This is a genomic window from Thermus altitudinis (assembly GCF_022760835.1).
Taxonomy (GTDB): domain Bacteria; phylum Deinococcota; class Deinococci; order Deinococcales; family Thermaceae; genus Thermus; species Thermus altitudinis.
In genome coordinates this window covers 1-42,965 of record NZ_JAKTNQ010000021.1, presented here as the reverse complement: position 1 = coordinate 42,965, position 42,965 = coordinate 1, and the positions used below count along the sequence as shown (strand labels likewise).

At 64.5% G+C, this 42,965-nt stretch carries 41 protein-coding genes and 2 tRNA genes; 27 read left to right on the top strand and 16 right to left on the bottom strand.

All coding sequences use genetic code 11. The features are described from left to right. The first annotated feature begins 52 nt into the window (after positions 1-52). The 3 genes from L0D16_RS08500 (at position 53) to L0D16_RS08490 (ending at position 1,388) form a co-directional block, all read left to right on the top strand. Positions 53-235 (top strand): hypothetical protein, encoded by a 183-nt coding sequence (locus L0D16_RS08500; RefSeq protein ID WP_243031409.1) that lies wholly within the window; start codon positions 53-55, stop codon positions 233-235. A 79-nt stretch (positions 236-314) separates the two neighbouring features. Next, positions 315-530 carry a 50S ribosomal protein L31 gene (gene rpmE / locus L0D16_RS08495; RefSeq protein ID WP_243026797.1) on the top strand — a complete coding sequence of 72 codons (216 nt, stop codon included), beginning with the start codon at positions 315-317 and terminating at the stop codon, positions 528-530. A gap of 279 nt (positions 531-809) precedes the next feature. Further along, the gene (locus L0D16_RS08490; RefSeq protein WP_243031403.1) at positions 810-1,388 is read left to right on the top strand and encodes a thymidine kinase; all 579 of its coding nucleotides are present in this window, start codon (positions 810-812) and stop codon (positions 1,386-1,388) included. Here the strand turns inward: L0D16_RS08490 and L0D16_RS08485 are convergent. Next, positions 1,382-1,789, bottom strand: coding sequence for an Hsp20/alpha crystallin family protein (locus tag L0D16_RS08485; RefSeq protein WP_243031402.1), 408 nt, complete (start codon positions 1,787-1,789; stop codon positions 1,382-1,384). The genes L0D16_RS08490 and L0D16_RS08485 overlap by 7 nt on opposite strands. Before the next feature lie 18 nt (positions 1,790-1,807). On the opposite strand from L0D16_RS08485, the gene miaA reads away from it, so the two are divergent. Genes miaA through L0D16_RS08465 form a run of 4 tightly spaced genes read left to right on the top strand, consistent with a single transcriptional unit; the run spans position 1,808 to position 5,993 of the window. Continuing rightward, positions 1,808-2,716: a tRNA (adenosine(37)-N6)-dimethylallyltransferase MiaA gene (gene miaA / locus L0D16_RS08480; RefSeq protein WP_243031400.1), complete on the top strand. Its 909-nt coding sequence runs from the start codon at positions 1,808-1,810 to the stop codon at positions 2,714-2,716. Positions 2,717-2,723: 7 nt separating this feature from the next. Further along, entirely contained in the window at positions 2,724-4,139 is a 1,416-nt protein-coding gene (gene gatA, locus L0D16_RS08475; RefSeq protein WP_243031398.1) for an Asp-tRNA(Asn)/Glu-tRNA(Gln) amidotransferase subunit GatA, read from the top strand. Beyond that, positions 4,139-4,882, top strand: a complete 744-nt coding sequence (locus L0D16_RS08470; RefSeq protein WP_243031397.1) for a 3'-5' exonuclease — start codon at positions 4,139-4,141, stop codon at positions 4,880-4,882. Before gatA ends, L0D16_RS08470 begins: the two co-directional genes overlap by 1 nt. A 1-nt stretch (position 4,883) precedes the next feature. After that, entirely contained in the window at positions 4,884-5,993 is a 1,110-nt protein-coding gene (locus L0D16_RS08465) for a hypothetical protein (RefSeq protein ID WP_243031396.1), read from the top strand. On the opposite strand, the gene csaB is transcribed toward L0D16_RS08465, so the two are convergent. The 3 genes from csaB to L0D16_RS08450 form a co-directional block, all read right to left on the bottom strand. Continuing rightward, the gene (csaB, locus tag L0D16_RS08460; RefSeq protein ID WP_243031394.1) at positions 5,968-6,960 is read right to left on the bottom strand and encodes a polysaccharide pyruvyl transferase CsaB; all 993 of its coding nucleotides are present in this window, start codon (positions 6,958-6,960) and stop codon (positions 5,968-5,970) included. The two genes, L0D16_RS08465 and csaB, sit on opposite strands and share 26 nt — an antisense overlap. Beyond that, positions 6,945-8,645, bottom strand: a complete 1,701-nt coding sequence (locus L0D16_RS08455; RefSeq protein ID WP_243031392.1) for a DUF5693 family protein — start codon at positions 8,643-8,645, stop codon at positions 6,945-6,947. Before L0D16_RS08455 ends, csaB begins: the two co-directional genes overlap by 16 nt. Positions 8,646-8,819: 174 nt before the next feature. Beyond that, positions 8,820-9,938 (bottom strand): ABC transporter ATP-binding protein, encoded by a 1,119-nt coding sequence (locus L0D16_RS08450; protein ID WP_243031390.1) that lies wholly within the window; start codon positions 9,936-9,938, stop codon positions 8,820-8,822. A gap of 221 nt (positions 9,939-10,159) precedes the next feature. On the opposite strand from L0D16_RS08450, the gene mscL reads away from it, so the two are divergent. After that, on the top strand, positions 10,160-10,540 hold the full coding sequence (mscL, locus tag L0D16_RS08445; protein ID WP_243026807.1) for a large conductance mechanosensitive channel protein MscL: 381 nt from the start codon (positions 10,160-10,162) through the stop codon (positions 10,538-10,540). Here mscL and L0D16_RS08440 read toward each other — a convergent pair. Beyond that, entirely contained in the window at positions 10,494-11,348 is an 855-nt protein-coding gene (locus L0D16_RS08440; RefSeq protein ID WP_243031388.1) for a hypothetical protein, read from the bottom strand. The genes mscL and L0D16_RS08440 overlap by 47 nt on opposite strands. A gap of 99 nt (positions 11,349-11,447) precedes the next feature. Between L0D16_RS08440 and L0D16_RS08435 the strand changes: the two genes are divergently transcribed. From L0D16_RS08435 to L0D16_RS08400, 8 genes are read left to right on the top strand one after another with little or no spacing between them, the layout of a single operon-like run. Further along, on the top strand, positions 11,448-11,777 hold the full coding sequence (locus L0D16_RS08435) for an ArsR/SmtB family transcription factor (RefSeq protein WP_243031387.1): 330 nt from the start codon (positions 11,448-11,450) through the stop codon (positions 11,775-11,777). Next, positions 11,774-13,429 carry a complex I subunit 5 family protein gene (locus L0D16_RS08430; RefSeq protein WP_243031382.1) on the top strand — a complete coding sequence of 552 codons (1,656 nt, stop codon included), beginning with the start codon at positions 11,774-11,776 and terminating at the stop codon, positions 13,427-13,429. The genes L0D16_RS08435 and L0D16_RS08430 overlap by 4 nt, the downstream gene beginning before the upstream one ends. After that, on the top strand, positions 13,426-14,280 hold the full coding sequence (locus L0D16_RS08425; RefSeq protein WP_243031379.1) for a respiratory chain complex I subunit 1 family protein: 855 nt from the start codon (positions 13,426-13,428) through the stop codon (positions 14,278-14,280). The genes L0D16_RS08430 and L0D16_RS08425 overlap by 4 nt, the downstream gene beginning before the upstream one ends. Then, positions 14,268-14,900 carry a hypothetical protein gene (locus L0D16_RS08420; protein WP_205387537.1) on the top strand — a complete coding sequence of 211 codons (633 nt, stop codon included), beginning with the start codon at positions 14,268-14,270 and terminating at the stop codon, positions 14,898-14,900. Before L0D16_RS08425 ends, L0D16_RS08420 begins: the two co-directional genes overlap by 13 nt. 2 nt (positions 14,901-14,902) lie before the next feature. Beyond that, on the top strand, positions 14,903-16,249 hold the full coding sequence (locus L0D16_RS08415) for a proton-conducting transporter transmembrane domain-containing protein (protein WP_243031373.1): 1,347 nt from the start codon (positions 14,903-14,905) through the stop codon (positions 16,247-16,249). Further along, positions 16,237-17,547 carry a hydrogenase large subunit gene (locus L0D16_RS12430; RefSeq protein WP_341474619.1) on the top strand — a complete coding sequence of 437 codons (1,311 nt, stop codon included), beginning with the start codon at positions 16,237-16,239 and terminating at the stop codon, positions 17,545-17,547. The genes L0D16_RS08415 and L0D16_RS12430 overlap by 13 nt, the downstream gene beginning before the upstream one ends. An 8-nt stretch (positions 17,548-17,555) precedes the next feature. Further along, the gene (locus L0D16_RS08405; RefSeq protein WP_243031370.1) at positions 17,556-18,344 is read left to right on the top strand and encodes an NADH-quinone oxidoreductase subunit B family protein; all 789 of its coding nucleotides are present in this window, start codon (positions 17,556-17,558) and stop codon (positions 18,342-18,344) included. A 9-nt stretch (positions 18,345-18,353) separates the two neighbouring features. Next, positions 18,354-19,412: a pyridoxal-phosphate-dependent aminotransferase family protein gene (locus L0D16_RS08400; protein WP_243031367.1), complete on the top strand. Its 1,059-nt coding sequence runs from the start codon at positions 18,354-18,356 to the stop codon at positions 19,410-19,412. On the opposite strand, the gene L0D16_RS08395 is transcribed toward L0D16_RS08400, so the two are convergent. The 8 genes from L0D16_RS08395 to carB all read right to left on the bottom strand — a co-directional run bounded on the left by L0D16_RS08395 (position 19,375) and on the right by carB (position 27,885). Further along, positions 19,375-19,965, bottom strand: coding sequence for a TIGR01440 family protein (locus L0D16_RS08395; protein WP_243031366.1), 591 nt, complete (start codon positions 19,963-19,965; stop codon positions 19,375-19,377). The genes L0D16_RS08400 and L0D16_RS08395 overlap by 38 nt on opposite strands. A gap of 64 nt (positions 19,966-20,029) precedes the next feature. Further along, positions 20,030-20,881 (bottom strand): menaquinone biosynthesis prenyltransferase MqnP, encoded by an 852-nt coding sequence (gene mqnP / locus L0D16_RS08390; RefSeq protein WP_243031364.1) that lies wholly within the window; start codon positions 20,879-20,881, stop codon positions 20,030-20,032. After that, on the bottom strand, positions 20,878-21,228 hold the full coding sequence (panD, locus tag L0D16_RS08385) for an aspartate 1-decarboxylase (protein ID WP_243031408.1): 351 nt from the start codon (positions 21,226-21,228) through the stop codon (positions 20,878-20,880). The genes mqnP and panD overlap by 4 nt, the downstream gene beginning before the upstream one ends. A gap of 23 nt (positions 21,229-21,251) precedes the next feature. Continuing rightward, positions 21,252-22,802 carry an Rqc2 family fibronectin-binding protein gene (locus L0D16_RS08380; protein ID WP_243031361.1) on the bottom strand — a complete coding sequence of 517 codons (1,551 nt, stop codon included), beginning with the start codon at positions 22,800-22,802 and terminating at the stop codon, positions 21,252-21,254. After that, positions 22,787-23,551 (bottom strand): tRNA (adenine-N1)-methyltransferase, encoded by a 765-nt coding sequence (locus L0D16_RS08375; protein WP_243031359.1) that lies wholly within the window; start codon positions 23,549-23,551, stop codon positions 22,787-22,789. The genes L0D16_RS08380 and L0D16_RS08375 overlap by 16 nt, the downstream gene beginning before the upstream one ends. 10 nt (positions 23,552-23,561) lie before the next feature. Next, complete coding sequence (locus L0D16_RS08370; protein WP_243031357.1) at positions 23,562-24,416, bottom strand: DsbA family protein; 855 nt, start codon at positions 24,414-24,416, stop codon at positions 23,562-23,564. Beyond that, positions 24,413-24,742: a cyclic-di-AMP receptor gene (locus L0D16_RS08365; RefSeq protein WP_243031354.1), complete on the bottom strand. Its 330-nt coding sequence runs from the start codon at positions 24,740-24,742 to the stop codon at positions 24,413-24,415. Before L0D16_RS08365 ends, L0D16_RS08370 begins: the two co-directional genes overlap by 4 nt. Before the next feature lie 35 nt (positions 24,743-24,777). Continuing rightward, complete coding sequence (carB, locus tag L0D16_RS08360) at positions 24,778-27,885, bottom strand: carbamoyl-phosphate synthase large subunit (protein ID WP_243031353.1); 3,108 nt, start codon at positions 27,883-27,885, stop codon at positions 24,778-24,780. A gap of 143 nt (positions 27,886-28,028) precedes the next feature. Between carB and L0D16_RS08355 the strand changes: the two genes are divergently transcribed. From L0D16_RS08355 to clpX, 6 genes are all read left to right on the top strand, one after another. After that, the gene (locus tag L0D16_RS08355; RefSeq protein ID WP_243031346.1) at positions 28,029-28,313 is read left to right on the top strand and encodes a rhodanese-like domain-containing protein; all 285 of its coding nucleotides are present in this window, start codon (positions 28,029-28,031) and stop codon (positions 28,311-28,313) included. Between the two features lie 28 nt (positions 28,314-28,341). Continuing rightward, a tRNA-His gene (locus L0D16_RS08350) sits at positions 28,342-28,418 on the top strand. A 53-nt stretch (positions 28,419-28,471) separates the two neighbouring features. Beyond that, positions 28,472-28,556 (top strand) — tRNA-Leu (locus L0D16_RS08345). A 34-nt stretch (positions 28,557-28,590) separates the two neighbouring features. Then, the gene (gene tig / locus L0D16_RS08340; RefSeq protein WP_243031338.1) at positions 28,591-29,805 is read left to right on the top strand and encodes a trigger factor; all 1,215 of its coding nucleotides are present in this window, start codon (positions 28,591-28,593) and stop codon (positions 29,803-29,805) included. A gap of 61 nt (positions 29,806-29,866) precedes the next feature. Next, a complete protein-coding gene (gene clpP / locus L0D16_RS08335; RefSeq protein ID WP_243031331.1) occupies positions 29,867-30,451 on the top strand; it encodes an ATP-dependent Clp endopeptidase proteolytic subunit ClpP in 585 nt (194 codons plus the stop codon). After that, positions 30,438-31,631: an ATP-dependent Clp protease ATP-binding subunit ClpX gene (gene clpX, locus L0D16_RS08330; RefSeq protein ID WP_243031318.1), complete on the top strand. Its 1,194-nt coding sequence runs from the start codon at positions 30,438-30,440 to the stop codon at positions 31,629-31,631. The genes clpP and clpX overlap by 14 nt, the downstream gene beginning before the upstream one ends. On the opposite strand, the gene L0D16_RS08325 is transcribed toward clpX, so the two are convergent. Next, positions 31,628-33,151: a nicotinate phosphoribosyltransferase gene (locus tag L0D16_RS08325; protein WP_243031316.1), complete on the bottom strand. Its 1,524-nt coding sequence runs from the start codon at positions 33,149-33,151 to the stop codon at positions 31,628-31,630. The two genes, clpX and L0D16_RS08325, sit on opposite strands and share 4 nt — an antisense overlap. 42 nt (positions 33,152-33,193) lie before the next feature. Between L0D16_RS08325 and metH the strand changes: the two genes are divergently transcribed. Continuing rightward, entirely contained in the window at positions 33,194-36,742 is a 3,549-nt protein-coding gene (gene metH, locus L0D16_RS08320; RefSeq protein WP_243031313.1) for a methionine synthase, read from the top strand. Here metH and L0D16_RS08315 read toward each other — a convergent pair. Then, positions 36,729-38,054, bottom strand: coding sequence for a WD40/YVTN/BNR-like repeat-containing protein (locus L0D16_RS08315; protein WP_243031311.1), 1,326 nt, complete (start codon positions 38,052-38,054; stop codon positions 36,729-36,731). The genes metH and L0D16_RS08315 overlap by 14 nt on opposite strands. Positions 38,055-38,501: 447 nt before the next feature. Between L0D16_RS08315 and L0D16_RS08310 the strand changes: the two genes are divergently transcribed. Genes L0D16_RS08310 through greA form a run of 3 tightly spaced genes read left to right on the top strand, consistent with a single transcriptional unit; the run spans position 38,502 to position 41,694 of the window. Then, positions 38,502-40,352 carry a chorismate-binding protein gene (locus tag L0D16_RS08310; RefSeq protein WP_243031309.1) on the top strand — a complete coding sequence of 617 codons (1,851 nt, stop codon included), beginning with the start codon at positions 38,502-38,504 and terminating at the stop codon, positions 40,350-40,352. After that, the gene (locus L0D16_RS08305; RefSeq protein ID WP_243031405.1) at positions 40,349-41,167 is read left to right on the top strand and encodes an aminotransferase class IV; all 819 of its coding nucleotides are present in this window, start codon (positions 40,349-40,351) and stop codon (positions 41,165-41,167) included. The genes L0D16_RS08310 and L0D16_RS08305 overlap by 4 nt, the downstream gene beginning before the upstream one ends. A gap of 56 nt (positions 41,168-41,223) precedes the next feature. Then, a complete protein-coding gene (gene greA, locus L0D16_RS08300; protein ID WP_243026834.1) occupies positions 41,224-41,694 on the top strand; it encodes a transcription elongation factor GreA in 471 nt (156 codons plus the stop codon). Here greA and recO read toward each other — a convergent pair. After that, positions 41,689-42,360 carry a DNA repair protein RecO gene (recO, locus tag L0D16_RS08295; protein ID WP_243031307.1) on the bottom strand — a complete coding sequence of 224 codons (672 nt, stop codon included), beginning with the start codon at positions 42,358-42,360 and terminating at the stop codon, positions 41,689-41,691. The two genes, greA and recO, sit on opposite strands and share 6 nt — an antisense overlap. Positions 42,361-42,382: 22 nt before the next feature. Here recO and L0D16_RS08290 point away from each other — a divergent pair, with 22 nt between their 5' ends. Further along, positions 42,383-42,613: a hypothetical protein gene (locus tag L0D16_RS08290; RefSeq protein WP_243026836.1), complete on the top strand. Its 231-nt coding sequence runs from the start codon at positions 42,383-42,385 to the stop codon at positions 42,611-42,613. The last annotated feature ends 352 nt before the right edge of the window (positions 42,614-42,965 follow it).

Below are 42,965 nucleotides of genomic sequence, written 5' to 3'. Positions count from 1 at the left end.
CCCTCTTTTTATCCCAGCCCAGAGTCTCACATGTGTTTGTCCGGGTTCAGGGGTGGGGGTTCCTTGGTATTGGCCCTTGGTGCTCCTTCTCCTGGCCTTGGTGGGGCTTGGGGTTTTGGGGGTGATCTGGCTTCTTATGGCCCTGGCCGTAGGCCTGGGGGCGGCTTGGGTGGCCTGGGAGCGCCTCCGCCGAAGACTCTTCGGCCCCAGGTGGCGGCGTCTGCCCCCGCCGTAGGCTTGCGGCAAGCCAGGGCAAGGGTTAAACTAGAAGGCGGTTTTGCGCACGGCCAAGACCGTGCGAAAGGAGGCGAAACGTGAAGGAAGGCATCCACCCCAAGCTGGTTCCCGCCCGCATCATCTGCGGTTGCGGCAACGTGATCCACACCTACTCCACCCGGCCCGAGATCCACGTGGAGGTTTGCAGCCACTGCCACCCCTTCTTCACGGGGCAGCAACGCTTTGTGGACACGGAAGGCCGCGTGGAGCGTTTCCAGCGCCGTTACGGGGATTCCTACCGCAAGGGGCGCTGAGGCTACGCTGGCGTTGGGGAAAGACGAGGCCCTTCGGGGCCTCGTTTCCTCTTCCTAGAAGGAGGGTTTCCTTGCTGGGTCCTCCCTGGCGCACCTCCAGGGGAAGCTGGCCCCAGGGGTCCTAATGGCCCCTGGGAGCAGGCGGTCTTCGCCCTCGGGCAGCTGCCTGCCTCCTGGGGCCGGGGCCAAGGTGGCCTTTTGCCGGTGCTGGTGGACACCTTGACCTGAGGTTCAGGGGCCTGGCCTGGGGTTACCCTATCCCCGGTTAAAATCCGGGGGATGCCTCCGGTATTGCATCGCCAAGGTTGGATTGAGGTCATAGCCGGGCCCATGTTCTCCGGCAAGAGCGAGGAGCTCATCCGCCGGGTTAAGCGGGCCCTTATCGCCCGGCAGCGGGTTTTGGTGTTCAAGCCCAGGCTGGATACCCGCTACCACGAAAGCCAAGTGGTGAGCCACGACGGCCAGCGGGTGGAGGCCATCCCCGTGGGCGAGGCCAGGGAAATAGAGGCGTACCTATCCCCCTGGCCCCAGGTGGTGGCCGTGGACGAGGTGCAGTTTCTGGATGCCGGTCTTTTGCCCTTGGCGGAGGGACTGGCCCGGCAGGGGGTGCGGGTGATCCTGGCGGGGCTGGACCTGGACTTCCGTGGGGAACCCTTTGGCCTGATGCCGGAGCTTCTGGCCCGGGCGGAGTTCGTGGAGAAGCTCACCGCCATCTGCGCCCAGTGCGGAGCCCCGGCCACCCGTACGCAGCGCTTGGTGGACGGCAAACCGGCCCGGTACACGGACCCCATCATCCTGGTGGGGGCCAAGGAGCACTACGAGCCCCGGTGCCGGGCCTGCCACCAAGTGGACTACTGAGAGAGGGGCAGGCTGGCCCCCTGGCGCTTTTTGAAGCGGACCTCCAGAACCCCCTGGCGCAGGCTGGCTTGGGCGGTGCCTTCCTCTATGGGGCCGGGGAGGTCCAGGGTACGGCGGAAGGTGCCCATGGGCCTCTCCTCCAGGAGGTAAACCCCAGGCGAGGGGTGGCGGATGCCCGCCAAGGTGATGCGGCTTCCCTCCTCCAGAAGCTCTAGGTCTTCGGGACGCACGCCGGGAAGGTCCACGAGGAGAACGTAGTGGTCCTCTTCCTCCAGGAGGTCCACCCGGGGGACCCAGGTGGCGGCCTCTTCCCCGGTAAGCCGGTAGGCCAGCTCGGCGATGCGCTCCTGCAGTTCCTTTAGCTTGCGCAGGGTTTCCAGGCGGTCTAGGCGTTCCAGCATGCCCTTAGCATAAGGGATGTGCAGGCGATACCGGTTCTGGCGGGGCCTACGGGAAGCGGTAAGACCCTCTTGGCCTTGAGGCTTGGGGAGGAGCTTCCCCTCGAGGTGGTTTCCGCCGACGCCACCATGGTCTATCGGGGTCTGGACATTGGCACGGACAAGCCCACCCTGGAGGAGAGGGGGAAGGTGCCTCACCACCTGGTGGACATCCTGGATCCCTCGGAGGCCCTGAGTGTGGTGCGCTGGGTGGAGCTGGCGGAAACGGCCATCGCCGATATCCTGGCCCGGGGAGGCATCCCTTTGGTGGTGGGGGGGACGGGGTACTACATCCGGGCCCTTTCCCAGGGGCTTCCCACCCTGCCGCCACCCGATCCCCAGGTGCAGGAAGCCCTTTGGCGAGAGCTGGAGGAAAGGGGTCTGGAGGCCTTGGCGGCCGAGCTTTACCGGATGAGCCCGGAGGATGCCCTGCGGGTGGATAAAAACCCCAGGCGGCTGGTGCGGGCCTTGGAGGTGATGAGGCGCACGGGAATCCCCCCCGCCCGCTTTCCCCCTCGCCCGCCCCGGTTTGCCTACAGGAAGCTGGTTCTCTGGCCCGAGCGCGGTTGGCTTTTCCCCAAGCTGGAGGAAAGGGCCAAGCGCCAGTTCGCCCGTGGCTTGGTGGAGGAGGTAAAGGCCCTTTTGCAGCGGTACCCCACCATGCCCACCGCCCTCCAGGCCATTGGCTACAAGGAGGTGGTGGGGTACCTGAGGGGGGAGTACGGCCTGGAGGAAGCCCTGGCCCGGGATATCCAGGCGGTGAAGGCCTACGCCAGGCGGCAGTACACCTGGTTCCGGCGCGAGCCCGGCGACGTCACCTACTTGCCGAGGGGTGGGGAGGAGGCCTACCTAGGTTTTCGCGACTGGCTTAACCTTCACTTCCGGCTATAGTAGGGGCATGTTGGCCCACGAGATCCGCGCTAAGGTGGCGCAAGGGGAGGTATCCCCCCTGGAGGTGGCCCAGGTCTACCTGGAGCGGATCCGCTCCTTGGATCCAGGACTGGGAGCGTTCCTTACCGTAAACGAGGGGGTGCTGGGGGAGGCCCGTGCCCTGGACCCCCGTCTTCCCCTTGCCGGCCTTCCCGTGGCCGTGAAGGATAACATCGTTACCAGGGGGATGCGAACCACTGCGGGAAGCCGGCTTTTGGAGGGTTTTCTACCCCCTTATGAGGCCACGGCGGTGGCCCGGCTAAAGGCCCGTGGCGCACTGGTCATAGGCAAGACCAACCTGGACGAGTTCGGAATGGGTTCCTCCACGGAGTACTCGGCCTTTTTCCCCACCCGGAACCCCTTTGACCCTACCCGGGTGCCCGGTGGGTCCAGTGGGGGAAGTGCGGTGGCGGTGGCGGCGGATCTGGCCCCTTTGGCCCTGGGCTCGGACACGGGGGGAAGCGTGCGTCAGCCCGCGGCCTTCTGTGGGATTTACGGCCTGAAACCCACCTACGGCCGGGTGAGCCGCTATGGCCTCATCGCCTACGCTTCCAGCCTGGACCAGATCGGTCCCATGGCCCGCTCGGTGCAGGACCTGGCCCTCCTCATGGACGCCATCTCCGGCCCCGATCCTTTGGACGCCACCAGCCTGGACCTCAGGCCCAGGTTCCAGGAGGCTCTGGAAGCGCCCCTGCCCTCCCTGCGGCTTGGGGTGGTGCGGGAGGGGCTTTCCGGGAACAGCCCCGGGGTGGAGGGGGCTTTGCAGGAGGCCATGGCGGTTTTCCGGGGTCTGGGGTTTTCCGTAAAGGAGGTTTCCTGGCCTTCCCTGCCCCTGGCCCTCAACGCCTACTACATCCTGGCTCCCGCAGAGGCCAGCTCCAACCTGGCCCGCTACGACGGGACCCTTTACGGTTTCCGGGCGGAAGGGGAGGAGCTTTGGCGGGTGGTGGAGGAAACCCGGGCCCGGTTTGGCCTCGAGGTCAAACGCCGCATCCTGGTGGGCACCTTTGTGCTCTCCAGTGGCTACTACGAGGCCTATTACGGCCGGGCCCAGGCCTTCCGCAGGCGGCTAAAGGCGGAGGCCCAGGCCCTTTTCCAAGAAGTGGACCTCCTCCTTCTTCCCACCACCCCCCACCCTGCCTTTCCCTTGGGGGGAAGGCCCGATCCCCTGGCCATGTACCGGGAGGACCTCTACACCGTGGGGGCTAACCTGGCGGGCCTTCCCGCCTTATCCTTCCCCGCGGGTTTTGAGGATGGCCTTCCCGTGGGCCTCCAGCTCTTCGCCCCCTGGGGTAGGGATGAGCTCCTCCTGCAGGTGGCCCTGGCTTTTGAAAAGGCTACGGACCGGGCTTTCCTTCGTACTCCTTTAGGCGAGGCTTTCTAGTGGATGCCTTTTTCCGCCACCGCCTGGCTACCCGCCTAGCGCGACGGCTTCGGGCCGAGGGCAGGCCCTTGCCCCTTCCCGTCCTGGGGGAGGCCCTGGGCCTCAGGGGTCCGGTGGAGCCGGTGGTGCGGCCCCTTTTGGACGGGCGTTTCCTCTTGGGGGAGGAGGTGGGGCTTTGGGAATGGCATTACCCTTTTCCCCATCCTGGGGAGGCGGTGGTGGTCTTGGACCTGGAGACCACGGGGCTTGCCCCTGGCCTCAACGAGGTGATCGAGCTGGGCCTGGTGCGGCTGGAGCGGGGGGAGCGGAGGAGCTTTCAGAGCCTGGTACGCCCAAGCCGCCCTCCCAGCCCCTTCATTGAGAGGCTTACCGGGATTCGCGCCTGGGAGCTGGAGGAGGCCCCTTCCCTCCAGGAGGTGTTGCAGCAGGCCTACCCCCTTTTGCAAGGGGCCACCTTGGTGATCCAGAACGCCAGCTTTGACCTGGGCTTCTTGCGGCCCGCTTTGGAGGGCATGGGCTACGCCCTGGAGAACCCGGTGGTGGACACCATCCGCCTGGCCAAAAGGGCCATGCCCGGCCTCAAGCGCTACGGCCTGGACGCTCTTTCCCAAGTCTTGGAGCTTCCTCCTAGGGAAGCCCACCGGGCCCTGGGGGATGTGGAGCGCACCCTCGCCGTGGCCTATGAGGTGTATTATATGCTCACTGCAGGGATTCCCCGTCCCTTGATGGACCTCGGGAGGTGATATGACCGCACGGTATGTGCTGACCAGCACCTGTATTCAAACGGGCACCATGGCCTTGACCGTTTCCCTCCGTCAGCATCTCCTCGGCAAGGAGCGGGTGCGCTTCGTGGACGAGGATGGGGAGGTGTACGAGGGGGAGGTGGATTGGAAACAGGGGGTGGTGCGGGGGCTTTTGCCCTACTATCAGAAACGCCGCCTTGCGGTGAACGAAACCATCCTCCTCCACTTCCGCGGCGAGGAGGTGGAACTTAAGGCCACTCCCAGGGGCCTGCCCCGGCTCGGACAGGCGGAGTCCAGGGAAGCGGCCCCACCCGAGAAGCGGGAAGCCAGGCCGGTCAACTCCGGGAAGGACCCCAAGGAGATGGGGGATCCCAAGCCGGAGAAGCGGCGGGTGCGGGTTACTCCCTATCCCAGAGAGGTTCTTTTCCCCAACGAGCCGCAAAGGGCCTGGGAGCCTCCGGGGGTTACCGAGGAGTTGAGGCGGCTGGGCTTCCTCCTAGAAGGAGGCCCGCCCTGGGTGTACAAAGCCCCTTTGGGGCGCCGCCAGGTGCAGTTGGTTCTGCTGCGTCCAGGGGAGGGGGAGCCGGCCCTGCTGAAAACCTTCCGGCAGCAAGGGGCTTACGTGGCCATTTTGGCGCCGGAGTCGCAAAAGGAGGGGGTGCCGGAAGGGGTAGGGTACCTTTCCCCGGAGGCGGTGAGCCGCCTGGTGCGTCTCAAGGCCCGCTTCCCCCTTTCCCCCTTGGACCTGGAGGATCTGTTGCGGGAAGGGTTTGTGGACCTCGAGGCGGTGGAGTCCCTGGAGGACCGGCTGGTGGCGGAGCTTTCCGAGCGCGGAGCCTTCGCCGCGTTCCTCCTTTTGCTCTCCCGGAAGTCCATGGGGGAGGTGTTCTTGCTGGCGGACTTGGAGGCGGAGGCCCTGGAGGAGGGCCTTATCCCCGAGGTGGTGCGCCAGGGGGTGGAGGTACTTTCCCAGCCGCCCTTTCTCCTGCTCAAGCGCCTCTCCCCAGGGGAGTTCCTGCTCAGACAGGGGGTGGAGGAGGCGCTTTCCGACCTCCAGGCCTTCGCCGAGGGATTGAAGGGCCGGCTCAGCCGTGTCCGTGGGGTTTTTTGACGGGGCTGGCCTCGCCCAAGGCCAGATCAAAGCTTTGCCGAGCCCTCTCCTTTAGGGCGGCCACCTTGTCCCAGTCGGGGTAGCGGCCATACATGGCGGCCTTGGAAAGCTTAATGGGGTCACCCGGAAGCTCCTGGTAGTAGGCCCCGGTTTCCTTGGCGAAGGCGGCCACCTTGGGGTCATAGGAAAGGGCCGCAAAGGGGGTGCCCGCGGCTGCCGCCAGGATAAGGCCATGCAGGCGCATGGAGATCACGTACCCCGCCTGAGCGGCCAGGTAAAGGACCCGCCTGGGGTCCGAAGTGGCCTCAATACGGTGGAGATAGAACACCTTGGCCACCTCGTCGTCGTAGCCGGGTTGGAGAAGTAGGACCAAGACCCTTTTCCCCTCGTGGAATAGGTGGTTGGCGGTGATGTAGAGGTTTCTTAGGGCTTCTTCCCCCACCCCGGCCCTAGGAATGACCAGGACCAGGTCCTCCTCCCGCTTTACAGGGGGTGGGGTAAGGAGAAGGGCGGGGTCGGCACCCAGGGTGGGGGATAGGCCCAGGCGCTTCGCGTATTCCCAGGAATCCTGGTCCCGAAGGATCAGGGGTACTCCTCTTAGGGCCCGCGCCACCTGCCTTTCTCCCCAAGGGGAGAGGGGGCCTAGGGACTGGTTGAAGACCACCACCTTCTTGCGGAAAAAACGCGCGGCCCGGAGCACGGACAGGTAGTAAAGAAGGCTTAGCGAGCTGGTGGCGTCCTGCAAAAGCCCGCCCCCGCCCAAAAGCCAGAGGTTCGCCTGGAGGAGGGCTAGGGGATTGAGCCTGTGGGCGGCCCGGATGCCGTGCTCCTTGGCGGTCTGCTTGGGGTCGCCGGAAAGGGCCAAGACCTGGTGCCCCCGGGCCTTAAGCTCCCGGGCGATGGCCTCGAGGATGGCCTCGTCCCCCGCGTTCTTGAACCCGTAGTACCCCGCTACCCCAACCACCATGCCCGAAGCCTCCTTACCAGCATAACCCCGAGAAGCCCTAGGAGGAGGCCCAAGAGGGCACCGTTCACCATCCGGAAAAAGGAAATGGGAAGGGGGGTGTGGAAGTGGCTGAAGGTGTTCAGGATAGAGGCCACCCCCAGGGCGGCGAGGAAGAGGAGGCCGTTTTGCACCCACCTGGGCCAGGGGAGGAGGAGGGCTAGGGGAAAAAGGGCGTGGCCGAAGACCTCCTTGAAGCGGGGGCGCACCATGAGGTCCTGGAGGAGGCTTCTCAGCTTGAGCTCCAGCTCGGGGACCAAGGGGGCGTCATTGCCCCGGCGCAGAAGGGCCAGGCCCAGGAGAAGGAGGGCGAGCCCCGCCAAGGCCACCTCACCCAGGCGCAAGGGGTGGAGGAAAAGGCGGGTTAGGGCGCCTCTAAAATCCCTCTCCAGGAAGGTTAGGGTTACCAGTACCGGAGGTACCAGGAGGGTGAGGGAGACCCCCTTAAAGGCCTGGAGCCCTACGACCGTGGCCGAGGTGGAGCCCAAGGCGGAAAGGAAGATGGCCCCGGCCAGGGCGTAACCCAGGGTGCGGAGCCACATCCAAAGCCCGTTTCTGGGGCCGAGAAACCCCAGCACAGGGAAGACCAAGGCGGCGAGAAGGGCCCCCGCTTGGCTCCCCGCATACCCCAGGGCCAGGAGAAGAAGAAGGAAGGCCACCCAGGGCCCGTAGATCGGTAACCCCAGGGCCAGGAGGCCTAGCCCCGAGGCTACCCCCACCCAGGCAGCATGGCGAAGGGGGCTTGGGGTGAATCCCCGGACCCGGGGCTGGTCCAGGGGGATGTGGCTGGCCTCTAGGCCTTCCCGGATCCGCTTGAGGAAGCGTTCCGTGTCCTGGCGGTAGGGGTAGGGCCTTAAGTAGAGAAGCTGATGGCCCCGTTCCCGTGCGGCCAGAACGTACTTGTCCGCGGCCTCCTCGGGGGTGAGGGTGAGCTGCCACTCGTATCGGAGGCTGAATAGCCTAAGGATGCCTTTCTCCCGGTAGGCGGCAAGCCCGGGTTGGGGCGTGCCCTCAATGAGGGCCACGGGCACGGAAACCAGCTCCTTGGCCGCCTCGAGGCGGTAGGGGTAGCCCAGGGCCTCGAGGCCCGCGAAGACCACGGCATCCGCCTCCTTGGGGACGAGGGGCAAGGAGGGGTCCAGGCGCCGGTAGCGCTGGTTGATGGGGCGCACCACCACAAAGAAGCCTGCCTCCTTGGCAGCCCGGATCTCATCCAAGGGATAAAAGGCGGGGAAGGCCTGGACATCCAAGGGGAATCCCAGCCAAGGGCCAAGCCGTTCGGTGGGTAGGTCATAGGCTGTGGCCAGATGGGTTACGAGCCCAGGCTCCCCCTTGAGGTAGAACCAGCCGGGTTTAGCGGGAAGGCCTGCCTCCAAAAGCTCTCTCCCACCCCGGTAGAGGAGTACCCCTTGGCTTACCCAGTCCTTTACAAAACGCTCCGGGAAGGCCACACCCCCGATTCCCAAGGCCCGGTAAGCCTCCAGCACCTCCAGAAGACTTTTCCCCTGGCTTTTGGCTTCTTCCCGCAGGGCCTCCGCATCCACCACCAGCACCACGGGGCCGGGGTGCTCGGCCTGGAGCCGGGGTTTTAGGGCCAGGAGGGAGGGGATGAGGGCCAGCAGGAGGAGGGCGTTGAGGAGGAGTTTCATAGATCCCCCAGGGATGTTGGGTGGGCCCAGGCCTCGGTTAGGGAGCAAGCCAAGGTGGTTCTGCTGCTAGCGTTTCCGTTGGTAATGCCTCCAATAAAGGGCTTATCCCGTCGGCTCACCCTTTCATGATAAAGGGCGGGGAGGGTTTCTCCCCACCCCCTCTCCGTCCCAGGACTAGCGGCTCACGGTAGCCTTTTCCTGGGCGTGGCCAATAGTCTGGTCGCTTTCCACGTCAAAGGCGTGGAGGCGGGAGGTATCGGCGAGAAGCTCCACCCGATCCCCAGGCTTCACCGGGGCGTGGCCGTCCACCTTGGCCACCAAAACGGTTCCGTCCACGCTCACGTGGATCTCCGTTTCCGCTCCCAGGGGCTCGGCCACCTCCACCTCGCCCCGGATGACGTTTTCCTCCTCGGGGATCACCGTGTAGCCCTTAAGGCCCAGGTGCTCGGGGCGGATGCCCATCCAAACCTCCTTGCCCCCATAGGGCCTTAGAGCCTGGGCCAGGACGGGATTGGCCCGGACCCGGAAGCCCGGTGCCGCCAGGTACACCCTGTCCCCTTGCACCTCCACCCTAGCCCGGATGAAGTTCATGGAGGGGCTCCCGATGAACCCTGCCACGAAGCGGTTGGCAGGGAAGTCGTACAGGTTTAGGGGGGTGTCCACCTGCTGGATCTCCCCATCCTTCATGACCACGATGCGGTGGCCCAGGGTCATGGCCTCCACCTGGTCGTGGGTCACGTAGATGGTGGTAACCCCAAGCCGCCTTTGCAGCTTGGCGATCTCCACCCGCAGCTTGGCGTCCAGGTTGGAGAGGGGCTCGTCCATGAGGAAGACCTTGGGCTCCCGCACGATGGCCCGGCCCATGGCCACCCGCTGGCGCTGGCCGCCGGAAAGCTCCCGGGGCTTGCGGTTTAGGAGGTGCTCAATCTTGAGGATGCGGGCGGCCTCCTTCACCCGGCGGTCGATCTCCTCCTTGGGGTAGCGCCTCAGGCGCAGACCGAAGGCCATGTTCTCATAGACGTTCATGTGGGGGTAGAGGGCGTAGTTTTGAAAGACCATGGCGATGTCCCGGTCCTTGGGGGGGACGTCGTTCACCAGGCGGTCGCCGATGTAGATGCGGCCCTCGGAGACCTCCTCGAGGCCGGCGATCATGCGCAGGGTGGTGGTCTTGCCGCAGCCCGAAGGCCCCACGAAGACCACGAACTCCCCGTCTTCGGTTTCCAGGTTGAAGTCCTTCACCGCCACCACCTTGCCGAAGCGCTTCCAAACGTGCTCCAACCTAACCTTGGCCATGCTCTACCTCCTAGGCCCCGCGCTTTGAGCCTGCAAGGTAGCCCTTTGGGCTGACCTTGGCCCATCGGGGGTTCTTGCGCATTCTACACCATCCCAGGGGCCTTGTAGGGACCCCGGGGGAGCTTCAGCATCTTTTTACAGAACTTTCACACACAGGCGGATAATGTAAGCTGGTCCGCGGACTCGGACCGGTGCGATTCTCTGATTCTGGAGGTGGGAGGATGTTAAAAGGTTTTCGGGACTTTATCATGCGGGGCAACGTGGTGGACCTGGCGGTGGCCGTGGTCATCGGCGGCGCCTTTGGCCAGGTGGTGAACTCCTTGGTGGCGGATGTCCTCACCCCTTTGATCGGGGCGTTGGGTGGGGCTCCGGATTTTTCCGCCATCAAGCTGGGGCCTATAGCTCTTGGGAAGTTCATCAATGCGGTGGTGAACTTCCTGGTGGTGGGTGCCGCCATCTACTTCTTGATCGTGGTGCCCATGCAGGAGCTGGAGAAGCGGCGCAAGAAGGCGGAGGAGGCGGCGCCACCCTCTCCTCCTGAGCCCCCCGAGGAGGTCAAGCTTCTTCGGGAGATTCTTGAGGAGCTGAGGCGGAAGGCCTAAGCCGGTTCCAGAGAAAGAGGGCCAGGTACCCCAGGCCGATCTCGGGCCTGGGGTTTGCCGTTACGGTGAGGGCAAAGGCGTGAAAGAGGAGGCTTTCTATGGCGTGGCGGGGGGATCGTAGAAAAAGGGCTTTTAGGGCAGGGCCTTGCCGCCAGGCGAGGAGCCCCAGGTAGGGCAGGTAGGGCCAGGGCCCGGTGGGGTAGCCCAGGGCGGAGAGGCCCAAGGCGCCAAAGGCCAGGCCCCGCAGGAGGGGCAAAGGGTCTTTGGCCAGGGGATGGAGGGTGTCCCATGGAAGGGTTTCCTCCCCTGGCCAGGGCGTCTTTAAGAGCAGCAACCTTTTTCCCTCATGGCCTCCCAGGTAGGTGAGGGGATCAGGGGCTACGCCGAGGGGAAGGAGTTGGCCTGGGTGCTCCAGGAAGGCTTGGTACAGGAAAGGGTCTAGGGGCGTGCCGTCCACCAAGAACCAGGTGTGGGGCTTTCCGGAAAGGAGAAAGCCTAGGGCCCCCTCTACCTTGTGTCCTCTGTGGACCAGGATACCCGGCCAGGCCTCTGGGGGTTCTCCAAGAAGCACCTTGCGCCAGGGGGGGGCGGGGTTCAAGGGATAGGTATCCAGGTGGAAGCGGACCTCCACCGCCTCTTCCGCCTCGAGGGGAAACCGGGCCAGGAGGTTGCCCCGGTCCTCGTACATGGCTTCGGCTCGCCGGGATAGGAAGAGATCCCCGACCTTTTGCCCGGGGAGGTCCTGGGGCAGGGGAAGGAGGTAGGTGTCGGAAGCAGGGGCCCGGAAGCGCAGGCGGAAATACGGCATACCCTGAGGGCCCATGGTACCACGTGGGGCTTGACGAGGGTGGACCAGGGTTTTAACATAGCCATATGTTACTTTACACATATGCACAAGGAGAGGGATATGCCAAGCGCCCTGCACCGCTATAAGGCGACCTTCTTCAAGGCCTTGGCCCATCCCTTGCGCCTGGCCATCCTGGACGCTTTAAGGGAAGGGGAGAAGAGCGTTTCCGCCCTCCAGCGGGAGCTTGGGGCGGAGCAGTCTGTGCTCTCTCGGCAGCTTTCCCTGCTTCGGGAGCGGGGGTTGGTGGAGGCCAGGCGGGAGGGGCAGATGGTTTACTACCGCACCCGGGATCCGGAGGTCTACGCCTTTTTGGACCTGGGACGGCGGATCTTTGAACGCCACCTCGAGGCGGAGAGGGAGCGTCTGGACGCCCTTAGGGAGGAGGAATGAGCCCCCTTTGGACCTTCTTGCCCCTGGGCTTGGCCGTGGTGTCCGCTGGGACCCCCTGGCGTTTCCGGGGGCTTTCCCTCTCCCTGGGCTTGGCGGGCCTAGCGTGGGTGGCGCTGGGGGGGATGGGTTGGGCTTTGGGATGGGGTGCTCCTTTCCTCTACCTCCTCCTCCTCGGGGCCCTGACCCTGGGCCTTGCTCCCTACCTTCCTGCGTATTTAGCCCATCACCCTCGTGAGGCGCACCTCTATAGCCTTCTTGTTCCCCTTTTCTTGGCTAGCATGGCGGGGGTGGCCTTGACCTCCCCGGGGTTTGGCTTCCTCTTTTTGTGGGAGGGCATGGCCCTCTTGGGTTATTTCCTGGTTGCCCTCGAGGGGCCGAGCGCCCTGGTGGGGGGCCGGGCCTTTTTCCTGGCTAGCCGGCTTTCTGGGGCTGGGCTTTACCTGGCCTTCCTGGGGCACGGGCATCTGGGGGCTGACTGGGTCTGGGCGGGGCTTCTTTTAGGCTTTGGGGTGAAGGCAGCCCTCTTCCCCTTCCACGCCTGGTTGCCCCAAGCCCACCCGGTGGCCATCAGCCCGGTGTCGGCCCTGCTCTCTGGGGCCATGACTAAACTGGGCCTTCTGGGGTTGTACCAGTCCCAGTACTGGTTTGGTCCCCCTCCGCCTTGGGTGGGATGGGCCTTGGTTCTTCTGGGACTTTTGGGTGCGGTGTATGCCCTGGTGCGGGGTCTGGGGGAGGAGGACCTAAAGGGGGCTTTGGCCTACTCCAGCGTGGAAAACCTGGGCCTCATGCTTTCCGCTTTGGGGGCGTATTTTCTTAAGCCTATGCCCTTGCTCCTGGGGGCCTTCTTCCTCCAGCAGGTGGCCCACGCCTTGTTCAAAGGGCTTCTTTTCCTGGGGGCAGGGGCTCTGGAGGAGCGGCGGATTTCCCAGCTGGGTGGGCTTTTCCGTAAGGCCCCTGGTCTCGGAGCTTTGGCCTTATGGGGGATGGTGGCGGGGGCTGGCCTGCCTCCTGGCCCTGTTTTTCTTGCGGAGTGGCAACTTTACCAAGGCTTTTTGCAGGGGCCTTTCCTGATGCCCCTGGCCGCCGGGGCCTTGGCCTTGGTGGGGGCCTTGGCCCTTTACTTTTACGTGCGCCTTTTCGGGCTGGCCTTTTTGGGGTTGCCTCGAGGCGAGGCTGGGGTGTACTGGGCGCCAGGGATGCGCTTAGGCCTAGGGCTGTTGGCGGCTCTTCTCCTCCTGCTGGCCCTAGGGCCGGGGCTGCTTCTGGGTCCTTTGGGTCTAGGTACCTATCCCAACGGGCTTCTTCTGGCCCTCCTTGGCGTTTTGGCTGGAGCTTTGTACCGGGGGCTGGCCCGTTTGCCCAAGCGACTCTACGGCACCTGGGACTGCGGTTTCCAGCCCCTAACCCCCAGGATGCAACCCAACGCCCTGGGTTTTGCCGAGCCCGCCCTGCGCCTGTTCCCCTTTCTTCGCCTTAGGGTGGGGGAACATCCCCGCTTGGAGGAACCCTTGGCCGAGGTATACGCCGGCGTGGGGCGGGCCTATAGCCGCCTTGCGGCCTTGGTCCAGACCCTTCAGTCGGGGAGCCTGCACCTTTACCTTCTTCTGCAGCTCCTTACCTTGGTGGTGGTCCTGGGGGTGGTTTTGCTATGACGGCTCTTTTAGCCCTCCTGTTGGCTCCCCTCTTTTCGGGAACCGTCAAGTGGCTCAAGGCTAGGCTTACCCATCGGCAGGGGCCAAGCCCCCTCATGGAGTACCGGAATCTGGCCAAGCTCTGGCGCAAGGTCTGGGTGGTGCCCCACCCCACCACCCCCCTATTCCTTCTCGGGCCCATCATGGCCCTACTGGGTACCCTTGGGGCCTTGGCCTTGTTGCCCGTGCTCCCTGGGTTGGCCTTCAGGGGGGATTTTCTCCTCGCCCTCTACCTGCTGGGCTTGGGCCGTTTTTTTCAAATGCTGGCGGCTTTGGATGCGGGTAGCAGTTTTGGGGCCCAGGGAAGCTACCGAGAGGGAGTGGTCACGGTGTTGGCGGAACCAGGAACGCTTATGGCCTTGGCGGGGGCGGTCCTTCTGGGGGAGGGGTTTTCCCTGAGCGGCCTGCCCCAGCTTGGGGTGGAGAACAGCTTGGTGTTGCTGCTGGCCCTGGCCTCGCTGGCCCTGGCCCTTCTGGCCGAGGGGGCCAGGATGCCGGTGAACGACCCCACCACGCACCTGGAGCTCACCATGATCCACGAGGCGCAGGTCCTGGACCATAGCGGGCCTCTTTTGGCCTTGTACGAGCTTGCTGGCTCGCTTAAAATGCTCTTTTACGCGGGGTTGATGGCCTTGTTGTTGCCGGGGTCCAAGCCCCTGGTCTTCCTGGGGGTGGTGGGGGCCTGGGTCTTGGCGTTGGCCTACCTGGAGACCTACGGGGTAAAGCTTCGCTACCTCAGGCTTCCTGACTTTCTCTCGTACAACACTCTTTTCGGGGTTCTGGCACTTTTGGGGGCAATATGGCGCTTCTAAACACCTTGGTCCTGGCCATTTTGGCCACCGGTTTTTTGATGGTAAGCCGCCGTAGCCTGGACGCCATCATCCGGCTCTACGCCCTGCAGAACATCCTCTTGGCCTTGGTTTCCTTTGCCCTTGCGGGAGGCGAGGTGCACTTTATCGTGGCAGGCCTGGCCCTTTTCGCCGTCAAGGGGGTTCTCATACCATGGTACCTGTTCTGGCTTATAGACCGCCTCGAGGTGAGCCACGAGGTGGAGGGGTACCTGTCCGTTTCCCTCTCCCTCCTTTTGGCGGGGCTCCTCACCGCTTTGGCCTTCCGGGTGGGAAAGGCCTTTGTTCTCCCCGAGGCCCCCTTGCCCCAAGGGGTGCCCGTGGCCTTGGCCCTGGTCCTGTTGGGAATTCTTTCCATGGTTAGCCGGAAAAAGGCGATCAGCCAGGTTCTGGGATTTCTGGCGTTGGAGAATGGGGTTTTCCTCATGGCCCTTTCTGAGAGCCACGGCCTTCCCCTCTTCGTGGAGCTGGGGGTGGCCTTGGATGCCTTTGCCGCCGTGTTTTTGGCGGGGATCCTCATCTTCCGCATCAAGGGGGAAATGGGGCATGTGGACACGGCTCGGATGCGTTCCTTAAGGGGGTAGGGGTGCTGTATCTTCTGGTCTTCTTGCCCTTGACGGTCTTTTTGGCTCGCAGGGAAACCACCTTGCTGGTGCAGCTTTCCGTTCTGGTCCCCTTCTTGGGCCTGCTCCTTGCCCCTTTCCTCTTGGGGACGGCGGCGGGCCCTTTCCGATTGGATGGGGTGGGGCTCTTTTACCTCCTCCTGACGGACCTCATCTACGGGTTGGTGGCCCTGTTCGCCCGGGGCTACTTTCCCCGGGAGGAGGCTTGGCGGTTCTATTGGGCGGGCGCCCTTTTCCTGGCCTCGGCCCACGGGGCGTACCTGGCTCACAACCTAGGGGTGCTTTGGATCTTCGTGGAGGGGAGCACCCTGGCCTCGGCCCTTCTGGTCTACCACAAGGGCGGGGCAAGGGCCCTGGAGGCCACCTGGAAGTACCTCATGCTGGGCAGTGTGGGCATCGCCATGGGGCTCATCGGGGTCATCCTGGTGTACGCCTTGGTGGGCGGGGTCACCTTGGACTGGGGGGAGGTCCGGTCCTTGGTGGGGGAGGCCAATCCCGAGGGGCTTAAGGTGGCCTTTGCCCTCCTCTTGGTGGGCTTCGGTACCAAGGTGGGGCTTTTTCCCCTCCAGGCCTGGCTCCCCGATGCCCATGCCGAGGCCCCGGGGCCGGCCTCCGCCCTCCTTTCGGGAACGCTTCTCAACGTGGCCTTTTACGCCCTTTTGCGCTACACCGCGCTCATGCAGGCGGCGGGGCTTTTCCCTTTTGCCTCCGGGCTTCTTTTGGCCTTTGGCCTTTTGAGCCTAGTGTTTGGGGCCTGGTTTCTCTTTGGGCAGAGGGAGTACAAGAGGCTTCTCGCCTATTCCAGCATGGAACACATGGGCCTCGCCGTTTTTGCCCTGGGCCTGGGCCTTCCCTGGCTTGCCCTTTTCCACACCCTGGCCCACTCTTTGAGCAAGACGTTGGCGTTTTTGGGAGCCAGTGGGATTCTGGCCCTTAGCCACGCCAAGGAGGTGGGGCGGGTGGGAGGCCTGGTCCTCCATACCCCTGCCTTGGGTGTGCCCTTTACCCTTTCCCTGGCGGCCTTGGGGGGGCTTCCTCCCTTTCCCCTGTTTTTCGCCGAGTTCAAGGCGGTGGAGGTGGCCATGAAATCGCCGTGGCTGGGGGTTCTCTACCTGGTGGGGCTGGGGCTGGCCTTTGCTGGTCTCTTATACCCCATGGCCCAAATGGGCTTTGGTCAAGGAAAACCCTTAGGGGGAAGGGGGCTGGACCTTTGGTTGCTCTGGGTTTTGCTTCTCCTGCTCCTTCTTCTTGGGGTCTTACCCCCGGTGGAGGTGTTTAAGGCGCTGGAGGTGGTGTTGTGGAAGCCGTAAAGGAGGCCCTGCAGGAGGGAAGGCCCGTGGCCTATTTCCCCTACGGCGAGGGGGCGCTTTTGCTGGTGGAGCGCAGGCGGAGCCTCGAGGCCTTCCCCCTGGGTCAGGGAAGGCGTTTACCTAGTCTGGCCGCGGAGTTCCCCTCCCTGGATTGGTTTGAGCGGGCCCTTTGGGAAAGGGGATTAGAGCTGGTGGGGCATCCCGGGCTAAGACCTTTAAGGCGGCACGACCTTCCCTATGCCTTCCGGGAGTTTCCCCACCTGCACGAGGTGCCGGTGGGCCCGGTGCATGCGGGGATCATTGAGCCCGGCCACTTCCGCTTTAGCGTTCTTGGGGAGCGAATCCTTAACCTGGAGATCCGCCTGGGCTACCAGCACCGGGGCCTCCTCGGGATCATGCCGGGCAAGGGTCCAGAGGCGGCCCTGCTCCTGGCGGAACGGGCGGGGGGTGAGCCTGTGGCCCACGCCCTGGCCTTTGCGGAGGCTTGGGAGAGGGCCTTGGGGATAGAGGCTCCCCCCCGCGCGCAGTACCTGCGTCGGGCGGCCTTGGAGCTGGAGCGGGCCTTTGGCCACCTGGGCCACCTGGCGGGACTTTTCACCGATATCGGCTACGCCTACGGCGCCACCCAGGTGGGGCGGATACGGGCCCTTCTGCAAGGGGAGGTGGACCGCCTCACGGGCCACCGCTATGGCCGCAACTTCATCCGGGCGGGAGGGGTGTGGCGGGAAGGCAGGCCGGACCTCGAGGCCCTATCGCGGTACCAAAAGGAGTTGGATTGGCTTTTGCCCCGGCTTCTTAAGCACCCCCAGGTGCTGGATCGCATGCGCTACGTGGGGGTGGTGCGGCGGGTGGAGGCGCTGGCCTTGGGCTTCGTGGGGCCCACGGCCCGGGCGAGCGGGGTGGAGCGGGACTTGCGGCAGGACGATGCCCTTTACCCTGCCTTTGTCCCTGTGGTGCGCCAGGGAGGGGACGTCCTTTCCCGGGCCCAGGTGTATGCGGAGGAAGCCCTCCAGGCGTTGGAGTATGCCCTGCGCTTCCTACACCAACGGGCTGAAGGGCCTCTGGCGGTGGAGGTGGAAGCTGGGGACGGGGAGGGCATGGCCCGGGTGGAGGCGGGCCGGGGGGAGGTGTTCTGGTTCGTCCGGCTGGAGGAGGGCAGGGTGGTCCAGGCGGAGGGGGTGGACCCCAGTTTTAAGAACTGGCGGGCCCTGGAGCTGGCGGTGCGGGGGGAAGGCCTGCCGGACTTCCCTCTCTGTAACAAGTCCTTTGACCTTTCCTATGCGGGAAACGACCTGTAGGGGGTAGGATGAGCCTTTTGCGCACGCTCAGGATAGGGGTTTTGGCTCGGGCCCTCGAGGAGATTCTCCAGGTGCCCTCGCAGGCCTTTGGGTATCCTCTTTTGCAACCCAAGGGGCTTTCCCGGGAAGCCCGGGAGGGCCTGGTGAAGGTATGCCCCAGCGGGGCCTTCTTTGAAGAAGAAGGGATTTTCAGCTTGGACCTAGCCCGCTGCGTGGGGTGTGGGCGGTGCGCCCTGGTTTACCCCGAGGCCGTGGGGGAGATGAAGACCCTGGAGGTGGCCGTGGTTCGCCGGGAAGACCTGGTGCAACGGGTAGACCTGGCGGCCCAAGCCTTCCTGGACCCTGGGCCACCCCCGCCACCACGGCCCGAGTTGCGCCTCCCCACCCTGGCTTTCCGGGAGGTGAGCGCCGGGGACACGGGCCTGGCCGATTCCGAGATCGCCCTTTTGGGGAACCCCTTTAACGACATGGCCCGGTTTGGCTTCCAGGTGGTGGCCTCGCCCCGCCATGGCGATGCCCTGTTGGTGACCGGCCCCGTGAGCCGCAACATGGCCCAGGCCCTAGAGCGCACCTACCAGGCCATGCCGGAGCCCAAAGGGGTGGTGGCGGTGGGCAACGAGGCCATCGCCGGCGGGGTTTTTGCGGAAAGCCCGGAGGTGTGGGCGGGGGTGGATAGGGTGGTTCCCGTGGATGTCTACGTGCCTGGGGACCCACCCCGGCCCGGGGCCATTCTCCATGGCCTCTTACTCCTCACGGGGCGGGTGGTCCAGCGCCTGGTAGGGGGCGTGGTACGCTAAACTTTTCCCATGGAGTGGCTCCTCACCCCTGGACCCGTTCGGCTTCACCCGAAGGCCCTGGAGGCCCTGGCCCGCCCCCAGCTCCACCACCGCACGGAGCCGGCCCGGGAAGTTTTCCTAAAGGCCAGGGACCTTCTCAAGAAGGCTTTCCAGACCCAAGGGGAGGTTCTGGTCCTCACGGGAAGCGGCACCTTGGCTATGGAGGCCCTGGTGCACAACCTTTTCTCCCCCGGGGAAAGGGTCTTGGTGCCGGTGTACGGGAAGTTTTCCGAGCGCTTTGCTGAGATTGCCGAAAGCGCGGGGCTGGCGGTGGACCGCTGGGAGCTTCCCTACGGGGAGGTGCCAAGCCCGGAAGGGGTGGCCAGGGCGGGCTACCGGGGGTTGCTGCTGGTCCACTCGGAGACCTCTACCGGGGCCCTGGTGGACCTGCCCGCCCTGGCCAAGGCCTTTAAGGAGGCCAACCCTGAAGGCTTGGTGGGGGCGGACATGGTGACGAGCCTCCTGGTGCGGGAGGTGGCCCTCGAGGCCTGGGGGGTGGACGCCGCCGCCTCCGGTAGCCAGAAGGGCCTCATGTGCCCGCCGGGCTTGGGTTTCGTGGCTCTAAGCCCCACGGCCCTGGAGGCCCTCCGCCCCCGAGGGTATTACTACGACCTTTCCCGGGAGCTGAAGGCCCAGGGGGAAGGGGAGAGCGCCTGGACCCCAGCCATCAACCTGGTGGGGGCGGTGGCGGCGGTGCTGGAGGAGGTGGTGCCCAGGCTCCCTGAACACCTGGCCCTTAAGGCTTGGCAGAACGGGCTCCTATACCAGGTGGGGGAGGAACTGGGCTTAAGGCCGGTGCCCAAGGTGGCAAGCCCGGCGGTGGCGGCCTTTTACCTGCCGGAAGGCATTCCCTACCGGGCGGTGAAGGAGGCCTTTGCCCAAAGAGGGGCGGTGATCGCTGGGGGGCAAGGACCTCTTAAGGGGAAGATCTTCCGCCTCTCCCTGATGGGCCATTACCAGCGCTACGAGGCCTTTGGCGTGGCGGCCCTCTTCAAAGAGGCCTTTGCCGATATTCTTCCAACCTCTTGAGCATCTCCTCCTGGGTGTAGACCGCCCGGGCTCCCCCCACCAGCTTGGGCCGGGTCTTGGCGGCAATGAGCAGGGCCTCCCCGATTTTCCGCAGGGAAAGCCTAAGGGGTACGGCCACAGGGCGAAGGTGCATGCCGATGAGGACCCCGCCGATATCCATCCCCCCATGGGCCTGAGCCTTCAAGGACTCCACCATCACCGGCTCCTTAAAGCGCAGGAAGGCCGCCGTGGCCAGGCTTCCCCCCGCTTTGGGATGGGGGAAGACCGTGACCTCTTCTAGCCTATAGGTGTGCGCGGCTTCCCTTTCCACCACCAGGGCCCGGTTCAGGTGCTCGCACCCTTGGACGGCCACCCACACGCCCCGTTCCCAAAGCGGGGGAAGGAGGCCGTCCAGGATGGCCTCGGCCACCTCGAGGCTGGGCCTTGTCCCCACCTTTTCCCCCAGGACCTCGCTGGTGGAACCCCCAAGGACAAAGAGGCTTCCCTTGGGCATGGGGAAGAGCTCCAAAAACTCCAGAATGGCCTTTTCCGCTGCCTTGCGGATGCCTTCCATGCTCCAAGCCTACTCCACCCCATCGGGGGCCTGTGTGGGCCCGCCCGGGGTTGGCGCCAAGGCCTTAACTTGCCAAGATGTCCAGGAGGATGAAGAGGAACATTCCCAGGCTTACCCCCACGTTGGCCTGGAAGAAGGCCACCTCTACCCGGCTTAGGTCCTCGGGGGTCACCAGGCGGTGTTCGTAGACCAAAAGCCCTCCCACCAGGAGCAGGCCCAGGTAGAAAAAAGGCCCGGCGCCGTAGCTGAGCCCGGCCAAGAGCAGGGAAAGCCAGGCCAGGAGGTGGGTGGCACGGGCCACGCCTAGGGCCATGGGGATACCAAAGCGGGCGGGGATGCTCTTCACCCCATGGGAGCGATCAAAGCTAAAGTCCTGGGTGGCGTAAAGGATGTCAAACCCCGCAATCCAAAGCCCCACCCCGGCCCAAAGCCAGTAAGCGGTGGGGTGGAAGCTTCCCGTAACGGCGATCCAACCCCCTGCCGCGGCCGCCCCGATGGTCAGCCCCAATACATAGTGGCAAAGCCAGGTGAAGCGCTTGGTGTAGCTGTAAACAGTTAGGAAGAAGACCGCCACCGGAAGGAGCCTTGCGGTAAGGGGGTTTAGGGAAAGCCCCGCATAGACCAGAAGGGTAAGGCCCAGGCCGGCAAGGAGAAGGGTTTCCCAGGGCTTGACCAGACCCTTGGGCAGGTGGCGGTTCTGGGTGCGGGGGTTTAGGGCATCCAGCCGCCAGTCAATGAGGCGGTTCAGGGCCATGGCCATGGTCCTGGCCCCCACCATGGCCAGGGTGACCAGGAGGAAGGTGCGCAATCCGGGCCAGCCCCCGGCCGCCAGGAGCATCCCTCCGTAGGCAAAGGGAAGGGCGAAAAGGGTGTGCTCAAAGCGGATTAGGTCCAGGTAGAGCCGCAGCCTGGTCATCCCCGGCGTACCTCGAGGATCCTGTTTCCCTCGTCCAGCAAAACCACGGTGGGCTTAAGGTTTCGGGCCTCCTCCTCCTCAAAGATCCCGTAGGCCACCAGGATCACCAAGTCCCCCGGGCGCACCAGGTGGGCGGCGGCCCCGTTCACCTGCACCACCCCCGAACCCCTCTCCCCGGGAAGGGCGTAGGTGGTGAGCCGGGCTCCGTTGGTGATGTCGTAGATATCCACTTGCTCGTAGGGCAGGATGCCGGCGGCATCCAAGAGGTCCTGGTCCACGGTTACCGAACCCACGTAGTGAAGGTCGGCATGGGTCACCATGGCCCTATGGATCTTGGCGTGGAACATCACCCTTCTCACAAGGGCCAAGTCTACCCCTCTACGGCCTCTTGGGGAAGCGACCCCTCCACGAAGAGGGTCTTGGCGTGGGTGTAGAGAGCCTGGCCTGGGGCGGCCTTGCGCGGTCGCCAGACGTGTTTTTTACGGGTGTAGTCCACGGGAACCTGGTTTTCTCCGCGGGCCTTGGAGTGGTAGGCGGCCAGCCTGGCGGCGAAGAGGAGGTCTTCCAGGGGCGGGCTCTTCCCTTCCGCCTTAAGGATCACGTGGCTTCCCGGCACCCCTTGGGCATGGAACCAGAGGTCCTCGGAGTGGGCGGTGCGGGTGAGAAGGTCGTTTTCCTTGGCGTTCCTGCCCACCAGGACTAGGAATCCGGAAGGGGAGGTATAGCGGAGGCCCAGCCTGGGCCCCTTTTGCCCCTTGGGGTGCCGGGAGAGGGCGAGGAGTTCCCCAAGTTCCGCCCTTTCCACCCGCCGGACCTCCTCCTGTAGGGCCTGGAGCTGGGCCTCCAGCCTAGGGATCAGGGCGAGGGCCCGTTCCGCCAGCCCCTCGAGGCGCCGCGCCCTTTCGTAGAGCCTCTGGGCGTTCTCCTGGGGGGAGAGGGCGGGGTCTAGGGGGATTTCCACCAGCCTTCCCGCAAAATCCTCTAAAACCACCTTGTCTGCCCCTTTGGGCACCTCCTTAAGCCGGGTTAGGAGGAGGTCGGCCTGCCGGCGCAGGCTTTCCGCTTCCTCTAGCCTTTGCAAAGCCCTTTCCTGGTCAAGAAGCCTAGCGCGGAGGGTTCGCTCTTCCCTTCGGAGGGCCTCGAGGAGGGGCTTCCTCAAGGCCTCTTTCTCCTCTTCCCGCCACCTTTCCTGAAGCTCCTGGGAAAGGGCCGTGCCCAGGTGGGGGTGTTCCAGCACATCCTTGAGGGCCTGGTATACCTGGGCCAGGGCTTCCTCATCCAAGGGGGTTTCCGGGGTGAGGCCCGCCCTTTTGGCCAGCTCCCGCATGAGTTCCAGGCCTATCCCGTCCACATGGCGCACCACCTCCTTCAAGGGTTTCCCAAGGAGGATGCGGAGGTCCTCTAGGGTAAGGGTGCGGGGGTCCAGCTTCTCGTAGGGGGGTGGGGGCACGTAGGGAAGGCCCGGGCGGAGTTCCCGGTAGCGGTTCACCTCCTTGGTGATGGGCCGGTCAACCCCGAGGATCCGGCCTCCTTCGTCCAGGAGGAGGAGGTTAGCGTTCCGTCCCGTGGCCTCCAGGACCAGAGTGGAGGGGGGCGTGTCCACAAACCCTTTTTCCCCGGCAAAGCGGAAAAACACCACCCGGTCCAGCTTGAGTTGCTCAGCTTCCAGCAAGGGCCCCTTTACCCGGGCCTGCAGCTGCCGTTGGAAGGGGGTTTTGGGCTCGCCCAAAAGGGTGCCTTCCTCCAGGGCTAGGCTAGGGGAGGGAGGGCGGTAGCGGAGAACCAGGTTGAAGATCCGGCCCGTCCTGCCCTTGAGGAGGAGGGCCAGGCTTCCCTCGTCGGGGAAGGCCAGGCCCAGGTTAAGGGCCGGGAGCTCCCCCTTTAGCTCCCGCAAAAAGGCGTGGATCAGGAGGCCTTCCATTTCCTAAAGACCACCAAAAAGGCCGTGTGCCCCACCTGCTGGAAGCGGGGATGGGCCACGGGTAGCCTGATCTCCCACTCCCGCCAGGAAACCTCCAAAACTCGTTCCAGCCTGAGGGGTAAGCCCTCGGCCCTTTGCACCAGTTCCAATACCTGGGTGATGTTGGGGAGGTAGGCCACCAGGAAGCGGTCCAGCATGAGGGCCTCCGTGGCCTTGGCCAGCACCTTCCAGGGTTCCATGAGGTCCAGGGCCACCCCGTGGAAGCTCTCCCTTTCCAGGGTGGCCTCCTCCAGGCTTCCCAGGTGGAAGCGCACATTCCCCACCTGCCAGAAGGCCTTTACATTGGCCTCTGCCTGGGCCAGGTGCTGGGGGCGCTTCTCGTACGTTTCCACCAGCCCCATGGGCCCCACCGCCCGGGCCAGGAAGAGGGTGAGCCCTCCGGAGCCCGTGCCCGCCTCGAGGACCCGCATCCCCGGGGCCAGGTCCAAAAGGGTCACCATGGCGCTGGCATCCTTGGGGTAGGTGGGGGTGGCGCTTCGCCGCATGTGCAGGAGGTACTCCTCCAAGGTGGGCCGGTGGACGGAGAGGGCCTCTCCCAGGTGGGTGTAGACCCTCCCCCCTGGGCCCACTTGGGCGATGGCCTCATGGGGCACGGTGCCCCGGTGGTGGTGGAAAACCCCACCCTCCTTGAGGCGGATCAGGAAGGCCCGGCCTTTGCCATCCTTGAGAAGGAAGAGCTCCCCTTCCATCCTGCCCACTTTAGCGGGCCAGGGCCAGATAGTCCAGGACCCGCTCCAGGTCAAAGGGGTTGGGGACCCGGTAGGGTCCGGCGAAGGCGGTGGGGGTTCCCCTAAGGCCCAGGCGGAGGGCCAAGGCCCGCTCGGCCTCCACCCGCTGGGCCACCTGGGGGTGCTTGAGGCAGGTGGCAAAGGCCTTCAGGTCCAGGGAGAGGGAGCGGGCCAGGCCCAGGTAATCCCCAAGCCGCCCCCCCATCAGGAGGTCGTGGTAGGGCCAAAAGCTTCCTTGCGCCCCGGCGCACTCCGCGGCGATGGCGGCGGGGAGGGCTTCGGGATGGATCTCCTTGAGGGGGAAGTGGCGGTAGCTGATCCGGAGTTCCCCCTTGAGGGCCCGGGGTTTCAGCTGGGGAAGCACCTCACGGGCCAGACGCTGGCAGAAGGGGCATTGGAAGTCCGAGAAGATGCGCAGCACGGGGCCCTTTTCCCCTAGCACCCAGCGGTCCTCCCCCAGGGCCGCTTCCTGAGTTTCCCTGGGGCCTATCCGGGCCCGCATGGGCTCCGTGAGGACGAGGTCCAGAAGAAAGGCCTCTTCCAAGTTCAGGCTGACCCGTTGCCCCTTAAGGTGGCCCGCGTTTTTCCCTACCCACTCCTTAAGAGGGGCCCCGAAGGCCAGGCCCGTGGTCCTGTCCACCAACAGGGCCAGAAAGGAGGCGTCCAGGGGGCCGGTATAGCTCACCGCCAGGAGGCGGCCGTTTTTCTCCTCCACCCGGACCTCGCTTCCCGGAGGGGGTGCGATACCTTGGAGAAACCCTTCCACCGGCTTGCCGATCTGGGCCAAGGCCGCGCCCAGGAGGATGGGGAAGGCCAGGCTCCTCATACCTTGAAGAAGCCTTCCACCGGCAACACGAAGACCACGGCCCCCCCCACCTGCACCTCCACGGGCTGGGCCAAGAAGGGGTCAGGGGCCTCGGAGAGGGGAAAGCCTCTCGTGACCAGGCGGGTGCGGGTGCGGCACTTCTCCTGGACTAGCTCCAGCACTTCTTGGACCCTTTCGTCCTCCACTCCGATCAGTAGGGTGGTGTTCCCCTCTCGCAAGAAGCCACCGGTGGAGGCCAGTTTGGTGGACTGCAGCCCCCGCTCCAAAAGGGCCTTAGTGAGGCCCGGGGCATCCGTATCCTGCACGATGGCCACGATGAGCTTCATTGCCCTTCATTGTACACGGGAGGGCCTACCTGGCCTTAGGTTCTCTCCAGGATGCCGTGCCACTCCTGAAGGCTTTTGACCGCGGTGCCCTTCTCCCGGGCCCTCAGGATGGCCTTTAGGCTCCACCAGGCGCCCTCCAGGGTGGTGATGAAGGGAAGGCCTTTTTCCACGGCCCGCCGAAGCTCGGGATGAGGGATGGGGCCGATAAGCAGATCGTAATCTTCGTGGGAAAGGGTGAAGCCGGCGTCCAAGTAGGCCCGGCGCACCTCCTCTAGCCGGGCTCGCTCCTTTTCGGGAAGCCCTTCCTCCAAGAAGCGGACCCGTCCCGAGAGGGGGAGCCTTTGGCCCGCCCCCAGCTGGGCCTTGTAGTAGGCCAGGTAGGGGTCCTGGTCCAGGCCCATGCTCTCCCCGGTGGAGCGCATCTCGGGCCCCAGGACCGGGATGACCCCGGGGAACTTGAGCCAGGGGATGACCACCTCCTTCACCGCATAGTAGGGGGGCACGGGTTCCAGGTTCCGCACCCCTAGATCCTTGAGGGTTTTGCCTACAGCGATGAGGGCGGCCAGTTTGGCCAGGGGAACCCCGATGGCCTTGGAAACGGAGGGCACGGTGCGGCTAGCCCGGGGGTTGGCCTCGAGGATGTACACCTCCTCCCCGAGGACCGCGTACTGGACGTTCAAAAGCCCCTTAACCCCCAGGGCCAAGGCCAGGCGGCGGGTGTAGGCCTTTACCTTTTCCAAGGCGGCAGGGGAGAGGTGCACCGGGGGTAGCACCGTGGCCGAGTCCCCCGAGTGCACCCCGGCCCGCTCCACGTGCTCCATCACCCCGGCGATCATCACCTCTTCCCCGTCGCAAAGGGCGTCCACGTCCAGCTCTAAGGCGCCTTCCAGGTACCGGTCCAGGAGGATGGAGGGCTTGTCCTGAAGGGGTTCGTAGACCTCCTCCAGGTAGCGCTCCAGTTCTTCCCGGCCGTGGAGCACCCGCATGGCCCGGCCTCCCAGCACGTAGCTGGGCCGGGCCAGGAGGGGAAAGCCCACCTCCTGGGCCAAGCGAAGGGCTTCCTCGGGGGTGGCGGCCACCCGGCCCTCGGGCTGGGGGATGCCAAGCTCTTGGCAAAGGCGGTTAAACTCCTGGCGGTCCTCCGCCTTATGGATGGCGGCGAAGGGGGTGCCGAGAAGCCGTACCCCAGCCTCCTCCAGGCCCTTGGCCAGCTTCAGGGGGGTTTGGCCGCCCAGGGTGGCGATGACCCCCAGGGGCTTCTCGTGCTCCACCAGGTTGAGGACATCCTCGAGGGTCAGGGGCTCAAAGTAGAGGCGGTCGGCGGTGTCGTAGTCGGTGGAGACCGTCTCAGGGTTGGAGTTCACCATGATGGTTTCGTAGCCCGCCTCCCGCAGGGCCCAGACCGCATGCACCGTGGCGTAGTCAAACTCCACCCCTTGGCCGATGCGGATGGGCCCCGAGCCCAGGATCACCACCTTGGGTTTGGGCGTGGTCCAGACCTCGTCCTCCAGCTCGTAGGTGGAGTAGTGGTAGGGGGTGTAGGCCTCAAACTCCGCAGCGCAGGTGTCCACGGTCTTGTAGACGGGGACCACCCCCAAGGCCTTGCGCTCGGTGCGCACCTCTCCTTCTCCTTTGCCCAGAATCTCCCCCATGCGGGCATCGGTGAGGCCCAGACCCTTGTAGAAGCGCCAGTCCTCCCGGTCCTTAGGCGGGTTATGCCTTAGCCAAGCCTCGGCCTCCACGATCTCCTGGATTTGATGCAGGAACCACCGGTCAATCCGGGTGGCCTGGTGGAGGTCCTCGAGGGGCATCCCCCGCCGCAAGAGCTCTATGACCGCATAGATGCGGTCGGGGTTTGGGTAGAGCTTTTTCTCCAAATCTTCCGTGCGCACCTGGGCCAGGGCCTTCACGTCCCGCTCCAGGCCCCTCAGGGCCTTCATGAGGGCCTCCTTGAAGGTGCGGCCGATGGCCATCACCTCCCCCACGGATTTCATCTGGGTGCCCAGCTGGTCCGTAAGGCCTCCCAGGGTGTTGGGGAGGTCCTCGAACTTCTCAAAGGCGAAGCGGGGGATCTTGACCACCACGTAGTCAATGGTGGGTTCAAAGGAGGCTGGGGTCTTGCGGGTGATGTCGTTGGGAAGCTCGTCCAGGCGGTACCCCACCGCCAAGAGGGCGGCGATCTTGGCGATGGGAAAGCCCGTGGCCTTGGAGGCCAGGGCGCTGGAGCGGGAGACCCGGGGGTTCATCTCAATGACCACCTGGCGGCCCGTCTTGGGGTCCACGGCGAACTGGATGTTGGAGCCCCCGGTGTCCACCCCGATCTCCCGGATCACCGCCTTGGCGGCGTCCCGCATCCTTTGGTACTCCACATCGGAAAGGGTCTGGGCGGGGGCCACGGTGATGGAGTCCCCCGTGTGCACCCCCATGGGGTCCACGTTTTCAATGCTGGTGATGATGACCACGGTGTCCGCATGGTCCCGCATCACCTCCAGCTCAAACTCCTTCCAGCCCAGGACCGATTCCTCCACCAAGGCGGTGTGCACCGGGGAAAGGAGGAGGCCCCGGCCCAGGATTTCCTTTAGCTCCGCCTCGCTATGGGCGATGCCGCCCCCGGTGCCCCCGAGGGTGAAGGAGGGGCGGACCACCACGGGGTAGCCCACCTCCCGGGCGAAGTGCAGGCCCTCCTCCAGGCTACTCACCATCTGGCCCCGGGGCACCTCGAGGCCGATCTTGCGCATGGCCTTCTGGAACTCCTCCCGGTCTTCTCCCTTCTTGATGGCCTCCGCCTTGGCCCCTATAAGCTCCACCCCGTAGCGGGCGAGGATGCCTTCCTCGTGGAGGGCCATGGACAGATTTAGGGCGGTCTGGCCCCCCAAGGTGGGCAGGAGGGCGTCGGGGCGTTCCTTGGCGATCACCTTTTCCAGGTACTCCAGGGTCAGGGGTTCCAGGTAGGTGCGCTCGGCCAGCTCGGGGTCGGTCATGATGGTGGCGGGGTTGGAGTTGACCAGGATGGCCTCGTACCCCGCACCCCTTAGGGCCTTCACCGCCTGGGTGCCCGAGTAGTCAAACTCCGCAGCCTGGCCGATGGTGATGGGCCCGGAACCGATGATGAGGATTTTCTTGAGGTCTCTTCTCGGCGGCATCGCGTACCCAATGGGCGAGGATAACATATTTGCCCCGGGTTGTCCAAGGAGGACCCCACTTCTTATGCAGAACATCCCGGGCATATTGCATAACTTTGCGCATGGTCCTCGAGGCCCCGCCTTCTCCTGGTACAATCAGGGGTATGCGTAGGGTCAAACCCGAGGAGCTGCCGGCCCTTTTGCACCAGGGGGTGAAGGTGGTGGATGTCCGCCCCGCGGACAAGCGCCACACCCCCTTGCCCTTTGCGGCGGAGTGGATTCCCTTGGAGAAGATCCAAGCAGGGGAACACCATCTGCCCCGGGTTCCCCTCCTCCTGGTGTGCGAGAAGGGGCTTATCAGCCAGGTGGCGGCCCTTTACCTGGAGGCGGAAGGGTATGAGGCCATGAGTCTGGAGGGGGGGCTACAGGCCTTGACGGTGGGGGGTTAGGCCCTTAGAATGGCGGATGCTGAGCGTGGTGAGCGTAGCTCAGCTGGTCAGAGCACCGGACTGTGGATCCGGGGGTCGTGGGTTCAAGTCCCATCGCTCACCCCAATACCTCCACCCCGAAAGGGGTGGTATTTTGAAGGGGGGCCTCGTCCTCCCACGCGAGGATGGCGGAACCGGTAGACGCGCCGGACTTAGGATCCGGTGGGGCAACCCGTGCGGGTTCAAGTCCCGCTCCTCGCACCACGCGGGCGAGGCCCCTAGTTCAGTGAGGTGAGGCGTGGCGGAGATCCTGGAGCGTTCCGGCTATCGGGTAAAGGTGCGGGTGGAGGTGCCTGCGGAGAAGGTACAAGAGCGCTACCAGGCCCTCCTCAGGGACGTGGCTAAGCGGGTGCGCATCCCGGGCTTCCGCCCGGGCAAGGCCCCCTTGAAGGTGGTGGAAGCCCGGATCGGGCGGGAGGAGCTTCTTTCCGACCTCAAGGAGCGCCTGGTGGAGGAAACCTATCCCTTGGCGGTGCAGGAGCTTGGGCTTTTGCCCGTGGCGGCCAGGGTGGTGGAGGAGGAGCTCAAGGAGGGGGAGGGTTTCCGCTACGTGGCGGAGGTGGAGAACTACCCCGAGGTCAAGCTTCCCGACTGGCGGAGCTTTGACCTTAAGGTGGCACCGGAAGAGGTCACGGAGGAGATGGTGGAGAAGGCCCTCGAGGAGCTCCGCCAGCGCTACGCTGAGCTTGTGCCCGTGGATCGGGAGGCCCAGGAGAAGGACCACGTTTTCGTGCGCACCGAGGAGGGGGCGGAGTTCCCCATTGACCTTTCCAAGGCCCTTCCCCATGTGCGGGAGGCCCTTTTGGGCAGGCGTGCGGGGGAGGTGGTCATGGTCCCCGTCTTGAACCAGCAAGGGGAGAAGGTGCGGGAGGTGCGCACCGAGATTCTGGAGGTGAAGACCCTGGAGCTTCCCGAGCTGGATGAGGAGTTCGCCAAGACCCTGGAGGCGGAAAGCCTGGAGGACCTAAGGCAGAAGGTGCGCGAAAGCCTGAAACGGCAGGCGGAAGCCCAGTACCAGGAGGCCCGCGAACGCGCCTTCTTGGAGCAACTGGCCGAGGGGTTGGAGGTGGAGATCCCTCCCTCCATGCTGGAGGCGGAGGAGCGCCATCTCCTAGAGCACCTGGCGGAGGACCTGGCCCGGCAAGGGATTGGCCTCGAGGCCTACCTTAAGGCCCTGGAAGACAAAGGGGAGTTGCCAAAGTTCCGGGAGGAGCTGAGGCAGGAGGCCTTGAAGCGGGTGCGGCGCTCCTTGGCTAAGGAGCGCTTGGCTGAGGAGCTCAAGCCCGAGGTGAGCGAGGAGGAATGGCAGACCTACCTCCAGGCGGTGGCCCGGTCCTACGGCGTCTCCGTGCAGGAGCTGAAGCGGGAGTTTGGGGAGAGGGGTCTTGCCCGGCTGAGGGCGGCGTACATCCAAGAAAAGGCCGTCAAGGAGGCCTTGTCCAAGCTGGTCTAGGTGCGCCTTGGTGGCCCAGGGGGGTTTTCCCCCTGGGTTTGCCGCTACAATGGGGACTGGTATGGTCATACCCTACGTCATAGAGCAGACCGCCCGCGGCGAGCGGGTCTACGACATCTACTCCCGGCTACTCAAGGATCGCATCATCTTCCTGGGCACCCCCATAGACTCCCAGGTGGCCAACACCATCGTGGCCCAGCTTCTTTTCCTGGATGCGCAAAACCCCAATCAGGAGATACGCCTTTACATCAACTCCCCGGGGGGCGAGGTGGATGCGGGCCTGGCCATCTACGACACCATGCAGTTCGTCAGGGCCCCGGTTTCCACCATCGTGATCGGCATGGCGGCCAGCATGGCCGCGGTGATCTTGGCCGCTGGGGAAAAGGGTCGGCGTTACGCCCTGCCCCACTCCAAGGTGATGATCCACCAGCCTTGGGGCGGGGTGCGGGGCACAGCCAGCGATATCGCCATCCAGGCCCAGGAGATCCTGAAGGCCAAGAAGCTTTTGAACGAGATCCTGGCCAAGCACACTGGCCAGTCCCTGGAAAAGGTGGAAAAGGACACCGACCGGGACTATTACCTTTCAGCCCAGGAGGCCATGGAGTACGGCCTCATTGACCAGGTGGTGAGCCGTGAGGAAGCCTAGGCCCTTCTGTAGCTTCTGCGGCCTGCGCCCGCCGGAGACGGGGCGGCTTCTGGAGAGCCCTGTTGCCGAGGTCTACATCTGCGAGGAATGCGTGGAGCGGGCCCGGGAGGTTTTTTCCAGGGAAAAGCCGGCTCCCAAGGGGCCCAGCCGCCTGCCCAGACCCCGGGAGATCAAGGCCCATTTGGACCAGTACGTGGTGGGGCAAGAGGCGGCCAAGAGGGCCTTGAGCGTGGCCGTCTACAACCACTACAAGCGCCTCCTCCATCCGGAGGCGGAGATCGGCAAGGCCAACATCCTCCTCATCGGTCCCACGGGCACGGGCAAGACCCTTCTTGCGGAAACCCTGGCCCGGTTTTTGGACGTGCCCTTCGCCATCGCCGACGCCACCACCTTAACCGAGGCGGGGTACGTGGGGGAGGACGTGGAGAACGTTATTCTTCGCCTCCTGCAAAACGCCGACTTTGACGTGGAGCGGGCGGAGATGGGCATCGTCTACATTGACGAGATTGACAAGATCGCCCGCAAGTCGGAAAACCCCTCCTTAACCCGGGATGTTTCCGGGGAAGGGGTGCAGCAGGCCCTCTTGAAGATCATTGAGGGCACCATCGCCAACGTGCCGCCCCAAGGGGGGCGCAAGCACCCGCACCAGGAGTTCATCCCCGTGAACACCAAGAACATCCTCTTCATCCTGGGCGGGGCCTTTGAGGGCCTCGAGGCCATCGTGAAGGCCCGAACCGAGCGCACCACCATCGGCTTTACCCGTACCAAGTCCAAGGACGAGCCCCTGGAGGTCATCCCCGAGGACCTGGTGAAGTTCGGCATGATCCCGGAGTTTGTGGGCCGGGCCCCCCTCATCGTCCAGCTCCACCCCCTTACGGAGGATGACCTGGTGCGTATCCTTACCGAGCCCAAAAACGCCCTGGTGAAGCAGTACCAGGAGCTTTTGCGCATGGAGGGGATTGAGCTCCGCTTTACCCAGGCGGCCTTAAAGGAGATCGCCCGCAGGGCCCTGAAGCGGGGCACGGGGGCCCGGGGCCTAAGGGCCATCCTGGAGAAGACCATGGTGGACCTGATGTTTGAGGCCCCGGGAAGCGGGGTAAAGGAGCTGGTCATTGACCTTCCCCACCTGGACCAGCCCCTGAAGGCCCTGGAGGAGGCCAGGCTTCGCCAGGCCTCCTAAGCCTGGCCCAGCCGGGCCACCAGTTCCTCCTTCAGGGCGAAAAGCCTTTCGCTAAGGGATACGTGGTAGATGTGGGGGTTTACCAGGCGGCGCACCCCGGGGTCCAGGCGTTCCACATCCTTGCGCCGCCTTTCTTGTAGCACTTCCAGGGGCAAGGGGGGAAAGAGGCGCCTTCCCCGGTAGGCTTCTTCCAGGAGGGGCTCGAGGGTGAAGCTTCCCGGTTGCAGGATACGGCGCTTGGTGGGGTCAGTGGGGTGGCGGAGGAGTAGGGGCCTGTCCTCCCGGACCTCCTCGTCAAAGGTGGCCAAAAGGTCGGCGGTGGCCAGGCCCCGGTGGTCGTAGACCCGAAAGACCCTCTTGTGCCCGGGATTGAGCAGCTTTTCCAGGGAGTCCGAGATCTTCATGGCCGGGGCCCAGGTGCCGTTTTCCCGGATGGCCACCAGCTTGTAGACCCCTCCTAGGGCCGGGTAGCCCCAGGAAACCACCATGCGGGTCCCTACCCCGTAGACCAAACGCTTGAGGAGGCGGTCCGGGTCCACCCCGTACCGGGGGGCCTCCTCCTGGATCTGGCTTTTGATCTGCCAAATGACCAGCTCGTCCAGGTCCCCGGAGAGCACGATGAGGGTCTCCGGGAAGCCCGCCTGGTCCAACTCCTTGGCCACCTGGATGGCCAGGTAGGCCAGGTCCCCGGAGTCAATGCGTACCCCCACGGGCCGGTGCCCTTTGCGCCTTAGCCTTTCAAATACCCGGATGGCGTGGGGCAGGCCTGAGTGGAGGGTGTCCACCGTGTCCAGAAGCAGGATGGTGTCGTCGGGGAAGACCTCGGCAAAGGCCTGGAAGGCCTCCTCCTCGGAGTGGCCCAACGCCAAAAAGGCCTGGACCATGCTGTGGGCATGGGTGCCGGAGGAGGGGAGGCCCAGGAGGTGGGAGAGGCTCACGGCGCTACTGCGGTTGGCCCCGCCGATGAGGCTGGCCCGGGTGGCGGCCTCTCCCCCTTTGGCGGGGGCGCGGCGGAGGCCGAACTCCAGCACCGGCGCCTCCCCTGCGGCTTCCCGCACTCGGCTAGCCTTGGTGGCGATGAGGGTTTCGTAGTTGATGCGGTTCAAAAGGGCGGTTTCCAGGAGCTGGGCCTGGAGGAGAGGGCCTTCTACGCTGATGAGGGGCACCTGGGGATGGGCCACCCGGCCTTCGGGAAGGGCCCTTAGGGTAAGCCCCGGAAAGCCTCCTATCCCCCTTAGATATTCCAGGTAATCCTCGGCGAAGAGGGGCTTGCCGCTACGGCCCTTTAAGGTGCGGAGGGCGGCCAGCTCCTCTGCGCCAAACTGGGCGGCTTCCATCCAACTCAAGAGGGGATCCAGACCGGCGAAGACGGTGTAACCCGCCTGATGGGCCCCGTAGTCGGGGTTCTTGCGATAGAAGGCTTCAAAGAGGGCTTCCCTTTCGTGCAGGCCAAGCCGGAAGTAGACCTGGCCCATGGTGAGCTGGTAGAGGTCGGTGTAGAGGATGCCGAAGGGGTCCATGGGCCTAGCATAGCTTGCTTTCTTTGGCTAAACTAGCGGGATATGGTGGAGGTCCACACCTGCAGTCCCGGCTGCCGCCACCACCTGGGGGGGGCGGGTTTTGGGGATGCCCCTTTGGTGCGGCTGGGTTACAACAAGGAAGTCCGGGCGCAGAAGTTCCCCTACCTTAAAGCTCTCTCGGAAAGACCCCTGGTCTTTGACGGGGCCATGGGCACCGAGTTGCAAAAGAGGGACCTCACCCCTGAGGATTACGGGGGGGAGGCCTACTTTGGTTGCCCGGAGGTCTTAAACCGTACCCGGCCCGAGGTCATCCAGGAGATCCACCGGGCCTACCTGGAGGCCGGGGCCGAGGTGATTGAGACCAATACCTTTGGCGCCCTGCGCCATGTGCTGGCGGAGTATGGACTCGAGGGGGAGGCGGAGGAGCTGGCCTACCTGGGGGCGCGCATCGCCAAAGAGGTGGCCGAGCCCTACGGGGCCTTCGTGGCGGGGGCCCTAGGCCCAGGGACCAAGCTTATCTCCCTGGGCCAGATCACCTGGGATGAGCTTTTTGCCGCCTATAAGGAGGCGGTACGGGGGCTTCTAAGGGGCGGGGTGGACCTGATTCTTCTGGAAACCGCCCAGGACATCTTGCAGGTGCGGTGTGCCGTCCTTGCGGCCCGGGAGGCCATGGCCGAGGTGGGCAGGGAGGTGCCCTTGCAGGTCCAGGTGACCATGGAGGCCACGGGTACCATGCTGGTGGGCACGGACGAGCAAGCGGCCTTGGCAGCCCTGGAGAGCCTGCCCATTGACGTGGTAGGCATGAACTGCGCCACGGGCCCCGACCTCATGGACGCCAAGATCCGCTACTTTGCCGAGAACGCTACCCGCTTCGTGAGCTGCTTGCCCAATGCGGGCCTGCCCCGGAACGAAGGGGGAAGGGTGGTCTATGACCTCACCCCGGAGGAGTTGGCCAAGTGGCACCTCAAGTTCGTGACCGAGTACGGGGTGAATGCCGTGGGGGGGTGTTGCGGCACGGGGCCGGAGCACATCCGCCAGGTGGCGGAGGCCATTAAGGGGAAGCCGGCCCCCAAGCGTCCTGAAGCCTTCCCACCCCAGGTGGCCTCCCTGTATCAGGCGGTTCCCCTGCGCCAGGAGGCCAGCGTCTTCCTGGTGGGGGAGCGCCTGAACGCCACCGGGAGCAAGCGGTTTCGGGAGATGCTCTTTGCCCGGGACCTGGAGGGGATCCTGGCCCTGGCACGAGAGCAGGTGGAGGAGGGGGCCCACGCCCTGGACCTCTCCGTGGCCTGGACGGGAAGGGATGAGTTTAGGGACCTGGCCTGGCTCCTTCCCCACCTGGCCACGGCGGTCACTGTGCCCTTCATGGTGGATTCCACTTCCCCCGAGGCCATGGAGTTTGCCCTGAAGCACCTTCCGGGCCGGGTCCTTCTCAACTCCGCCAACCTCGAGGACGGCCTCTTGAAGTTTGACCAGGTGGCTTCTCTGGCCAAGGCCCACGGGGCGGCCTTGGTGGTCCTCACCATTGACGAAAGGGGCATGGCCAAAACGCGGAAGGAGAAGGTGCAGGTGGCCTTGCGCATGTTTGAGCGCCTCACCGAGCACCACGGTTTCCGCCCGGAGGACCTGCTCTTTGACCTCCTCACCTTCCCCATCACCCAAGGGGACGAGGAGAGCCGCCCCTTGGCCAAGGAAACCCTGCTGGCCATGGAGGAGCTACGGGAGAGGCTTCCCGGGGTGGGCTTCATCCTAGGGGTATCCAACGTTTCCTTTGGCCTGAAGCCCCGGGCCCGGCGGGTCCTGAACTCCATTTTCCTGGACGAGGCCCGGAAGAGGGGGCTTACCGCCGCCATTGTGGATGCGGGGAAGATCCTCCCCATCAGCCAGATCCCCGAGGAGGCCTACGCGCTGGCCCTGGATCTCATCTGTGACCGGAGGAGGGAGGGGTACGACCCGCTAATGGCGTTTATGGCCTATTTTGAAACCCACCGGGAGGACCCTGCCCTTAAGGAGGATGCTTTCCAGGCCCTTCCCCTTTTGCAGAGGCTAAAGCGCCGGGTGGTGGAGGGGAGGAAGGGGGGCCTCGAGGCGGATCTGGACGAGGCCTTACGGGAAGGCCATAAACCCCTGGACCTGATCAACGGGCCCCTTTTGGAGGGGATGAAGGAGGTGGGGGAGCTCTTTGGGGCGGGGAAGATGCAGCTTCCCTTCGTCCTCCAGGCCGCGGAGGTGATGAAGCGGGCGGTGGCCCACCTCGAGCCCCACATGGAACGGCAGGGGGAAGGCCGGGGGAAGATGGTCCTGGCCACGGTGAAGGGGGATGTCCACGACATCGGCAAGAACCTGGTGGACATCATCCTCACCAACAACGGCTACCAGGTGGTGAACCTCGGCATCAAAGTGCCCATTGAGGAGATCCTGAAGGCGGTGGAGGAGCACAAGCCCCATGCGGTGGGGATGTCGGGGCTTTTGGTGAAGAGCACCCTGGTCATGAAGGAAAACCTGGAGTACATGCGGGATAGGGGCTATACCCTGCCGGTGATCCTAGGGGGGGCGGCCCTTACCCGCGCCTACGTGGAGGAGCTCAAGGCTATCTATCCCAACGTCCATTACGCTGAGGATGCCTTTGAGGGCCTTAGGCTCATGGAGGCCCTCACCAGCGGGGAGGCCACCCCGGTGGCAAGGGCGGCCAGCAAGCCCCGGGTGGAGGTACCCCAGGTGGTGCCCAGGGCCAAGCCGGTGGGGGAGGCTCCCTTCGTTCCCCGGCCTCCTTTCTTCGGGGTGCGGGTGGAGGAGAACCTGGACCTGGCCACCCTCGCCCACTATGTGAACAAGCTGGCCCTGTACCGGGGCCAGTGGGGCTACAGCCGCAAAGGGCTTTCCCGGGAGGAATGGCAGGCCCTGGTGGAAAGGGAGGCCGAACCCGTGTTCCGAAGGCTTCTCAAGGAAGCCATGGAGGAGGGCTGGCTCAGGCCCAAGGTTCTCTATGGCTTCTTTCCCGTAGCCCGGGAAGGGGAGGAGCTTTTAGTGTTCTCCCCGGATACCGGGGAGGTTTGGGAACGCTTTGCCTTCCCTCGGCAGAAGGGCGGGGGCCTAAGCCTCGTGGACTATTTCCGAGCGCGCTTTGCCCCTCCCTTGGCGGACGAGGAGGAATGGCTTCCCGCCTTCAGGGCCGGGGCCAGGGATGTCCTGGGGGTCCAGCTGGTCACCATGGGGGAGGAGCCTTCCCGGAAGGCCCGGGCCTTGTTTGAGGCCGGGGCCTACCAGGATTACCTCTTCGTACATGGCTTCAGCGTGGAGATGACGGAGGCCCTGGCGGAGTACTGGCACAAAAGGATGCGGCAGATGTGGGGGATTGCCGCTAAGGACGCCACGGAGATCAGAAAACTCTTCCAACAGGGCTACCAAGGGGCCCGGTACTCCTTCGGCTACCCCGCCTGCCCTGATCTAGCCGACCAAGCCAAGCTGGACCGGCTCATGGTCTTTGCCCGGATAGGCGTTCGCCTCACGGAGAACTTCCAGCTGGACCCGGAGCATAGCACCAGCGCCATCGTGGTGCACCACCCCGAGGCGCGGTACTTTAACGTGGACTAGGCCCGCTCAAGAGGGTGCCGCACACCCCGGCAACCACCCATCGCCCCTCGCCAAAGGCAATGGCTTCCGGTTCCGTGTGGAGAGGGTGGAGGTCGTCCCAGGCGTGGCCGTCCTCCGAAAAGGCGACCACGCCGTTTCCAGGACGGGGATGGCCTACCAGAGCAAATCGGCCTTCGGCATAGGCTACGCTGGGGAGGTACTTGGGAAGGTGCTGCGCGTGAACCTCCTCCCAGTCCCAACCTCTTTGGGCTACCAATACCGTTCCATACCCCGTGGCCACAAATCGCCCGTTGCCATAGGCCAGGCCTTTGAACCAGGGGGTGCTCCCTACCAAAACGGTTTGCCAACTTAGGCCGTCGGAGGAGGCGAAGAGTCTGCCCCTTTCTCCCGCCGCCAAAAACACCCCATTGCCGAAGGTCACTCCCAGGAGGGAGTGATTCTCGGGTAGGGGAAAGCTTTGCCAGGATAGGCCGTCTTCCGACAGGAGAAGGACTTCGCCCACGGCCACGAACCGATTGTGGCCAAAGGCCACCCCATAGAGCCACTTCGGTGGGAGGTGTGGGATCCGTTGCCAACGCTTTCCGTCGGTGGAAAGTGCTACAAGTCCCCTTTCACCCACGGCTACGAACCGGCCCTTGCCCCAGGTCACTCCCATGGCCCAGCCCGGCATCCGGGCGGCCAGGTGCCAACACAAGCCATTGGGAGAGAAGAGGAGAACACCTTGGGAACCCTCGTGCCCCACGGCCACGAACCCGCCTTGACCATAGGTAAGGTCAAAAAGGTTTTGGCCCGTGCCCGGGTGGACCGGGTACCAAAGGAAACCGTCCAGGGAGGTGTAGAGGGAGGACCCCCAGCCCGTGGCCACAAAGTGGGTGCCGTTCCAAGCAACATCGGTAAGGAAGGGCTTTCCCTCCAGCTGGCCCCGTTGCCACGCCTGACCATCCTTGGAGGCCAAGACTGTGCCTTGTTCTCCCACCACCACCCAGGTTCCCCGGCCATAGGTGACCCCGAAGAGTCCTTTCCAGGTCCAGGAGGCTTGTTCCTTCCAAGTCTGTCCGTCCTGGGAGGTGAGGATCAATCCGCCCCAGCCCACCGCTACCCAAAGGCCTTCAGCATAGGTTACGGCGTTGAGAATCCCGGGGGCGGGGTGCTTTTCAAAGCGTATGCCGTCGCGGGAAACCAGGATCACCCGGTCGCCCACCACCACAAACCGTCCTTGGCCGAAAGCAGCTCCCCAGAGGTTGGCCTCTACACCGAGGTTCAGGAGGTGCCACTTGTAGCCGTCTTGGGAGGTTAAGGCCAGTCCCTCCATGCCTACCGCCAAGTAGCGCCCATGCCCGTGGACAACCTGCCAAAGGCCCCGTTGGTCGCGGCCCCCATGTACTTCCTGAAAGGTCCCGTCCCCTTTGGAAACCCAAATGCTTTGCCGGGCGCCTACCACCACCAAAAGGTTTTTCCCGTGGGTGCAGCTTGTGAGGGGTAGGGGGGTCGGGATGCTCACCGAATCCCAGTGGGACCCGTCTTGGCTTTCCAAAACCAAGCCGTGCCACCCTACGGCAAGAAACCGGTTCCCGATCCAGCAAACCCCCAACAGGGGGGTGGAATGGACCTTCCAAGGGGGCAGGTCCTTTTCCATCCTGACCCGGGGTTCGGGGCAGTACCGGTCCACCTTTAACCCCCTTGTTGGAAAAGATAAGGGATAGGTGGCGGATGGGCAAGGCGCTTAACGGTTTGCGGTGGGACCCGTATACTTGGCCCCGTGTTGGGGCTTTACCACGCTGCCCGTACCTTGGGGCTAAAGCCCTTTCTCCTGGAATCCTTAGGGGTCAGGACCCCTTTCTCCCAACTTTCTCTCCTGGGGGTGCGGCCTAAGCACCACCTCGAGGTGTGGGAGGGCCGGCTTTACCTGGACGGAAAGCGGGTGGGCGAGGCCCTGGACATCTTCGCCTACCTGGAGAAGGGCCTGGGGAGGGGGTATTTCCCTGCCTGGATGGGGTTCTTTGCCTACGAGTTTGCCCGGCACCTAGGCCTGGCCACCCACAAGCCCCTTTCTGGACTTCCCGAGGCCGCATTCTCCTACTACCCCGAGGGATTCGCCCTTCTGGGGGGGAGGCTGGTAGGTATCCCCTCCTTCCCCTTGAAGCCCCTTTCCTACAACCCCCCTCCTTTGCCCCCTCACCCCCTGGTGTCCGACTTCCCCAAGGAGGCCTTCCTGGATGGGGTTTCTGCCGTCCAGGAGAGGATCCGGGCCGGGGTGGTCTACCAGGTGAACCTCTCCCACCGCTTCCGGCTACTGGGCAGCGTGGACCCCCTTCTCCTCTATGCCCGTCTTCGTTCCTTGAACCCTTCCCCCTTCATGGGGCTTGTGGAGGGGGAGGGTTGGGCGGTGGTCTCGGGTAGCCCGGAGCGGCTTTTCCAGAAGGTGGGAAGCCGGATACGTACCCGGCCCATTGCCGGCACCCGTCCCCGGGGGCGAACGGAGGAGGAGGACCTGGCCTTGGAGCAGGCGCTCCTGGCCTCCCCCAAGGAGCGGGCGGAGCATGCCATGCTGGTGGATCTCCTGCGCAACGACCTGGCCAAGGTGGCCTTGCCGGGCACCGTGAGGGTGCGGGAACTTTTCACCGTGGAGCGCTACGCCCACGTCATGCACCTGGTCTCCCAGGTGGAAGGCTATGCCCGGGCTTCCTTGGGCCAGGTCTTCGCCAGCCTCTTCCCGGGGGGCACCATCACCGGGGCCCCCAAGGGGACGGTGATGGAGGCCATCCGCGACCTGGAGCCCGTACCCCGGGGGGCTTACACGGGGAGCCTGGGGTACGTTTCGGGCCGGGGGGCGGATTTCAACATCCTCATCCGTTCCTTTCAAAGGGTGGGGGAGGAGGTGCTTTTCTCCGCTGGGGCGGGGATCGTGATCGGTTCGCAGGCCGAAGCGGAGTACCGGGAAACCCTCCACAAGGCGGAAAGCCTTCTCTTGGCCTTGGACCGGGGCCAGCCGGGGGCCAGGCCGAGACCCCCCAAACCTGCGGACTCCTGGGCCCCACCCCCTCCTCCCCGCCAGGTAAGGGCCCGGGTGCTTTTCCTGGAAAACCGCGATTCCTTCAGCTACAACCTGGTGGATTACCTGAGGGCCCTGGGAGCGGAGGTGGTGGTGGTGGACCAGGAGGAGCCTCCCCGTTTCCGAGGCTTTACCCACCTGGTGGTGGGGCCAGGGCCCAAGGACCCCTTTAGGGCGGGAAGGGTTTTGGCCTGGACGCAACAGGCCTTGCTGGAAGGGATGCCTTTCTTGGGGGTATGCCTGGGGCACCAGGCCTTGGGGGTAGCCTTGGGGGCGGAGCTTTACCGGGAAAGGCCGGTCCACGGGGAGGCCCACCCCATGTTCCATAGCGGGGAAGGGCTCTTTGCTGGCCTACCCAATCCCCTTCCCTTTGCCCGCTACCATTCCCTAGCCCTTAGAAACCTTCCTTCCCAGGTGCGCCTTCTGGCCTGGACAGCGGAGGGGGTGCCCATGGCCATCTGGGACGGCAGGCGGGCCTATGGCGTCCAGTTCCACCCGGAGAGTATCCTGTCCCCGTGGGGGATGGAGCTTCTGGCAAGGTTCCTGGAGGAGACCTGAGGCGGGTGCTCCTGAAAGGGCAGCCCTTCAGCGAGCCCCTTCCGGAAGGGTTTTTGTACCATGGCCTAAGCGTTTTCACCACCTTGCGGGTGGAAAGGGGAGAGGCCCTTTGGCTTGGGGAACACCTCCACCGCCTAAGGCGGCATGCTTCGGCCTTGGGGCTTCCTTACCCGGGGGATGGGGTGTTCCTGAAGGACCTCGAGGCCCTTAAGAAAGAGCTTTCCCACCTTCCTTGCCTCCGCCTCCGCTTCACCGTGGGGGAGGGGGTCTGGCTTACCGAGGCCCGGCCCTATACGCCCCTTCCCTTGGCGGCCTATGAGGAAGGGGTGCGGGTTGTCCTGACGCCCTACCGGGTGCATCCGGACCTGTACCGCTTTAAGACGGGCAACTACCTGCCCTACCGTCTGGCCTGGAAGGAGGCGGAGGGGCAGGGGGCTTTTGAGGGGCTTTTGCAGGATGGCGAGGGCCATGTGGTGGACGGAAGCCGCACCAGCCCCCTCCTTTACCGGGATGGGGTGCTCTTGCTCCTGGAGGGGGGCCTCGAGGGGATCACCCGGATAAAGGTGGCTGAGGCGGCTTGGGAACTGGGCCTCAGGGTGGAAAGGGCCCGCCTTTACCCCTGGGAACTTCCCTTGGCCGAACCGCCACCTCTTCCGCCGCAACTGGCCCTGCGCCGTCGGGGAGGGGAGCGGGAAGGGGCAAGGGGAAACTTGCTCCTAGCGGGAAGCGGGGTGGGGCTTTTGCCCGTGGGGCCGCTTCCGGAGGCTTTGGCCCCCTTGGTGGAACGCTTCCTTCCCGCCTGCTATACTAAATAGCGGTACCTCCAGCCCATCCCCATGGGCTGGTGCCCCTTTTTACGCGGAGGGAAGGGATGAAGAAGCCGGTCTACCTGACCCCAGAAGGCTATAGGCGCCTTCAGGAGGAACTCAACCACTTAAAGACCACCAAGCGGCAGGAGATTTCCGCCGATTTTGAGCAGGCTTTGGAGGAAGGGGATTTAAGGGAGAACGCCGGCTACGATGAGGCCCGCCGGGCCATGTGGCAGAATGAGGCCCGGATTGCCCAGCTGGAGGATCTCTTGGCCCGGGCGGTGGTGGTGGAGGGGAATGGCTCCTATGAGCAGGTGGCCTTGGGCTGCCAGGTGGAGCTGGAAACCGAATCCGGGGAGAGGCTCTCTTTGGCCATTGTAGGGAGCCACGAGGCGGACATTTTCAGCGGCAAGATCTCCGACGAGTCCCCCTTGGGCCAGGCCCTTTTGGGCAAGAAGGTGGGGGACGTGGTGGAGATAAGGGGTAAGAAGGGAGCCCAGGTCTACACCATCCTGGAGATCAAGCCCCTATAGTTCCGCGGTGAGCGCGGGCGTGGCCTTCAGAGGGCCCAGGGCCTCTTCCGCATGGTGTTTGAGGGCCAGCAGTAGCCTTTCCAAGGGAGCCTCCTCCAGATAGGGCAGGGCCTCGCTACCCGGGAGGTGGAGGATGGCCCTGAGGGCTTCCACGCCCCTTTCCCCCAGGTAGATGCCCTCATCCTGCAGGCGGCCCGTCTTCAGGTATAAACCCGGCCCCAAAAGGTTGGGACCCAGGCCCCCCGCCTTCACCACCCGCCAGCCTGCCCATACCAGGGGTAGCAGGGGCCGGGGGTGTTTGGCGATGCCCCGTAGGCCCGAGATGAAGACAGGGTAGATCCTGGGCGCGGCCTCGGGGGAGGCCAGGCGGTAGGCGAGTTCCGCCAGAAAGGAGGCCAGAAGGAAGCGCCTAGGCTCCTCCAGACCATGGAGCCGGCCCATTAGCTCGGCTTGGGTGAGGGTGGGCAGGCCCTCGCCCTTGCGGTAAAGCTGGAAGCGCACATGGTGAAAGAGGGAAAGCCTTCCCGAACGCCCCGTGGGGCGGAGGCCTTTGCGCACCATGGCCTCGAGGCTTCCCCCTGGGGTCAGGAACCGCAGGAGCAGGTCCCCTTGGGGTAAGGCTTTACGCCCCACCACGATGCCTTCCTCCAGGTGGTATCCCTCCACATTTCCAGTGTATGCTTAAGCCATGGAACGGACCCTGCGCGACATCCTGGAATGGGTAGTTTTGGGCCTTTTGGTGGTGGTGGGGGTTCTCCTTGCCCTTTGGGTGGGGGGATGGGTCTTCACCTTCTTGGGTCGGGTGCTCCTAGCGCTTTCCGGCTTAATCTGGGAGTTACTTAAGTTCGCCATCCCTTTGCTGATACTGGCGGCCATTGGTTACGGGGTCGTTTACCTTTTGCAAAAGCGTAGCGCATGAGGAGGCGGTAACAAAGATAGCCTCCAGGGTACGCCCCAATAAGTGCCCGGTCTTAGACCGGGAGGCCGGGTTTATCCATAATGCGTTCTATACCCTTGACCTAGGGCCGATCAAGGGTGTACGCTTTCCCCCTAAAGTAGGAAGGAGGGAGTATGGATCGCAGGCTTCTGTTGAGGTTGGGGGCTCTTTTGGGGGCGGGTTCCCTGATGGGGGCTCGAGCTAACGAGCGAGTAACCTACAAGGACTTCAAGAAGGAAACCCCGATAGCGGTGGTTTACAGAAAAGGGGGGCGTGGGGGAGCCATAATGCCCCGGACCTTCAGTCCGGGGATACATGGACCCCCCACAGTGGG

Bases quoted from the DNA above. Each gene is read 5' to 3' on its own strand.
- L0D16_RS08355 (WP_243031346.1), top strand. From the start codon at position 28,029: ATGCGTAGGGTCAAACCCGAGGAGCTGCCGGCCCTTTTGCACCAGGGG.
- csaB (WP_243031394.1), bottom strand. From the start codon at position 6,960: ATGGTGGTTGGGGTAGCGGGGTACTACGGGTTCAAGAACGCGGGGGAC.
- panD (WP_243031408.1), bottom strand. From the start codon at position 21,228: ATGTTCCACGCCAAGATCCATAGGGCCATGGTGACCCATGCCGACCTT.
- L0D16_RS08490 (WP_243031403.1), top strand. From the start codon at position 810: ATGCCTCCGGTATTGCATCGCCAAGGTTGGATTGAGGTCATAGCCGGG.
- L0D16_RS08405 (WP_243031370.1), top strand. From the start codon at position 17,556: ATGAGCCTTTTGCGCACGCTCAGGATAGGGGTTTTGGCTCGGGCCCTC.
- clpP (WP_243031331.1), top strand. From the start codon at position 29,867: ATGGTCATACCCTACGTCATAGAGCAGACCGCCCGCGGCGAGCGGGTC.
- L0D16_RS08375 (WP_243031359.1), bottom strand. From the start codon at position 23,551: ATGGAAGGGGAGCTCTTCCTTCTCAAGGATGGCAAAGGCCGGGCCTTC.
- metH (WP_243031313.1), top strand. From the start codon at position 33,194: ATGGTGGAGGTCCACACCTGCAGTCCCGGCTGCCGCCACCACCTGGGG.
- L0D16_RS08325 (WP_243031316.1), bottom strand. From the start codon at position 33,151: ATGGACCCCTTCGGCATCCTCTACACCGACCTCTACCAGCTCACCATG.
- L0D16_RS08400 (WP_243031367.1), top strand. From the start codon at position 18,354: ATGGAGTGGCTCCTCACCCCTGGACCCGTTCGGCTTCACCCGAAGGCC.
- mscL (WP_243026807.1), top strand. From the start codon at position 10,160: ATGTTAAAAGGTTTTCGGGACTTTATCATGCGGGGCAACGTGGTGGAC.
- mqnP (WP_243031364.1), bottom strand. From the start codon at position 20,881: ATGACCAGGCTGCGGCTCTACCTGGACCTAATCCGCTTTGAGCACACC.
- L0D16_RS08440 (WP_243031388.1), bottom strand. From the start codon at position 11,348: ATGCCGTATTTCCGCCTGCGCTTCCGGGCCCCTGCTTCCGACACCTAC.
- L0D16_RS08315 (WP_243031311.1), bottom strand. From the start codon at position 38,054: ATGGAGGGACTGGCCTTAACCTCCCAAGACGGCTACAAGTGGCACCTC.
- L0D16_RS08425 (WP_243031379.1), top strand. From the start codon at position 13,426: ATGACGGCTCTTTTAGCCCTCCTGTTGGCTCCCCTCTTTTCGGGAACC.
- L0D16_RS08420 (WP_205387537.1), top strand. From the start codon at position 14,268: ATGGCGCTTCTAAACACCTTGGTCCTGGCCATTTTGGCCACCGGTTTT.
- L0D16_RS08380 (WP_243031361.1), bottom strand. From the start codon at position 22,802: ATGGAAGGCCTCCTGATCCACGCCTTTTTGCGGGAGCTAAAGGGGGAG.
- L0D16_RS08290 (WP_243026836.1), top strand. From the start codon at position 42,383: ATGGAACGGACCCTGCGCGACATCCTGGAATGGGTAGTTTTGGGCCTT.
- L0D16_RS08450 (WP_243031390.1), bottom strand. From the start codon at position 9,938: ATGGCCAAGGTTAGGTTGGAGCACGTTTGGAAGCGCTTCGGCAAGGTG.
- L0D16_RS08370 (WP_243031357.1), bottom strand. From the start codon at position 24,416: ATGAGGAGCCTGGCCTTCCCCATCCTCCTGGGCGCGGCCTTGGCCCAG.
- carB (WP_243031353.1), bottom strand. From the start codon at position 27,885: ATGCCGCCGAGAAGAGACCTCAAGAAAATCCTCATCATCGGTTCCGGG.
- L0D16_RS08365 (WP_243031354.1), bottom strand. From the start codon at position 24,742: ATGAAGCTCATCGTGGCCATCGTGCAGGATACGGATGCCCCGGGCCTC.
- gatA (WP_243031398.1), top strand. From the start codon at position 2,724: ATGTTGGCCCACGAGATCCGCGCTAAGGTGGCGCAAGGGGAGGTATCC.
- L0D16_RS08465 (WP_243031396.1), top strand. From the start codon at position 4,884: ATGACCGCACGGTATGTGCTGACCAGCACCTGTATTCAAACGGGCACC.
- L0D16_RS08430 (WP_243031382.1), top strand. From the start codon at position 11,774: ATGAGCCCCCTTTGGACCTTCTTGCCCCTGGGCTTGGCCGTGGTGTCC.
- L0D16_RS08485 (WP_243031402.1), bottom strand. From the start codon at position 1,789: ATGCTGGAACGCCTAGACCGCCTGGAAACCCTGCGCAAGCTAAAGGAA.
- L0D16_RS08395 (WP_243031366.1), bottom strand. From the start codon at position 19,965: ATGGAAGGCATCCGCAAGGCAGCGGAAAAGGCCATTCTGGAGTTTTTG.
- L0D16_RS08435 (WP_243031387.1), top strand. From the start codon at position 11,448: ATGCCAAGCGCCCTGCACCGCTATAAGGCGACCTTCTTCAAGGCCTTG.
- greA (WP_243026834.1), top strand. From the start codon at position 41,224: ATGAAGAAGCCGGTCTACCTGACCCCAGAAGGCTATAGGCGCCTTCAG.
- L0D16_RS08455 (WP_243031392.1), bottom strand. From the start codon at position 8,645: ATGAAACTCCTCCTCAACGCCCTCCTCCTGCTGGCCCTCATCCCCTCC.